Below are 40,740 nucleotides of genomic sequence, written 5' to 3'. Positions count from 1 at the left end.
GCGCGAGCTCGCGCCCCTCGGCGTCGAAGACGACGGCGCCGACCGGCACATCACGCGGGTCGGCGTCGGCGGCGGCCGCGATCGCGGCGCGCACCATGTCCTCGTCGGTCACCGAGGCAGTTTGTCCAGGACCGCCGCGAATTCGGTGGCGAAACCGAGCCGCTGGGCGATCATGCCGAGCTGCTCGTCGGGGTAGAGGTCGGTCTCGGCCAGGATCACGCTGAGCACCGGCTCGGGCAGGCCGAGGTCGGCCAGCACGCCCAGGTCGCCCTCTTCCCACGGCTCGACATCGTCGAGGTCGTCGGGGTCGATGTCGGGGATTTCCACATTGAGTGCGTCGAGGACGTCGGCGGCGATGTCGTAGTCGATCGCCGCGGTCGCGTCCGAGACGAGCAGGCGGGTGCCGCTCGGCGCCGGACGCAACACGATGAAGAACTCGTCATCGACGTCGAGCAGCCCGAATACCGCCCCCGAGCTGCGCAATGCCTTCAGCTCCGTCTCCGCGACCGACAGGTCGAGGAGCGCATCGTGGCTGAGCGGACTGCACCGCCACGTGCCTTCTTCGCGGACCACCGCCACTGCGAACCCTTCGACGTCGAAGTCGTCGTCCGACGTCGCCCTGTTCGTGCCCGAGCGCTGTGCTGCCATGGACCAAACGGTAGTCTGTCCCGCCCGTAATGATGAACTCGTGTGCCAATCTGTTCCGATGACCCTCGACCAGCGTGCCGCTGTCTGCGTCCTCGGAACCGGTTTGATCGGCGGCTCACTGCTGCGCGCCGCGGTCGCGGCGGGGTACCCGGCGTACGGCTACAACCGCTCGGACTCGGGTGCCGACGCGGCGCGTCGCGATGGTTTCGACGTGTCGACCGACCTGTCCGCGGTGCTGCGCCGAGCCGCCGGCGAGGACGCGCTGCTGGTGGTCGCGGTGCCGATGCCCGCGGTCGAACAGCTGCTGGCCGAGATCGCCGCGCTCGCCCCCAACTGCCCGGTGACCGACGTGGTGAGCATCAAGCGCCCGGTCGTCGACGCGGTCCGCAAGCACGGGCTGGCGGCGAATTTCGTCGGCGGGCACCCCATGACCGGCACCTCCGAATCCGGCTGGGCGGCAACCGATCCCGAACTGTTCCGCGACGCGGTGTGGGCGGTCGGCGTGGACGAGGGCACGCGGGTCGAGCCGTGGGAACGGGTCGTGCGGCTGGCGCTGGACTGCGGGTCGGTGGTGGTTCCGGTGGTCGCCGACGAACACGATCAGGCTGTCGCGCGCATCTCGCACCTGCCGCACGTGCTGGCCGAGGCGCTGGCCGCGGCGGGCGCCGAGGGCGGGGCGCTCGCGCTCGGCCTGGCCGCCGGTTCGTTCCGCGACGGCACCCGCGTCGCCGGTACCGCGCCCGATCTCGTGCGCGCCATCTGCGAACCGAACGCCACCGCGCTCGGCCAGGTGCTCGACGAGACCATCGCCGCGCTGGTCACCGCCAGGGACGCGCTGCGCGCCGACGGCAGCCTCGGCGAGGTTGTCGAGGCGGGTTACCGCGGCCGTACCGCGTACGAGCAGCGCACGCGCTGGGAGATCACCGGGATCGTCCCGGGTGCGGCCGACTGGCTCACCGAGCTACACCGAGCCGGACAGCGTGGCGGGGTGCTGCGCGCACTGTGAACCCGGCGAGCGCGCGGTCGCCCGCGCCGGGCGGTGGAAGCCGGTCCCACACCGGCCGATTCGGCGTCACGCCCGTTCGGCGAGTCCGGGGTAGTCCAGGACGAATCCTTCCGGATCGACCGTCAGCGTCGCGCTGGAGACCGGGGACAGCACGTTGATGCCGTCGGCGGCGCTCGAGTAGGTGAGCTCGGCCTCCTGCACCAGCAGATCGGGCAGCCGCACGTAGACCACCGGGACCTGCACGTCGCCGACCGCGTTCTGCAGCCCGAACCGGCGGATCGGCAGCGTGTTGAAGAACGGGCTCAACACCACGTCGACATCCAGCGCGCCGGCGAAGGTGGAGCGCACATGGCTGCCGCCCGCGTCGACGAGCCAGTAGTCCTCCTCGTCCCGGGAGATGGAGGCGTGCCGTTCGCCCGCGGCGGTGGTGGTACGCAGCGACAGCCGTCGCGTAGCGCCCGCCTCGTCGGTGACCAGGTCATAGGACGCGCTGAAGGCCGGGTGCTCGCCGCAGGCGCTGCCGATCATCCGGCCCGCCGCCCGGATCCGGTTGCCGTTGAGCGTCACGCGCACCGATTCCATCCGCGTGTTGTCGTGGGCCCGCCAAGTGAGCACCGCGGGCCACCGGGAGGCCGGTCTGTTCTCGGTGGGGCCTGCGGCCGGGCCCGGGGCTGGGGTCGTCACCTCTCTACGGTAAGCGACACCAGCCCCGCTGCTGTACAACACGGTGGCATCAGACCAGCGAATCCCGCCAGGCGGCGTGCAGTCCGGCGAAGCGGCCCCGCCCGGCGATGAGCTCGGCGGGAGAGCCGTCCTCCACGATCCGGCCCGCGTCGAGCACCAGCACCCGGTCGGCAATGGCGACCGTGGACAGCCGGTGCGCGATGATCACCGCCGTACGCTCGCGCAACAGCGTCTCCAGCGCGTGCTGGACCAGCCGCTCGCCGGGGATGTCGAGGCTCGAGGTCGCCTCGTCCAGCACGATCACCGCGGGGTCGGCCAGGAACACCCGCGCGAACGCGACCAGCTGACGCTGCCCGGCCGAGAGCCTGCCGCCCCTGGTGCGCACATCGGTCGCGTACCCCTCGGGCAGGGATCGCACGAACGCGTCCAGGCCGACCGCCCGCGCGGCCGCCGTGACCTCGGCATCGGTCGCGTCCGGCCTGCCGAGGCGGATGTTGTCGGCGATGGTACCGGAGAACAGGTACGCCTCCTGGGTGACCATGACGACGTGCCTGCGCAGTTCGGCGTCGGCCAGCTTGCGCAGATCGACGCCGTCCAGGGTGATCGCGCCGCCGCTCGGGTCGTAGAACCGGGTGAGCAGCTTGGCCAGCGTCGACTTGCCCGCGCCGGTGGCACCGACCAGCGCCACCACCTGCCCGGCCGGGATGGCCAGGTCGAATTCCGGCAGCACCGGCGACTCGGCCGTGTACCCGAACCAGACCCGGTCCATCCGTACCGCACCGGTCGCCCGGTCCAGCGCGACCGGATCCGCGGGTTCGGCGACCGCGGGCTCCTCCTCGAGCACGCCCGAGATCTTCTCCAGCGCCGCCGCGGCGGACTGGTAGGAGTTGAACACCTGGGCGAGTTCGTCGAGCGGACCGTAGAACTGGTCGAGGTAGAGCAGGTACGCGGCGAGCACGCCGATCGCGAGATTGCCCTCCATCACCTGCCAGGCGCCGACCAGCAGCACGATCACCGTGGTCACCTTGCCGATGAAATTCGACAGGCCGACGTAGTCGCCCATCCCGCGGATCGCGGTGGTGGTCGCCCGCTGGTACTCGTCGTCCTCGCTGCCCAGAACCTCCTGGTTGCGGTCTTCCCGGCGGAACGCCTGCACCGCGCGCATGCCGCTCATCGACTCGACGAACTGCACGACGACGCGGGCGATCGCGCCGCGCGTGCGCCGGTAACCGGCCCGCTGACGCCGCTGCGCCCACCGGGTCACCAGTACCAGCGGCACGAAGCCGAGCAGCACGATCGAGGCCAGCATTGGATCCAGCCAGACCAGCAGCACCGCGATGGTGACCACCGAAAGGACCGCGCTGAACGCCTGATTCAGCGCGCCTTCCAGCAGTTCCTGCAGGGTCTCGATATCGCTGGTGAGCCGGGTGACGACCTTGCCCGAGGTGTACTTCTCGTGGAACGACACGCTCAGCCGCTGGGTGTGCCGGAACGCGCGCACCCGCAGATCGAACAGCACCCGCTGACTCAGCGAACCGGAGGCCCGCAGGAAGAAGTACGTGGTCAACCCCGCCAGCACGGTGACCGACACGAACCCGGCCACCGTGGCGAGCATCGGCGTCCAATTGCCCTGCCTGCCTTGGCTGATGCCGTGATCGAGGCCGTAGGCGATGAACAGCGGCATCGACACCTTGGCCGCGTTGTCGAGCAGGATCAGCACGAAGGTGAGCACCGCCTGCTTGCGGTAGGGGCGCACCAGATCGAGCAGCAGGCGCCGGGATCGCCCGGCCAGCACCAGGTTTCCGGTGCCGGTGACGGCGTCGTCCTCCTTGGCGATGCCGCGCCAGTCCGCCGCCAGGTCGGTCTGCTCGGTCGGGGTCTGGATATCGGTGTCGGTGGTCATGATTCACCTCCCATCAGTTCGCGGTAGCGGCTGTTGGTGCGCAGCAGCTTCTCGTGGCTGCCCTCGGCGACGATCCGGCCGTCGGCCAGCAGGGCGACCCGGTCGGCCAGCGCCGCCGTCGACGGCCGGTGCGCGACCAGCAGCGTGGTAGCGCCGGCGAGCACCGTGCGCAGCCGATCCTGCACGCGCTCTTCGGTTTCCACGTCCAGCGCCGAGAGCGGATCGTCGAGCACCATGATCCGGCCGTGCTCGGCCGACGCCTCGCCGATGAGCACGGCCCTGGCCAGAGCGAGCCGCTGGCGCTGGCCGCCGGACAGGCTCATGCCCTGCTCACCGATCCTGGTGTCCAGGCCCCACGGCAGCGCGTCGACGAACTCGCTCGCCTGGGCGATGTCGAGCGCCTGACGTACATCGGCGTCGGTGGCGCGCGGGTCGCCCAGTGCTACGTTCTCGCGCACGCTGGCCGAGAACAGCACCGGCTCCTCGAAGGCCACCGTCACCACTCGGCGCAGGTCGGCCAGGCGCAGGGTCGCGATGTCGACGCCGTCGATGGTGATGCTGCCGCCGTCGACGTCGTAGAGCCGGGGAATCAGTTCCAGCAGCGCGGTCTTGCCGCTGCCCGTCGCGCCGACGAGCGCGACCGTCTCCCCCGGCCGGACCCGCAGCGAGATGTCTTCCAGCACGGCTTTGTCCGAGCGGTCCTCCCCGGTCGGATAGGCGAAGCGCACATGGTCGATGACCAGCTCACCGCGCAGACCAGTGGGCAGGCTCGCCGGCTGCGCCGGGTCGGTGATGTCGAGCGGGGTGTCGATGATCTCCCAGAACCGGTCGGCGGCGGTGCGCGCCTCGAACAGTTCCGAGAGCAGAAAGCCCAGCCAGATGATCGGCCACTGCAGGAAGGTCGCCAGCGTGACGCTCGCGACCAGCGTGCCGATCGTCATCGTGCCGTGCACCACCGAGTACCCGCCGACGCCGAGCGACACCGCGATCGCGATCGTCGGGAACGTCACCAGCGCGGCCCACAGGGTCGCGTCCAGGCGCACCTTCTCCAGCTCGGTCTTCTGCAGCTCGCGCGAGAGCGCGGTGAAGCGCGCGCCGAAGAACCGGCCGCGGCCGAGGGCCTTGAGCACGCGCACGCCCTGCGCGGATTCCTGGGCGATGGTCGCCAGGTCACCGGACTGGTCCTGCGAGCGCCGCGAGGCCACCTCGAACCGGCGCACGAAGCGCACGCAGAACAGGGTCAGCGGCAGCGAGATCACCGTGAAGATCAGTCCCACTTGCCAGTTCATCGCGAACAGCGCGATCAGGCCGATCGGCAGCACGATGCTGTTGACGATCAGGAACGGTCCGGCGAACGCGACGAACCGCCGCAGCACCGAGAGATCGTCGATGGCGCGCGACAGCAGCTGACCCGATTGCCAGTTGTCGTGGCGTCCGATCGACAGCGCCTGGAGCTGGGCGAAAAGCTTTGCCCGCATCCGGATCTCGAACAGAGTGGACGGCTTGGACACCAGCCAGCGCCGCCCCCACATGCCGAAGGATTCGAGCCCGCCGAGAACGAAGATCAGCGCGACCGGCAGCAGCAGCCCGACGAAGTCCCGCCGCGCGATCGGCCCGTCGATGACCCTGGCGATCACCAGCGGGATGACGATGGCGGTACTGGCGGTGACGATCGCGAGCACATTGGCCCCGATCAGCGGCACCCGGTAGGGCCGCAGGTACGGCAGAAATCGGCGCAGCGACCGCGATCTACCGCTCGGCCGCGGCGACGGCCGCCCCGATCTGTCGGCCTCCGCATCGGTGGCCGCCAGCTCCACAGTGACAGACAAGACTCTCCCCCTTGGTGTCCGGTTGGATGGTTGGTTTCCGGAACGGACGCCTGGTGATGTTCGCACCGGGGTCCGACAAGTCGGCCTCTCCAGAGTGGCACCGCAGCACCGTCGCGAGCCACTGATTTTTCCGCTGGAGCTCGGGGTTCGGCCGCCCGATACAATGCGCCGCAGGCGCGAGTGACGGGTCGTTGGACGGCGAGCCCGCCAGACACAGGAGGGTCGTTGACGCGGATGGTCGGGCTGTTCGCCGGGATCGGCGGGCTCGAACTCGGCCTCGGCAGCAACGGCTGGTCGACCGAGTTGCTCTGTGAGATCGATCCCGGCGCGCAGGGCGTGCTCGCGGCTCGCTTCCCCGACACTCCCCTGCACGGCGACATCACCCGGCTGCGCTCCCTGCCCGCCCGAACCGAACTGGTCGCCGCGGGCTTCCCGTGTCAGGACCTGTCCCAGGCCGGTCGCACCGCGGGCATCACCGGTCGCCGATCCGGGCTGGTCGACGAGGTGTTCCGGCTGGTCCGGCGGCAACGCGGACCGCGCTGGCTGCTGATCGAGAACGTCCCGTTCATGCTGCAACTCGGCCGGGGCGCGGCGATGCGGCACATCACCGGCGCACTGGAGGAACTCGGCTACACGTGGGCCTATCGCGTCGTCGACGGCCGTGCCTTCGGGCTGCCGCAGCGGCGCCAGCGGGTGCTGATGCTGGCTTCGCGCACCGAGGACCCGCGCGAGGTGCTGTTCGGCGACGACGCGGGCCCGCGCGAGTACGGCGACCCCGAGCGCGATCCGTGCGGCTTCTACTGGACCGAAGGCGTGCGCGGCCTCGGCTGGGCGGTGAACGCCGTGCCGACGCTCAAGGGCGGGTCGGGTCTGGGGATCGCGAGTCCGCCCGCGGTGCGGCTGCCCGCAGGCGAGATCGTCACGCCGGGCATCGTCGACGGCGAGCGGTTGCAGGGTTTCGACGCCGACTGGACCGCGCCCGCGCTCGACGTGCCCGGGGTGCGGCAGGGGCATCGCTGGAAGCTGGTGGGCAACGCGGTCAGCGTGCGGATGGCCAACTGGGTCGGTGAGCGGTTGGCCGCGCCGTCGGAGCCGCTGACCGTGGGGGAACCGCTGCGGCCGGGCTCACCGTGGCCGACCGCGGCGTGGGGCCGCGCCGGCGTCGTGCACCGGGTTCCGCTGTCGACGTGGCCGGTGCACGAACCGTACGAGGATCTGAAGAATTTCCTCGCCGAACCCCGGCTGTTGTCGCCACGCGCCACGGCCGGTTTCCTGCGCCGTACCGAGATGGGCAATCTGCGCTTCCCGCCGGGTTTCCTCGACGATGTGCGCGATCACCTCGACCGCATGGGCGGCTGGGCGGCATGACCGGGCGGCACGCGCGACGTGGGGACGTGCCCGCCGCGCCGCCGCCTGCCGCGAAACCGGTCACCGACGCGGCGACCAGCGCCCGCATGTCTCGCCAGCGACGTGCGAATACCGCACCGGAACTGGCCCTCCGTCGTGAACTGCATCGCGCGGGCCTGCGCTATTTCGTCGACCGCGCGCCCATCAAAGGCCAGCGCCGGCGCGCCGATGTGGTGTTCCCGCGCCTGCGAGTCGCCGTCTACGTGGACGGCTGCTTCTGGCATCGATGTCCGGTGCACGCGACCGATCCGAAGAACAACGCCCAGTGGTGGGCCGACAAATTGGCGGGCAATGTGGCGCGTGACCGGGCCACCGACGCCGCGCTGCTGGCAGCGGGCTGGCAGGTCGTGCGGGTGTGGGAACACGAGGATCCGCATCTCGCCGCCCAGCAGATCTTTGCCCTGATACGCGAGCGATCACCTCGCTCGCAGCGGTAGACGACCGGGTCAGCGGCGGCGCGGGTCGCTGTGCACGCGCACCCGGACCAGCGATCGCGGCGCGTTCGCGGCGGCGAAACCGGAGACAGCCATCGCCAGGACCATGGCAAAACCTGCCAGCGCTATCACGTAGCTCATCGAAATCCTCCTGGTTGGTTACGCCACCCACCCTGCCCGGTGAACCTGACAACAACCTGTGCGCGCTGTGATGAAACCACGTGCGCGGCGGGCGACGCGCCCGATCGGGTGATGAACCGGACGCTCCGCCGGGGGCAGCACAATGGTCGATGTGCCCGAATCCACCCGGATACCCCGCGGCTACCCACTGCTGATCGCCCTCGCGATCGCGGTCGCCGGCCTCTGCTATTCGTCCTGGGTGCTGGAGTTCGTCCTGCCGATCGAGGCCGATTCGGTCAACTCCTTCCTCAGCGAACTCGACGCGGAGGGCAAGCCCTACCGGGAGGTGTTCGCCACCGCGGACAAGCTGGTCGGCCTGCTGCTGATCCCGGCCGCGATCGGCGGCCTGCTGGTCTTTCGCCGACGCACGCTCACCACCGTCGGGTGGATGGCCCTGCTGTGCTTCGGCGCGTCGACCATCGCCGACGCCATGCTCCCGCTGCGCGATTGCGACCCGTCGGTCAGCACGTGCGGCGGCAACAGCGAGCTGTTCCCACAGCTGCATCAGCCGCACGCGCTGACCAGTTCCCTGGCGGTCACCTCGATCGCGGTGGCGGCGTTCGCCTTCAGCGCCGCCGCCTACCGCTATCACCGCTGGCGGATCCTGCGCGAGTTCGGTGTGGTCGTGCTCGTCGTGGGGTCGGCGGCGACCGTCTGGATGTTGATCGCCGACAACCTGTCCGGTTCCTACGCTCTCGGCATCGCCCAGCGCATCCAGGTCGGGTCGATGTCGCTGTGGCTGCTGGCGCTGGCCGCCGCCGTGCTCGTGGAGGGGCGCGAGTGGACTAGTTGACCGAGATCCGCACCGTGTAGCCGCCCACCTCGGCGGGCAGCTTGGTGGTGTCGACCGCGAGCACCTCGCCGGTGTCCTGCAGCCCGTTGGGCAACGTCTTGGGCTTCAGCCCGAACGGCGGCTGCTCGCCCTGGCTCGCGGCCAACCCGAAATCGCTGTCGTTGGCGATGTAGATCGTCTTGCCGCCGTCGGTGGTGGCGATGCCCTCGATCTTGTCGTGGCCGAAGAACCGGCCCCGCTCGTCGAGTCCGGCGACCAGCGCCGACAGGTCCAGGTTGCGCTGCTTGGCGACCGGGGTGATGCCCGCCTTGGTCAGCGCGGCCACCGCGTCCGTGGTCGGCACGACGCCGACGAGCGTCTCCAACGGCTTGCCGTCGACCAGCAGGCCGCCCTTGGCCGCGTCGTAGGTCGCGCCGGGCACGCTCGACCGCGGGCCGACATCGGTGGCACCGGCGATATCGATGGTCCAGATCTTCTTGTTCGACTGGGGCGCGAGGTTGCCGTCACGCTCGTCGACGAGGAAGGTGGTCGCGCTCAGCGCGGTGATCTCCGAGACCGCGACCTTGTTCTGCTTCGGGTTCTCCAGCGGGTACAGGAATTCCTTCTGCGCCTTGGTCTTCAGGTCGACGGTGACGATCCGCGCGAACGGCACCTCCTTGGCCGAACCGCTCAGACCCGGGGTGTTGAGCGCGCTCTGCACGACGCCGACGAGGGTGCTGCCGTCGGGCGTGATGGTCAGGCCCTCCATGCCCTGGTTGGGCGTGCGCAAGGCGATCTCCTCGGGCAGCCCGCTCCCGGGCGCGAGCCGCTCGATCTCGGTGCCCTCGGCATCGAAATGCACCAGGAACGGGCCGTACTCGTCGGACACCCAGAAGGTTCCGTCGGCCAGTGCGACCAGGCCCTCGGGGTCGAGGCCGTGATCGGTGGGAGGCAGGACGGTGCCCTGGAGATCCTTGATGGTCTCGCCGGTTGTGGCCGAGGTGTCGACCTGACCGTTGAACGGCGCGCCCGACTTGCTGCGCAGCTCGATGCTCGACTGGAGCACCGCCCGGTTGTCGACCAGCTTGAACCGGCCGATCTTGGGCACGAATGCCGGGGTGGGCGAGAGCTTTTCGTTCTTGGCCGGGCCGTCCACATTGGGACCGCGGTCGGTCAGGCCGTAGAACTCGTCGGCGCTGCCCGGCACCGGCGTCCACGCCGAACCGAATCCGCTGCCCTGCACCGTGGTGCCACCGAACTCGCCGAGCACCGGGATGTCGGTGGTGTACAGCCGCACCGCGTCGCTGGTGGTGACCTTGAACTGGTCGAGTCCGCGGTAGCCGGCGACCGGGGTGTAGACGTAGGACCCGTCGGTGCGGCGGGTCAGGCTGCCGTGCTCGGGCTCCAGGTCGACGCCGAGGACCGCGCTCTTGCCCGACTTGGCGACCAACTCGTCGAGCGAGATGACCAGCGTCTGGTCCCGGTCCACGGAGAAGTCGGCGTCGGCGCCGGGCGTCGAGCAGCCCGTGGCGACGGCGGCGGCGCACAGCGCGGCGGTGAGCGGGAGGAGGCGGAAAACTGGACGTGCGTTCATCTGCCATTCGTACCGCGTCGAGCCGACCGGCAGCCGACCGACAAATGAATTGTGATCCACCCTGCGGTGGATCATTCTGGCTGCCATGACCACAACTCGGGTGAACATCGCTTCCGCCTCCGATTTCGAAGATGTCGTGGGGTACTCGCGGGCCGTGCGTGTCGGTGACCATGTGGTGGTGAGCGGAACGACCGCCGCCGTCCCCGGTGGTGGCGCCGTCGGCGGCGACGACATCGGCGCGCAGACCACCGAGGTCCTCGCCCGTATCGCCACCGCGCTGGAACAGGCGGGCGCGAGTTTGCGGGATGTGGTGCGCACCCGCATCTTCGTCACCGACATCTCCCGCTGGTCCGAAGTCGCCGCCGCGCACTCGGCCGTCTTCGACACCATCCGCCCCGCCGCCTCGATGTACCAGGTGACCGGCTTGATCGCTCCCGAGCTCCTGGTAGAGATCGAGGCCGACGCGATCGTTGCCGGCTGAATCGTCACACGCGCCGCTGCTCCGCCGTCGCCGTCGAGCCCGAAAACTCCCCAGTTGTCCACAGGTTCACGGTTATCCACAGGGGGCGCCGACACCGCGGTGAACGGCGGTGCGCACGGACCAGGGCAACTACGCTCGACCGGGTGACCAGCGAAACGGCTACTCCCACCGACCTGCTCACCCAGGTCGCCGCCTCCACCGCCCGCTTCGACGCGGCGATCGGCGCGCTCACCGATGCCCAGCTGAGCGAACCGTCCCGGCTCCCGGGCTGGACGCGCGGGCACGTCGTCGCGCACATGGCGCGCAATGCCGACAGCCTGCTGAACCTGCTGCTGTGGGCACGCACCGGCATCGAGATCCCCCAGTACGCCAGCGCCGCGCTCCGCGACGCCGACATCGAGGCGGGCGCACCGCGCCATCTGGCCGTCCAGCACGCCGACTTCACCGCCTCGGCGCATCGCTGGCAAGCGGTGGCCACCACGATGCCCGCCGCGGACTGGCAGGCGGTCGTGCGCAACCGGCAGGGCGGCTCGCTCACCGCCGCCCAGATTCCGTGGATGCGCCTGCGCGAGACCGAGATCCATCACGTCGACCTCGGCGTCGACTACACCCCCGCCGACTGGCCCGCGTCCTTCGTGGCCCGCCTGCTCCCGGAAGCCATCGCCGACGTCTCCGCCAACCTGCGCCCGGAGGCAACCCCCACCTTCGACATCCAGGCCACCGACACCGACTTCATCGCCACCGTCGGCCCCGGCCGCCCGCACCACACCGTCCTCGGCCCGTCCTCGGCCCTGCTCGCCTGGCTCCTCGGCCGCTCCCCCGGCCACGACCTCACCGGCCCGCTGCCCCCGCTGCCCGCGTGGAAGTAGCCGACCCGGCCGAGCATGAGAAAAGGCCCCCAGCGAATGCTGAGAGCCTTTTCTTGGTGCGCCCGAAGGGATTCGAACCCCTAACCTCTTGATCCGTAGTCAAGTGCTCTATCCGTTGAGCTACGGGCGCATGGTCTTCAGTTGTACCCGGCGAACCGGGTGTGGCGGAGGCGAGAGGATTTGAACCTCCGGTCCCCGTGAAGGGACAACTCATTAGCAGTGAGTCCCATTCGGCCGCTCTGGCACGCCTCCTGGAGCCTTCTCTTTCGAGGGCACCGGTCCTTGTCGAACCGCCGGGAATGAAGATTACACGAGCAGTTCATGTAGTCCAAAACGCCTGGTCAACTACCGTAAGTTGCTGTCGAACCAGTCGTAGATCCGGGTCTGGGAATCGATCCGAATGGCGTTGGCCGCGTCGTCGTCCGGATCGGGGCGGTCGGCGCGGTGACTGAGGCCGGGATAGGTGATGGTGAGACTGGCCACATTCGCTCGGGCGGCCTCGTCGCGGAGCCGCTCGACGGCGTCGGGCGGGGTGGCCGGATCGTCGGCGCCGAACAGGCCGAGCCACGGCGCCTGCAACGCGGCGGCGATGTCGACCAGGGCGGTGTCCTGATCCGGGAGCGGCTCGGTGATGCCGGGGGCACCCACGCTCACCGCGGCGCCGATCGGACGGTTGGTGGCGACGAGGAAGGCGGCGGTGCCCGCGGTGTCGAAGCCGAGCACGCCGATGGTGTCGGGGAAGACGCCGCGGCGAGTGAGCCAGTCGAAGCCGGCGTCGAAGTCGTCGAAGAGCTCGTCGCCGAAGACCTCGGTGACCTGGTCGTCGGCGATCCGGTCGAAAAGGTGCGGCGCGACGACGATCCAGCCATCGAAGGCCAGCGACCGCATCAGGTCCAGCAGCTGGGGCGAGAACTCCCGGGATTCGTGCAGGACCACGATGCCGCCGCGGGCGACTCGCTCGGGCTCGACCACGGTGATGGGCACAGCCGTCCGCGTGGCGACGGCTGCCGTTTCGGCGCCACCCGCCACGGCGGTGAGCTCCACCGACCTGAGTGGGGCGACATCGTCGTAGGTCCCCGACATAAACCCAGCGTAGGCGGCGAAACAGCGGTTGGGTAGAGCTGATCGGCGGCGGCGCGCACCGATATGACGCGTCACCGTAGGGTGGAGGCGTGACAGCGCACATCCGGCCCGACCTCGCCACCATCCCGGCCTACGTTCCCGGCCGTAACCACCCCGATGCGGTGAAGCTCGCGTCGAACGAGACGACCTTCGGGCCGTTGCCGAGCGCGGCGAAGGCGATCGCGGAATCGGCCGAGCAGGCCAACCGGTACCCGGACAACCAGGTCACCGAGCTGCGAGCCGCCCTGGCGGACTTCCTCGGCGTCACGGTCGCGAATGTGGCGGTCGGCTGCGGCAGCGTCGCGCTGTGCCAGGAACTCGTGCAGATCACCTGTGACGCGCCGACCGACGAGGTGGTCTTCGCCTGGCGCTCGTTCGAGGCGTACCCGATCGTCACCCAGGTGGGCAACGCCACCGCGGTGCCGGTGCCGCTGGCCGAGGGCCACCTGCACGACCTGGACGCGATGGCCGACGCGGTCACCGAACGCACCAAGCTGATCTTCGTCTGCAACCCGAACAACCCCACCGGCACCGCGCACGGACGCGCCGAGCTGGAGCGGTTCCTGGACCGGGTGCCCGCACACGTGCTCGTCGTGCTGGACGAGGCCTACTACGAGTACCTCCGGCTGACCCCCGAGACCCGTCCCGACGGCGTCGAGATCGGCCGCACCCGACCGAATGTCGTGGTGCTGCGCACCTTCTCGAAGGCCTACGGCCTGGCGGGCCTGCGGGTCGGCTACGCCGTCGGTGATCCCGAGGTGATCACCGCCCTGCTGAAGGTGCACATCCCGTTCAGCGTGAACCGGGTGGCGCAGGCGGCCGCGATCGCCTCGCTGGAAGCCCGTGGCGAGTTGCTCGACCGGACCGACGTGCTGGTCGCCCAGCGCCACCAGGTGCGCGACGCGCTGCTGGCGGCCGGCTACCAGGTGCCGTCGAGCGAGGCCAACTTCGTGTGGCTGCCACTGGGCGAGCGCACCACCGCCTTCGCCGAGGCCAGCGCGGCCGCCGGCGTGCTGGTGCGGCCGTTCGCCGGGGACGGCGTGCGGGTCACGATCGGCGACCCGCACGAGAACGAGCAATTCCTCGCGTTCGCCACCGCACCGGAGACCGCCGCCCGATTCCGTTAGGTCAGCACACCGTCAGCATGCCTTGACGCCAGTCGTGGTGGGATTACCGCGATTTCGAGCACACCGCCAGCACACCGGTCGTAGGCTGGCTCGCAGCGAATCTCGGTGTTCGAACAGGACGACTATGCATGCGGCGACGCTCGACCGATTACCTGGTCGGCGCGCGCCACCGGTCGAGCAGCGTGTTCTCGGCGGGCGAATACCCCGCATCCCGGGTACGCCCGCACGGCCCTGCACCCTGCTGCCCGACCGGAGATGTACCGTGAACCAACGTTCTCGCCCTGCTGTCTGCGAAAAAGGCTCCACCCCAGTCACTTCGGCCGGTGACACCGTCGTCGCCGCACCGCCTGCCACCGACCTCGAGCGTCGGCTACGCGAATGCGACGAGTTCTTCCGCAATCCCGAACTGGGTCATCTACCCACCCAGCGCCGGCTCGGCGCGCTCGCCGAACTGCGCGAAACCGGCACCTATCGGCAGACCGCCGAGGAGATCCTGATCGGCGCCAAACTGGCGTGGCGCAATCACGCGCGCTGTGTCGGGCGCAAGCATTGGCGGTCGCTCAAACTGCTGGACGCGCGCCGAGTTACTTCCGCGCGAGAGCTTTCCGAGGCTTGCTGGCAGCATCTGCGCCTGGCCACCAACGGCGGTGCGATCCAGTCGATGATCACAGTCGGCCCGCAGCTCGAGCCCGGCGGTGGGGAGTACCGCATCGTGAGCTCGCAGCTGATCCGTTACGCGGGCTATCCCAACGGCGACGGCACCGTCACCGGCGATCCGGCCAACATCGCCGCCACCGAGCAGGCGATGGCGCTGGGCTGGCGCGGCGCGTGCACCCCCTTCGACGTGCTGCCCGTGCTCATCAGCACGCCCGACGAGGACCTGCGGTACTTCGATGTGCCGCGCGAGCTGGTCCGCGAGGTCGATCTGGTCCACCCCGACTACCCGTGGTTCGCCACCCTCGGGCTGAAATGGCATGCGCTACCGGCGGTGTCGAACATGGACCTCGAGGTAGGCGGCATCACCTACCCGTTCGCCCCGTTCAACGGCTGGTACGTCGGCACCGAGATCGGCGCGCGCAACCTCAGCGACACCGATCGCTACAACATGTTGCCGCTGATCGCCGACATGATGGAGCTCGACACCTCCTCGGTGCGCACGCTGTGGCGCGACAAGGCGCTGATCGAGCTGAATCACGCGGTACTGCACAGCTTCCGGACCTCGGGCGTGCACATGGTCGACCACCACACCGTCGCCAAACAGTTCTGTGATCACGTCCAGCGCGAGGAGGCGGCGGGCCGACGCTGCCCCACCGACTGGAGCTGGATCAACCCGCCGATCTCCTCGGGCCTGACCCCCACCTTCCATCGCTATTACGACGAACCCGACATGGACATCCGTCCCAACTTCGTCAAGCGGGAGCGGCCGGGCGAACGCTAGCGACGCTCGTGCGCCGACCGCCGATGCCGCCTCGACCGGGGGTTGTTTGCCGAAGATCGACTCGGGTATTTGCTTCGAAGTAGCTGATCTGGCTACGCCGGATGCTGCGAAAGAGCGATCACGACAACCCAGCGGAGCCGCCCGCCGACCCGATGCGGCCGGAATCGGGCGACCTCCGCGTCAGGTAGGAGGATCATCATGAGCAGAGCGACATTGGATTCGTTGATCGGCGCCACCGCGTACGACGAGCGGGGCGAGAAGATCGGCAAGGTCAAGCAGATCTACCTCGAGAACACCACCGGGGCGCCGACCTGGGCCGCCGTGTCCACCGGTCTGTTCCACGGCGACTCGCTGGTCCCGCTGGCCGGTGCCGAGCACCGGGCAGACGAGGACACCCTGCGCCTGCACGTCGACAAGGAAGCGGTGAAATCCGCGCCGCACCTCGACGACGACGGCCGGATCAGCGCCGAGTCCGAGCAGGAACTGTTCCGGCACTACCACGTCGACCCGCGGGCGGCGGCCTGGGATACCTACGGCCGCCAGCAGATTCGTGCGGGCGACGAGGAGCCGCTGACCCACGGCAACCCCGGGATCGGCGGTGAGTCGATGATCCGCTCGGAGGAACAGCTCCGGGTGGATACCGAGCGCGAGACCGTCGGCACCGCCCGGCTGCGCAAGTACGTGGTCACCGAGGAACAGAACGTGCGCGTCCCGACGAGTCACGAGGAAGTCCGCGTCGAGCGCGAACCGATCACCGATCGGGGCGAGCGCGGGGTCGAGATCGGTGACGACGAGCGTGAGGTGACCCTGCACGCCGACCGGGTGCGGGTGGAGACCGAGGCCGTCCCGGTGGAACGGGTCCGGCTGGCGGTCGACGAGGTCGAGGACGAGCAGACCGTGTCCGGCACCGTTCGCAAGGAACGCGTGGACACCGAGGGCTTCGACGACGATCCGCCGCGCACCGCGCGCTGACCTGGGTGCCAACCAGCTCGCGGCCGCCCGCTCCGGTGGGCGGCCGCGAGTCGTTCACCGGGCTGTTCCGCACCGACTCGGCCACGACTTCGTCGCCCGCCCCGCTGGTCCGTGTGGAAGACGAGCTCAACAGCAGAGGGTGGCTCCTCAGGCGGTGAAGAAGAGGCAGGCGCCGTAGGCGTCCGTGGCGGAGACGACGAAGCCGTCGGCGGTCGGGCTGGTCGGGGTGCCCGCGTCGTCGACGAGGTCGCGGGCCGCGACGACGTCGTCGACGCGGATGGTCAGGGCGGCCGGGTAGGAGGCGGCGGGCGCCGGTTCGCCGGGCAGGAGTTCGTCCGCGTCGCTCGCCCGGACGAATTCGAGCCGCGCGGGCCCGACGGAGAACATGGTCAGCGGGCCCTCCTGGTCGGGCACGCGGTCCAGGACGCGCCGATAGCGGTCGACGACGGTGGCGAAGGCGGCGTCGTCGACGACATACAGCGCCGAGCCGAGGCCGCGGGCGCCGTTCGGGTGCCGCAGATAGCGCGGTTGGTGGACGTAGTCGCGGGTCAGGTGCTGGGCGACGCCGAGGTAGGTCTCGGGGGTCGCGCGCGGGTCGACGTGGACGGCGCGGGCCCGCAGGGTGCGTGGGCCGTCCAGGGTGTCGACCGGGCGTTCGAGGTCGAGGACCCCGGACGTGCGTAACCCGGCCTCGGTCAGGCGACGGTCGGCCTTCTCGGCGTCCGAGGTCTCCAGGTTGAGCAGGCGCAGCCCCTCGTACTCGTCGGCCATCGCCCTGGTGTGCCACGGGTCGGGCGCGGTTTCGTCGACGATGCCGAGCAGCTCGAGATAGGAGTCGTCGAAGACCGCGCACAGGTTCGCGGTGCAGCCGGCGACCGGCGACTCCCCCGGCCCGGCGGCGAGCAGGTGGCGCGAGCGCGGGGTGAGGGTGAAGCCGAGGGAACGGTAGCGGCGCTCGAGGCCGTCGAGATCGCGGGTGAGGATGCCGACGTGGTGGATGCCGTCGATGTCTGCTGTCATGCGTCGATCGTGGGTCCGGCCGGGGGCGATGTCGCCGATCCGCGCCCGCTGCGCCGGAATCCGACACGACCTACGCTGATCTGGTGGATTCGGTCAGGCTCGACGCGGTCGATCTGGGGCTGCTGCACGCCTTGCAGGTCGACGGCCGGGCTTCGTTCCGCCGGATCGGCGAGGTGCTCGATGTCGCCGACCGGACGGTGGCGCGGCGGTTCGCGCGGCTGCGCGCCCACGGGCTGGCGCGGGTCACCGGCATCGCCGCCACCGGCCTGGTCGGCCACGCCGAGTGGCTGGTCCGGATCCGGGTGCGGCCCGGCGGCGCGGACGCGCTGGCGCGAGCACTCGCCCGCAGGCCGGACACCTCGTGGGTGAGCGTGCTCGCCGGCGGTGCCGAGATCAGCAGCTTCTTCCATGTCGGCGCCGACGCCACGGTGCCGCTGGACGCGCTGGCCAGGCATCCGCAAGTCGAGTCGGTCCAGGTGCAGCGGCTGCTGCGGCATCTGACCGATCGGCGCTGGCAGGGCCGGACGTCGGCGCTGACATCCGAGCAGGTCAGCGCACTGGCACCGGCGCTGGCCGAGCGGCCGGACACGATCACGATGACCGAACTCGATCGGCGCCTGCTGCCCGCCCTCGCCGTCGACGGCCGCGCCGACTACGCGCGGCTGGCGCGCGCGGTCGACTGGTCGGAGTCCGCGGTCCGGCGCCGGGTGGACGAGCTGCGCATGCAGCGCGTGCTGCGCTTCGATGTGGAGATCGATGCGGCGGTGCTCGGTTTCCCGGTGCAGACGGCACTGTGGCTGACGGTCGTGCCCGCCCGGCTCGTGGCCGTCGCGCGGGCCCTGTCGGCACATCCGGAGGCCGCGTTCGTGGGCGGGACCACCGGGACCGCGAACCTGATCGCGATCGTGGTGTGCCGCGACGCCGACACCCTGTTCGACTACCTCACCGAGCGGCTCGGCGCGCTCGACGGGATCGAACGCGTCGAGCCGGTGCCGATCACGGCCATCGCCAAACGGGCCGCTCCGGTCGGCTGATCTCGGGGCGTTCCGCAGGCCGGTCCGCGGGCGTAATGTGCTGGATTACGGGCCGAATCGCCCTGGTCCGGCTCGTTGGGCGACGAGCGAGGGAGACCGAGATGAGCACCGCATCCAGTTCGGGATTCGATGCCGAAGCACTGCGCCGTGGCATCGAAGGCCGCGACGCGACCACATTGCTGGCACTGTACGGCGACGACGCCGAGATCCGGATGGTCGACCACAACGACCAGCCCAGCCATCCCCGTGTGCTGCACGGACGTTCGGCGATCAGCGAGATGTTCGCCGACGTGTGCTCGCGGGAGATGACCCACAAACTGGAAAGCGTCCTGATGGACGGCGACCACGTCGCCTTCGTCGAATCCTGCCGCTACCCCGACGGAACCCGGGTCCTGGTCCACTCGATGGCCGACATCCGCGACGGCCGCATCGTCGACCAGACCTCCATCCAGGCCTGGGACGAGGCCGGCTGAATTCGGCCCGGGTCGTCGACGACCCGATTCGAGGATCGGCCGTTCGACGATCGCGTGCGCGGCGCCGATCGGATGAGCTGCTCGTCCACGTCGTCGCGGATCGCGGCCGTGGACAGCAGCACGGTCCCGCGCGCGCGTTCGGCGATCCTGGCGACGACGAACTCCGCGGTCGCCGCCGAGAGCATCGGCCGACCGTGACGTGACCGATCGCCCCGATCACCAGGACTGTGCTGTTGTCGACCGTGCGCCCGACAAGTAGGGATGGGCCGATCTGGTTCCACGTCCTGTGCGACCGGATCGGCGGCGTCAGCGAGAAGAACAGGCGGTGCCCACCAACCGGATTGGCGGAGACGGAGGGATTTGAACCCCCGGTCGCTCTCGCGACGCTCGCTTTCAAGGCGAGTGCATTCGGCCGCTCTGCCACGTCTCCCTAGAGTGAGATCGTAGCGGACGCGCGGCACGCGTCCGGTGTCCGGCCGAGGTCGCGGAGAGGTGGAACCACCCCATGCAGGCAATCGAGTTGAACGGGTTCGGCGGGCCGGAGGTGCTGGAGTGGACCGTCACGGTCGATCCGGAGCCGGGGCCCGGCGAGGTGTTGATCGAGGTCATCGCGGCCGGGGTGAATCGGGCCGATGTGTTGCAGCGGCGGGGGTTCTATCCGCCGCCCGCCGACGCGAGTTCGGTGCCGGGGCTGGAGTGTTCGGGGACGATCGTCGCGCTCGGGGAGGGCGTGCGGGAGTGGCGGATCGGGGATCGGGTGTGCGCGCTGCTGTCCGGTGGCGGCTATGCCGAACTGGTCGCGGTGCCTGCCACCCAGCTGTTGCCGATTCCGGACGGGCTCGATCCGGTGGCGGCGGCGGGGTTGCCCGAGGTGGCGACGACGGTGTGGTCGAACCTGGTGATGACGGCCGGGCTGCGGTCCGGGCAGCTGGTGCTGATCCACGGTGGCGGCGGCGGGATCGGGACGCACGCGATCCAGGTGGCTCGCAGCCTCGGGGCGCGGGTGGCGGTGACGGCGGGCTCGGCCGAGAAGCTGGCCAAGTGCGCCGAGCTGGGGGCCGAGCTGCTGATCGATTACAAGACGCAGGACTTCGTCGCGGTGGTCGCGGCCGAGCCGTCGCAGGCCGGTGGTTCCGGCGCCGACATCATCCTCGACAACATGGGCGCGCTGTACCTGGAACGCAATGTGGAGGCGCTGGCGGCGCACGGTCAGCTGGTGGTCATCGGGATGCAGGGCGGCGTGGCCGGGAAGCTGAATCTGGCCACGCTGCTGGGCAAGTGGGGCACGGTGCACGCGACGAACGTGCGCAACCGGCCACGCGTCGGCGCGGGCAGCAAGGCCGAGGTCGTCGTGGCGGTGCGCGAGCGGCTGTGGCCGCTGATCGCCGCGGGCGAGGTGGTGCCGGTGATCTCCGCCGAGCTGCCGATCACCGAGGCGGGCCGCGCGCACGAGCTGCTCGATTCGCCGGAGACCTTCGGCAAGATCGTGCTGCGCGTGCGCGACTGAGGACTATTCGAGCGCGCTGAGCGCGCGGCCGAGCTGGTCGATCTCGTAGCGGGTCGTGTAGGGCGCCAAGCCGATGGTGACGGCGCCGCCCTCGTCGTTGACCCCCAGCGCGTCGAGCAACCGGCTGCCGCCGTGCACGCCGCTGACCGTGCCGATCCGGTTGTCGGCCAGCTTGGCCGCCACCTTCTCCGCCTGCATCCCCGCCATGGTGAAACTGACGGTGGGGATGCGGGTGGAGGCACGGCCGATCACGGTGAGGTTGTCCACCTTGTCGAGCACCTGCATGAGGTGATCGAAGAGCTGGTCGTGATAGTCCTGCAGCGAGGTGATCGACATCTCGAGCCGTTCGCGCCGGGTGCCGCGCGCCCGCTCGTCGAGTCCGGCGAGGAAGTCGATCGACTCGGTGAGCCCGGCCAGCAGCGCGTACTGGTGGCCGCCGACCTCGAGCCGTTCAGCACCCTTGGCATAGGGGTTGAGCGACATCGACGGGATGCGATCGAGGAAGGCCGGATCGCGGAACACCAGCGCGCCCACCTGCGGGCCGCCCCACGACGGCGCGCTCAGCGCGACCACGTCGGCGTTGAGTTCGTCGATATCGATCAGGGCGTACGGAGCCGCGCCGAACGCGTCGGCGACCAGCAGGCCACCCACGTCGTGCACCCGGTCGGCGGCCACCCGGACCGCGGGCGCCGAGCCAACGATCGGGGACGCGGCGGTGAGCGCGACCAGCCGCGCGGTCGGGCCGATCAGCTCCTCGAACTGCCACGACGGCATCTCGCAGGTCTCGATCTCGACCTCGGCCCAGCGCACGTGCGCGCCGTAGCGGTTGGCGATGCGCAGCCACGGGGCCACATTGGCCTCGTCGTCGAGCCGGGACAGCACGATGCCGGTGCCGAGACCGAGCCGGGAACTCAGCGATTCCGCCAGCCAGGCCAGCAGCACCGCGCGATCGGGTCCGAGCACGACGCCGGCCGGATCTCCCCCGACCAGATCGGCGACCGCCTCACGCGCGGCGTCGAGGATCGCACCGCTGCGGGTCGCCGCACCGTGGCGGCCGATATGGGAAAACGAGGAGGTGCGGAAACCCGTTGACACGGCACGCGATACCGAATCCGGAACGAGCATCCCCGCCTGCGGGTCCAGGTGGATCCAGCCGTCGCCCAGGGACGGTATCAGGCCCCGAACCCTCGCGACGTCATAAGTCATGCCCGCCACTTTAAGGGCAGCGGGCGGTCCGGTGTAACCGCGTCGGGGTTTTAGCGCGAACCTGCCACACACGCAATGATGGGGATATGACGCACTCGGAGGATGTACCGGAATCCATCGTCGTGATCGGCCCCGACGGCCGTCCGCTCACCGTGCCCGCCGACCAGAACGGTGGCGCCACGTTCACCGGGCAGGTCGTCCCCGACGACGAGCAGAGCGCCACCGACGACGCCGATTCGGGTGAGTCGCTGGCCGACATGGTCGAGCAGCCCGCCAAGGTGATGCGCATCGGCACCATGATCAAACAGCTGCTCGAGGAGGTGCGGGCGGCTCCGCTCGACGACGCCAGCCGGTCGCGCCTCAAGGAGATCCACAAGTCCTCGGTCCGCGAGCTCGAGCAGGGCCTCGCGCCCGAACTGCGCGAGGAACTGGAGCGGCTGACCCTGCCGTTCACCGACGAGTCGGTGCCCTCCGACGCCGAGCTGCGGATCGCCCAGGCCCAGCTGGTCGGCTGGCTCGAGGGCCTGTTCCACGGCATCCAGACCGCGCTGTTCGCCCAGCAGATGGCCGCCCGCGCCCAGCTGGAACAGATGCGTCAGGGCGCCTTGCCGCCGGGCATGCACGCGGGTGATCCGAAGGCCGGTGGCCACGTGGGCGGCGGGCAGTACCTGTAGTCCACTGAAGTCCCGCCCGTTCTCGGCCGCCTCGATTCTGGACTGACGGAGCGAGGGAGCGCAGCGACCGAGCGGAGGAAGGAAGAATCGAGGCCGCAAGGCCGAGAACACCCCGGCCCCGGCCGGGCGACGACACTGTAAGGTCGGGGACCGTGCCCGCAGCTGCCGCTCGTCCCGATTCGGTCTCCGACCAGAGTGACGCGCGTACCGAAGAGAGCCCCGTGCATTCCGACGACGATTCCCCGGTGACCGAGGCCGAACTGGCCGAGATCGCCGAAGCCGAGCACACCACGGATTCGCCCCTGCTGGTCGCGGAGCCGATGGTGTCGGACTCACAGACCTTCCAGCGCGCCTTCAAGGACATGCGAGACGGCTTCCATCAGCGCGAGCTATGGCTGTCGCTGGGCTGGCAGGACATCAAGCAGCGGTACCGGCGATCGGTGCTCGGCCCGTTCTGGATCACCATCGCGACCGGCCTGCAGGCGCTGGCGATGGGTCTGCTGTATTCGACGCTGCTCGATCAGCCGATCAGCCAGTATCTGCCGTACGTGACGATCGGCCTGATCGTCTGGAACGTCATCAGCGCCTCGATCCTCGAGGGCTCGGATGTCTTCATCGCCAACGAGGGCCTGATCAAACAGCTGCCGTCGGCGCTGAGCGTGCACGTGTACCGGCTGGTCTGGCGGCAGTTCCTGTTCTTCATCCACAACGCCGCGATCTACGCGGTGCTGTTGGTCGCGTTCTCGCTCTGGCGTGACCTGAACTGGTCGGTGCTGCTGGCCGTGCCCGCGATCCTGCTGCTGTTCCTCAACGCCATGTGGGTGTCGATCGTGTTCGGCATCTTCTCCACCCGCTACCGCGACATCGCCCCGATCCTGGGCTCGATGACGCTGATGCTGTTCGTGCTGACCCCGGTCATGTGGTCGACCAAGGCGCTGGAGAACTCGGTCGGCGGGATGAGCGACCGGGCCAAGCTGATCGAGATCGTGCCCACCTTCCACTACCTGGAGATCGTGCGCGCACCGCTGCTGGGCGAGCCGTCGGAATGGCACCACTGGGCGATCGTCGGCGCGATCACGGTGGTCGGCTGGATCGTCGCGATCCTGGCGCTCAAGCAGTACCGTGCCCGCGTCCCGTACTGGGTTTAGGAGCAGTCCCCGATGAGCCGTGTGAGTATCGAAACCCAGCAGGCGTGGGTCGAGTTCCCCATCTTCGACGCCAAGTCGCGGTCGCTGAAGAAGGCGTTCCTCGGTAAGGCGGGCGGCGCGATCGGGCGCAACAGTTCCGATGTGGTGGTCGTCGAGGCACTGCGCGACATCAACCTCTCGCTCAAGGAAGGCGACCGGGTCGGGCTGGTCGGCCACAACGGCGCGGGCAAGTCGACGCTGCTGCGGCTGCTGTCGGGGATCTACGAGCCCTCGCGCGGCAGCGCGCGCATCCGCGGCCGGGTGGCGCCGGTGTTCGACCTCGGCGTCGGCATGGATCCGGAGATCTCCGGCTACGAGAACATCATCATCCGCGGCCTGTTCCTCGGGCAGACCCGCAAGCAGATGATGTCCAAGATCGACGAGATCGCCGATTTCACCGAGCTCGGCGAGTACCTGTCGATGCCGCTGCGCACCTACTCCACCGGCATGCGGGTCCGGCTGGCGATGGGTGTGGTGACGTCCATCGACCCCGAGATCCTGCTGCTGGACGAAGGCATCGGCGCGGTCGACGCGGAGTTCATGAAGAAGGCGCGCACGCGGCTGCAGTCGCTGGTCGCGCGCTCGGGCATTCTCGTCTTCGCCAGCCATTCCAACGAGTTCCTGGCCCAGCTGTGCGACACCGCGATGTGGGTCGACCACGGTCAGATCCGCCTGCACGGCGGCATCGAGGAAGTCGTGCGAGCGTACGAGGGTCCCGACGCGGGTAACCACGTGGCACAGGTGCTGCGTGAGCTGGAGACCGAGGGCGCATCCGGCGCGACGGGCGAGAAGGAACTGGAGCAGAACAAGGCATGAGCGGTCAGCGGCCGGAGGACCACGGCGATCGGGCGGTCGTGCCCGGTGGGTTCAGCGTGACCGACCGTCTCGAAGCGGCCGAGGCGCCCGCCGAACCGATCGCGCTGCCCGACGACGCCGAACTGCCCGCCGGTGCCGAACCGGCCGACCTGCACACCGAGACCGGGCCGCGGGCGCGGATCATCGGCGTGGTCGTCACGCACAAGCGCCGGGAGCTGCTCGCCGAATCGCTGAAGGTGCTGGCCTCGCAGTCGCGCCCGATCGATCACCTGATCGTCGTCGACAACGCCAACGAGGACGAGGTGGCCGAGCTGGTCGCCCAGCAGCCGATCGAGGCCACCTACCTGGGGTCGCGGCACAACCTCGGCGGCGCGGGCGGTTTCGCGCTCGGCATGCTGCACGCGCTCACCATGGGCGCGGACTGGGTGTGGCTGGCCGACGACGACGGCCGCCCGGACGGTCCCGAAGTGCTGGCGACCCTGCTCGATTGCGCGCGCAGGCACAACCTCGTCGAGGTGTCGCCGGTGGTGTGCGATATCGACGAACCCGACCGGCTGGCCTTCCCGCTGCGCCGCGGTGTGGTGTGGCGGCGGCTGCGCTCGGAGCTCGGTGACGAGGACTTCCTGCCCGGCATCGCCTCGCTGTTCAACGGCGCGCTGATCTCGGCCAAGGCCGTCGACCTGATCGGGGTGCCGGATCTGCGCCTGTTCGTGCGCGGTGACGAGGTGGAGGTGCATCGCCGCCTGGTCCGCTCCGGGCTGCCGTTCGGCACCTGTCTGCAGACGGCGTACCTGCACCCCAACGGCGCCGAGGAGTTCAAGCCGATCCTCGGCGGCCGGATGCACACCCAGTACCCGGACGACCCGGTCAAGCGCTACTTCACCTACCGCAACCGCGGCTATCTGATGTCGCAGCCGGGCATGCGCAAGCTGCTGCCGCAGGAGTGGATCCGGTTCTCCTGGTTCTTCCTGGTGACCCGGCGCGACCCGGCCGGCCTGCGCGAATGGTTCCGGCTGCGCTCGCTCGGACGCAACGAGCAGTTCGGGAAACCCGACCCGAAATAAATCGGTTGCCGCGGTTCGCGGCGATGTGTCATTGTCTGGGGACCAGCGAGAAGAGACGAGGAGGTGGATGTCCGTGGTGAGGATTGCCGTGCCCCGGCGAGCTGTGCGTGCGCACACCGCCGACGTGGACTCCACCCCGAACTCTTCTCGCTGAGCCCGCCGTCGGGCTCGGCCCCGACGAAGGACTTTCCCCCATGGTCGATTACGACCGTCTCGTCCCTTACGGCTGGACCGAAGCCGTAGCCTCCGAATACCTGCCGCTGCTCGGCGAACTCGTACCCGCGCGCATCGTCCGGATGGACCGCAGCGAATGCGATGTGGTGACGCCGTCCGGGCCCGCGCGTGCCGCCTGCCCGCGCGACATCACCGGTCTGTGCACCGGCGACTGGGTCGGACTCGACGCCGAGTCAACGGTGCGGCAGCTGTTGCCGCGACGTTCGGCGATCACGCGATCGTCGGTGTCGGGGCGTTCGGTCGCCCAGGTGCTGGCGGCCAATGTCGATACCGTGCTGATCTGCACGGCCGCCGATGGTGACGTCGACCTGGGTCGGATCGAGCGCATGCTCGCGCTGGCCTGGGAGAGCAATGCCCAGCCGATCGTCGTGCTCACCAAAGCCGATGCCGCGGTCGATATCCCGCTCGACGAGGTGCGCGCGGTCGCCCCTGGTGCGACGGTGCTCGCGGTGAGCTCGACTGCCGAGGTGGGGCTCGATGTGCTCACCGCGCTGCTCACGGGCACGGTGGCGCTGATCGGACCGTCCGGCGCGGGCAAGTCGACCCTCGCCAACGCCCTGCTCGGCGCGGAGGTGTTCGCCACCAACGCCGTTCGCGCAGTCGACGGCAAGGGGCGCCACACCACGGTGCACCGGGAGTTGCGGCCGTTGCCCGGCGGCGGCACTCTCATCGACACGCCCGGTCTGCGTGGGATCGGCTTGTACGACGCGGCCGAGGGCATCGGCAAGACGTTCAGCGATATCGAATCCCTGGCCGCCGAATGCCGTTTCGCCGATTGCGTGCACGAGACCGAGCCGGGGTGCGCGGTACTGGCCGCGCTCGCCGACGGTTCGCTGCCCGAACGCCGCTTGGCGAGTTACCGCAAACTCGCCAAGGAGAACGAGTGGATGGCGGCCCGCACCGACAAACGCCTGGCCGCAGAACGTGCCCAGGCGTGGCGCACCATCGTCAAGGAGCAGCGCCGCCGGTACCGCGAACGCGGCCGCCGCTGACCTACCTGGACAAATGATCACCACGCTCCGGTGTGCGGGCCTGCCCAGTGCCGACCTGCACCGGAGCGTGGTGATCTTGTCCGTTCCGGCCGGTCGCTGCTCGCCCGGACGGCGGTCCAGGAGCGCGGTAGGGTTCAGGCGCACGGTTCGCTATCCGGGAGGGATGAATGAGTAGCCCCGGCGATTTTCCACCACCACACCGCCCCGACGAGCCGGGACCCGCGGATTCCAGCGAATCGGGAAGCGGCACACCCCGGCCCGATCCGGGTCGCCCGTCGACCGGCGACCAGTGGTCGGCGAACGGGCCGGAGACTCCCCAACCGGGTCACGCGCGGCCGAGCCCTCCCCCACCGGGATTCGGTGGACCGGGCGCTCCGCCACCGGGATTCGGGCAGCCGGGTGGGGCACCTGGTTTCGGTCGGCCTGCCGCCGGTACCGGCGGCCCTGGCTTCGGTCCCCCTCCCGGCATCCCCGGCGCCGGCCGGCCACCCACAGGCCCCGGCGGCCCCGGATTCGGCCAACCGCCCGCAGGTCACGGGCGTCCGCAGGATGCCGACTTCGGGCAACCGCACACGCCACCCGGCTTCGGTCGGCTCGACGCACTGCCGAGCCGAACCCCCGGAGACGCCGCGGAGTCCGAATTTCCACCGCCACACCGCCCTTCGGCCACAGTCTCTTTCGACGGCTTCTCCAGCCCGTCCGACGATCAGCCACCGGCCGGCCAGGAGAGCAGGCCACTGGTCGCCCCGCCCCGCCGCCCGGGCAGCAATCAACCACCGGGTGCACCGGGTCAACTCGGTACCCGGCCGCCCCTGGGCGGACCTGCCCCGTTCGGCCCCGGCGCCCAACCCCAGGGGGCACCGGGCCAGTTCGGTCCAGGCGGTACGCCCCCGCACAGCGGCCCGGGCCAGTTCGGGCCCGGTCAGTTCGGTCCGGGTGCCCAACCACCGCACGCCGCACCGGGCCAACCAGGTCCCGGCGGCCAACCCCCTGGTGCGCCCGGCCACTTCGGCCAACCACCACACGGCGAACCCAGCCGATTCGGCACCGGTGACCAGCCGCTCGCAGGCACACCAGGGCATCTCGGTGGACCGCCGCCGCATGCGCCCGGCCAGTTCGGCCCCGGCCAGTTCAGTCCGGGCGGCCAACCACACGGTGCGCCTGGCCAGTTCGGCCAGCCGCCACACGGCGAATCCGGCCGATTCGGCACCGGCGACCACTCGCTCGCAGGGGCACCAGGGCAACTCGGTGGACCGCCGCCGCATGCGCCTGGCCAGTTCGGGTCGGGTGGGCACGCACCGCGCGGCGGGGCCGGACAGTCGGTGGCCGGTGGAGCTTCGGGGCCGAATCCGCCTGGGTTGACGGTGGATTCGTCGTATGTGTGGGCTTCGTTCATGTTGGCGCTGGTGAAGCCGAAGATCTTCGTCAACGGGCAGCCGGTACCGGATGCGCGGTGGGGACAGACGCATGTGCCGGTGGGGCCGGGGCAGTACCACGTGCGGGTGGTGACGCCGTGGCTGTTCGATATGGGGCCCGCGGAGATCCAGGTTCCCGTCACACCGGGGCCGGGAAGCAAGGTGTACTACCGGTCGCCCGCCGCGGTCTTCTTCAAGGGGGCGATCGGGTCGGAGCCGCAGAAGACGCCGGGGGTGATCTTCCTGTGGTTGCCGTTCGCGGTGCTCGGGGTGTTCTTCCTGCTGACGTTGTTGCTGATCCTGCTCGGCTGACCGACTCCAGGCACGCGAACAGCCCCGGCATCGCGCCGGGGCTGTTCCCGTCTCGGCGGAAACGCGACCCCGCCGTGGCGGCGCGGCGACCTCGAGCCCGGCGACGAGAAACGCCGCGCCGGAACGAATTCCGGCGCGGCGTTCGAACGATCAGCGCGGACTCAGCTGGGGTCGATCCCGTAGAGCCGGGCCCAGTTCTCGCGGCTGGTCAGCTCGGGCACCGCGTCGCGGTAGGCAGCCTGCAGCGCGGGCAGTTCCTTGCGGAGCTTGCGCAGGGTGCGGTAGGTGCGGATGAGCAGGGCGCGGGCGCGGGCCTTGTCGCGGCGGCGCACGCGCACGCCGGACTGGGAGGCGTCGGTGACGACCACGTGGTCGAACAAGCCGACGTGCCACCAGTGCGCGTCCTCGCGGGTGACGCCGATCAGGCCGTGCTGGGTGCGTCCGGTCCACTGGGTGATCGCGCGCTTGATCAGCACCAACGTGACCCGGCTCGGCTCGCCACCGGCCCGGCGGACCTGGATGTCGGCGGAGTTCACCGGCGGGGTCGCGGCGGGGTGCTTGATGGTCTCCGGGTAGTCGCCGCGGGTGCCCCGGGCGGCGGCGAGGGCGTCGATACCGCCGTCGCGCAGCACCTTCGGGCCCTTCATGAAGTCTTCGATGCCCTGCAGCGTGGTGTGCACCAGGCCGTACTGCATGCCGACCAGATGCTCGGCGATATAGCGGAAGAAGTCCCTGGTGATCGCCTTGGCGTCGAGATCGGTGTGCAGGGCGCCGACGATGAGCGAGTTACGGGTGGAGAAGTAGCGCGCCCAGTCGTCGTAGTCCTTCCAGTAGAAGTCGGCGTGCCAGACGGCGGCGTTGGGCAGGGTGACGGTGACGAAACCGTGCTCACGCGCGCGGATGCCGTACTCGACGTCGTCCCACTGGAAGAAGATCGGCACCGGCAGGCCGATCTTGGCGACCACCTCGGCCGGGATCAGGCAGGTCCACCAGGCGTTGTAGCCGGCGTCGACGCGGCGCTCCTGGTTCTTCTTGAGCATGGAGGTGTTGCGCAGTGCCTTGGGCACCTTCTGCCCGTGCTTGAGCTCGTGCAGGTGTACCTCCTCCGCGCCGACGTTGAGGTAGTCGGGGTTGAGCAGGAACAGCATCTGCGCGCCGACCAGGGTCGGCTCGACGGTCAGGTTGGCGAAGGCCTGCAACCGCAGCACGGTCTCGGGCTCGCAGAGGATGTCGTCGTCCATCAATATGACGTCGGCATGCTCGTTGGCCGCCGACACCTCGTAGAGGCCGCGGGTGAAGCCACCCGCGCCGCCGAGGTTGGGCTGGCGGATGTAGCGCAGCTTGTCGCCGAAGTCGGGGCGCACCTGCTGGAACAGCGGGCGGTTCTCGACCAGGTCGGTGCCCTGGTCGACGACGTAGACGGCGTCGATCGCGGCCAGCACGGTCGCGTCGGAGGCCAGCGCGGCCACCGTGTGCGCGCAGTCCTCGGCCCGGTTGAAGGTACAGATCGCGATCGCGACCGGGCGGACCTTCTCCGGCGCCTGCGCGGTCCAGGCGAGGTCGGTGATGTCGAGGCTGCCGCCGATGGCGTCGAACTCGAGCCACAGCGCGCCGCCGTCGACGTACTGGTCGAGCGGGGCGGTCAGGCTGACCCGGCCGCCGCTGGTCGCCACGAGCGAGGCGATGATGCGGCGGTGGCCGGCGATGTCGGAGGCGACCAGGCGCACGTTCGCCTTGTCCCCGACCTCGAGGGTCGCGCTGGCCGTCACCTCGGTGACGGTGGTCCAGCGCTGCCAGTAGCTGGCGGCGAAGCGGCCGAAGTAGGTGTTGGTGTGCGCGGTGGCGCCCTTGGGCAGGTGCAGCGCCAGGCGCTCACGGACCGCGGCACCACCCTTGACGACGGCGTAGAGCTCGTCGCTCACCCGGGCCGACGGGCCGGTGAATATGCCCCTGGCCAGCACCAGCCGCTCCGGTGCCGCGTGTTCACCGCGCAGCGATTCCGGCGCGGCCTCGCGCCGATCGTTCGATTCGGTCACGGCTCCCGTAGCCGACTGTTCCATGAAGTCCTCGAAATTCTCGGTATCGACTGCGCCGACGCAAGCAGTCACGTAAAGAAGGGGCGGCGCGGCAGGCGGGGGTGAGGATATCAATCGCCCGGCCTCGTCGCGCTGTCAGTGAGGGGTCGCCGCACCCCGCGCGTGTTGCTCTTCGGTTGCCGAAGAGCCGGTGAAGACGAATTTGTCGTAGGCCCAATAGCGGAATACGACCGCGACGATCTGGCCGATCAGCGTGCCGGAAATGTTGTCCGACAGTGGCGAGGACAGGTCGAGCACGTAGCGGGAAAAGCCGAGGCAGCCGAGTTGCAGCGCGATCGCGACGACATTGAAGACCGCGTACAAAACGTATTCGCGGCCCGGGTTGTCGGTCTTCTTGTGGGAGAAGGTCCACCACTTGTTGCCGAAGTAGGTGACCACCGTCGCCACCGCGATCGCGATGATCTTGGCGACCAGCGGCGAGTGATACAGCACACCCTCGGTGAAGGTGAATCCGCCACCCCAGAAGACCAGCAGGTTGTAAGTGCCCGCGTCGACCAGGAAGCCGATCGCGCCGACGACGAGGAACGCGGCGCCCTGCCGCAGCGCCGTCACCACCTTCGACATCAACGACGCGGGGACCGGCTCGGACAACTCGGGGTGGGACACGGGCCGACCGTACACCGATGGCCCGTTCGGTCCCGCGTTAAGCTCGCTGAACCGGGTGAGCGGATCGGACGTGCACTGTGTACCCTCCCGGTGTCCCACTGCTGCCTACATCGAGGATTGACCCGGGTGGACTCCACCGAGCTTCGCATTGCCGCCGTGGTCCCCTGCCACAACGAAGAGGCCGCGGTCGCCAAGGTCGTCGCCGACCTGAAGGCCGCCGTGCCGGGGATCGTCGTCTACGTCTACGACAACCTGAGCACCGACCGCACCGCCGAATGCGCCCGCGAGGCCGGCGCGATCGTGCGCTACGAGAACACCAAGGGCAAGGGCAACGTGGTGCGCCGTGCCTTCGCCGACATCGAGGCCGACGTCTATCTGATGATCGACGGCGACGACACCTACGAGGCGTCCGCGGCGCCGCTGATGATCAAGACGCTGCTCGACGGCCCCTACGATCACGTGCTCGGCGTGCGCAAGCAGGACGACAGCGACGGCAGCGCCTACCGCTCCGGCCACGAGACCGGCAACAAGGTGCTCAACGGCGTCGTCGGCAAGGTCTTCGGCGAGAACGTCGAGGACATGCTGAGCGGCTTCCGGGTGTTCTCGCGTCGCTTCGTCAAGAGCTTCCCGGCCGTATCGCGCGAGTTCGAGATCGAGACCGAACTGACCGTGCACTCGCTGCACCTGCGGGTGCCGCAGACCGCGGTGCAGGTCGGTTTCCGTGACCGCCCGGCTGGCAGCGAATCCAAGCTGCGCACCTACCGCGACGGCACCAAGATCCTCGCGCTGATCCTCGGCCTGGCCAGGCACGAGCGCCCGGTGGCGTTCTACGGCCTGTTCGGCACGCTGGCCTGGCTGGTCTCGCTCATCCTGACCGTCCCGATCGTGATCGAGTTCTACGACACCCACGAGGTGGCGCGGTTCCCGACGCTGTTCTTCGCGTTCACCCTGATGCTGCTGGGCAGTCTCGCGTGGACCGCGGGCATGATCCTCGACGGCATCCGCCGGTCCCGGCACGAGGCGGCGCGCCTGGTCTACCTGCGCTATTCGGCCGCGGGGGCGCACGAGGACGTCACTGCCGGAGACCGTCGGTGACGACTTCCACCGAGCCGGACACCACCGTCGAGCTCAGCAAGACCGCACCGCAGGCACCGAGCACCAAGGACCGGCTCCTCGCGCCGATCCGGTCGCTGACCCACAGGCTGGGCGCGGCCACTGTCGCCTTCGCGGTGATCGCCACCGTGTTCGGCGCCCTGTTCGCCGTGCTCACCCCGCCGTTCTGGGGCCATGACGAGCTGACCCAGTTCGGCCGGGCCTACCAGGTGGCGCACGGCGGGGTGTTCCCGCAGCGCATCGCCGACGATCGCGGCGTCGCCTACGGCGGCCAGATCCCGGTCAGCGTCGACGCGCTGATGGGCTACGCCTTCCGCGACTACAACGACAACCCGGACGAGCCCGACGCGATGGTGGCCGACCCCGCCGTCTACGACCGGCTCGGCGACGCCGAGATCAGCTCGGCCACCAAGACGATGTGGTTCACGAACACCGCCGCCTACTCGCCGGTCCCGTACGTGCCCGCCGCCGTCGGTATCCGGCTCGGTGAGGCGCTCGGCCTGAATGTCGGTGGGATGTACCTGCTGACCAGGCTGGCCGGGCTGGCGGCCTACCTGGCCGTAGTCGGTTTCGCGCTGTACGCGCTGCGGGAGCGGCGCAGTCAGTGGCTGGTGTTCACCGTCGCGGTGCTGCCGATCGCGCTGTTCCAGGCGGGCACCGTCACCGCGGATACGCTCACCAATGCGCTCGCGATCATGGTGTCGGCGCTGTTGCTGAAGGCCCTGTTCGTCGGCGACCGGTTGCGGCCGGTGGAAACCGGTGCGCTGCTCGCCGCGACGATCGCGTTGCCGTTGAGCAAGCCGACCTATGTGCTGCTGGCGATGCTGGTTGTCGTCGTGCCCGCCGACCGCCTCGGCTTCACCGGAAAACTGAAGCTGATTCCGTGGGCTTTCGCCGCGACCGGTGGCGCGCTTTTTCTCGCGTGGACCAAAATCGCGGCGCCGACCGGCGACGGAATGAGCCTGATGCGCCCGCCGCACCAGTGGGGTCAGGTGCGCCCCGCCGACCAGCTGAAGGGAATCCTCAGCGACCCCGTGCAATTCGTGCACACTTTCGGCGAGAGCATCGCCCTGCGCGATCACCGCTGGTTCAACCAGTTCTTCGGTGAACTCGGCTTCGCCTACGTCGATGTGCCCGCAGTATCGATGCTGGCGTGCCTGATCGCCTTCGCGGTGAGTTTCGGTATCGCCGACCGGATGAACACCACGACAGCCACTTTCCGGCGCACGCTGATCGTGGCGCTGACCGTGCTGGCGAGCGTCGCGATGATCTACGTGACGTTGTACATGTCGTTCACGCCGGTCGATTTCTACATCATCGACGGTGTCCAAGGCCGGTATTTCGTGCCGCTGGCGATCATGGGGCTGGCCGTGGTGGCCCGCTGGGTTCCCTTGCGGCTCACCGATTCCGACGGCGTGATTCCCACCCGCGCGACGGCGATCACCGTCACCTGCGCCTCGGTTTTCGCGCTGATCGGCGCGGCCGCGACGTATTACACCGTCGTCTGGGGATAACTCCCCGGACGACGGTGCGGGACTCAGAGTGTCTTTTCGCCCGCGGCCGCGTAGGCGCTTTCGGTGGCGGCCTTCTTGGGCCGCCACCAGTCCTCGTTCTCGCGGTACCAGGTGATGGTGTCGGCGAGACCGGCCCGGAAGTCCGCGTACCGCGGTGACCAGCCCAGTTCCTCGCGCAGCAGGCTCGCGTCGATGGCGTAGCGCTGGTCGTGACCCGGCCGGTCCGTCACATGGTCGAAGTCGGCGGGATCGCGGTCGAAGGCCCGCAGGATGAGCTGGACGACGCTGAGATTGTCGAGTTCGCCCTCGGCGCCGATGAGATAGGTCTGGCCGATCCGGCCGCGGTCGAGAATGTCCCAGACCGCGCGATTGTGGTCGTCGACGTGGATCCAGTCGCGCACCTGATGACCGGCGCCGTACAGGCGCGGCCGCACACCGTCGATGAGATTGGTGATCTGGCGGGGGATGAATTTCTCGACATGCTGATACGGGCCGTAATTGTTGGAGCAGTTCGACAGGGTCGCGCGGACGCCGAACGATCGGGTCCAGGCGCGCACCAACAGATCGCTGCCCGCTTTCGTCGCCGAATACGGACTGGACGGGTTGTAGGCCGTGGATTCGGTGAAGGCCGGGTCCTCGGGGGTGAGATCGCCGTACACCTCGTCGGTGGAGACGTGGTGGTAGCGCACGTCGTGGCGGCGCACGGCCTGCAGCAGCGAGTAGGTGCCGACGATATTGGTCTGCACGAACGGCCACGGCTCGGCCAGCGAGTTGTCGTTGTGCGATTCGGCCGCGAAATGCACCACCGCGTCGACACCGCTGACCAGATTGTCGACCAGGTCCAGATCGGCGATGTCGCCGTGCACGAATTCGATCCGGTCGGCGACCGGATCCAGCGACGCCCGGTTGCCCGCGTAGGTGAGCGCGTCAAGGACGGTCACGTGCACATCCGGGCGCGTGGCCACGGTCTGCTGGACGAAATTCGCACCGATGAACCCGGCCCCGCCGGTTACGAGAACTCGCACCCGGCCAACGATACGTGCTCGCCGATGCCGTTCCGGACTCGAGGCGGCCGAAAATGCGATGCTGTACAGCGTCCGATCTGTGACGTCCCAGATATATTCGCTGTGACGTCCATCACTATAGACCCCATCAGGTTACGACTTCGGGTCTGGTTTCCTGAGAAAAAGCCCGGTCACCGCTCAGGTTTCGAGCACCGCACCAGTACCGGGGTATCAACGGTGAACAGAATTTGAATAGACGGTCACGCGAGGTTCACCGCTCGTTAGCTGCGAGGGCTTTTGATCATCGGGTCCCCTCCGAACGCTCCAACATCGAGGTTCAACGAAAATGCTGATGAGGAAATTCGCCGCCACCTCGGCGCTGCTGATCGCTGCCATGGGCGTCACCGCCGGCACCGTCAACGCCGCGCCGGTCGAAGAGGCCGCTCCGATCAATTTCACCGCCCAGGAAGTCGACGGCAAGTCCGTCATCACCACCGACGCCGGATCGCTTGTCGTCGAGGACGGCGTGTTCAAGGTCAAGGCCGTCGATGGCACCACCGTTGCCGGCACCCCGCTGTCGTTCCGTCTCGATGACTTCGAGTTCCCGATCGCGGCCGAGATCGCGGGCAACACCGCGACCCTCGCCCCGCAGATCGACCCGGCCAAGGCCGTCTACAAGCCCGTCGCCCTTCCCTTCGAGGACAAGGCGCCGTGGAAGAACGAGTACGACCGTGAGCAGGCCGCCTGGAGCCGCCTGACCTCCACCATCTCGATGGGCGCCACCCTCGGCACCCTCGTCGGTGGTCTCGGTGGCGGCGCCATCGGCTGCGTCCTCGGCGGCATCGCCGGTGCGACGGTTGCCTCGGCCACCATCGTTGGCCTCTTCGGCCCCTTCCTGCCCGCTGCCGCCCTGGGCTGCATCGGCGGCATCCTGGCCGTCGGCGCCCTCGGCGTTCTCGCCGGTCAGATCTTTGTGACCGGCCCGGTCGCGATCGGTGCTGCGATCCAGTACTTCGCCACCATCACCCAGCCGGCCCCCACGGCCCCGGCCAAGTAGTCAGCTAAGGCTGCTTGCACGAAACGCCCCCGCTCGGTGATCCGAGCGGGGGCGTTTCACGTACAAGGCGACCGCCGGGAGACTCGGCCGGCCGACCGTGGTCCAGACCGCCCGAGCCGTACTCAGGCCGTCCTGGCCCGCTGTGCGGGTTCCAGCGCCACCCGCACGAACTTGGCGACCCGGCCGAGCGCCGACCGGCTCTCCGGCATGCTCGGCAGGATGCTCATGAACGCGTGTACCTGACCGCGCCACAGCTCGAGGGTGACCGGCACGCCCGCCGCGGTCAGCCGGTGGGCCATGAGTTCGCAGTCGTAGCGCAGCAGTTCGTCCTCGGCGGCGATGAGCAGCACCGGGGGGAATCCGGTGAGCTCGGCGTTGACCGGCGACATGGCCGGGTCGAGCGGACCGGTCGCTTCGGCGCCCAGCCGGATGACGGCCTCCAGGCCCGACAGCGGAATGTAGGCATCGCGGGTGACGTTGACGTAGCCCTGCTTGGCCCGGTAGTCGAGATCGAGCAGCGGGCTCAGCCCGACCAGCGCCGCGGGCAGCGGCAGGCCGATCTCCCGGGAGCGCAGCGCGGTGGCGAAGGCGAGGTAGCCACCGGCGGAGTCGCCCGCGAAGACGATCTTGGCCGGGTCGGCGCCGTGGCGCAGCAGCCAGCGGTAGGCGAGCACACAGTCGTCGATCGACTCGGTGATCACGCGGCCGGGCAGCTGCCGGTACTCGACATTGAGCACGGCCAGTCCGGTGCGCCGCGCGATCCCGGCGACGATCGCCCGATGCGATTGCAGGCCGCCGACGGCGAAGCCGCCACCGTGCATGTACAGCACCGCGCCGTGCCGCAGCGCGCGCGACCCGCCGGCGGGCCGGACCATCTCCATCCTGAAGCCGTCCAGCTGGATCTGCTCGCGCTCGATGCCGTGCGGTTCCGGCCGCAGCCGAGACAGCAGGTCGACGGCGACGGCGCCGAGCGGGATGGTCGCCCGGTTGATCGGCACGGTCCGCAGCAGCGGCCCGATGACGCCGACGCACGCGCCCATCAGCACTCGTGACGAGGTACTCGTTCGCCCGGAGTTGACGATGATGCCCTGCTCGGGCACGCGCGCTGCCTTCTTACCCACGACAGCGGCGGCGATTCCGCCCACCACACCCGGCCCGGCGATCTTCGACGATCCCATCGCGCACCTACCTCACAGCTGGCGCGTCGACCCCCCACCAGGCGGGCCCGGTATGGATGTCCACGCTGACATCTAACATAGTGATGTTTCACACATCGACGCTCACATAATCAGATGAGCGCCTTGCGTGTCCCAGTTATCGCCCGACACACCCGGAGACAAACGTTCGTGACCAATTCGTCGACGTGTCGGAACCTCCCCGACTCCGCGGCAGGAGGAGCTGGCAGACTTCCCCCATGCGCGGAATCATCCTGGCGGGCGGCACCGGTTCGCGGCTGCACCCCATCACGCGCGGGGTGAGCAAGCAGCTCGTCCCGGTCTACGACAAGCCCATGGTCTACTACCCGTTGTCCACCCTCATGTTGGCAGGGATCGACGACATTCTGGTGATCACCACGCCGGAGGATGCCGACGCGTTCGCCCGGCTGCTCGGCGACGGCAGTCAGTTCGGCGTCGCCATCAGATACGTGGTCCAGCCCGAACCCGACGGACTCGCGCGCGCGTTCGTGCTGGGCGCCGACCACATCGGCGGCGAGCCCGCGGCCCTGGTGCTCGGCGACAACATCTTCCACGGCCCCGGCCTCGGCGCCAGCCTGGAACGCTTCCACGACATCGACGGCGGCGCGGTCTTCGCCTACTGGGTCAAGGACCCGACCGCCTACGGCGTGGTGGAGTTCGAGCAGGGCCGCGCGGTCTCCATCGAGGAGAAGCCGAAGCGCCCGCGCTCCAACTACGCCATCCCCGGCCTCTACTTCTACGACAACGACGTGGTGCAGATCGCCCGCGAGCTGCGGCCGTCGGCGCGCGGAGAGTACGAGATCACCGACATCAACCGCGCCTACCTGGAACAGGGCAAGCTCAGCGTCGACGTGCTGGCCCGCGGCACCGCCTGGCTCGACACCGGTACCTTCGACTCGCTGCTCGACGCCGCCAACTACGTGCGCACCATCGAGGAACGGCAGGGCCTCAAGATCGGCGTGCCCGAGGAGGTGGCCTGGCGGCGCGGGCTGATCACCGACGACCAGCTCTGTGAACTGGCCGAACCGATGGTGCGCTCCGGCTACGGCCGCTATCTGCTCGATCTGATCGACCGCGGGAAAGACTGGTAACTACAGGCATGCAGATCCGTGAACTGGCCATCCCCGGCGCGTGGGAGGTGACTCCCCGCCTGCTCGGCGACGACCGCGGGATGTTCTGTGAGTCGTTCAAGGCCTCGGAGTTCGAGAAGGCCACCGGGCGCCCGTTCGAGCTGCACCAGGTGAACACCTCGGTCTCGGCCGCCGGCGTGCTGCGCGGCATCCACTACACCGAGGACCCGCCGGGTCAGGCCAAGTACGTCACCTGCGTGCGCGGCGCGTTCCTGGACGTGGTGGTGGACCTGCGCCCCGGCTCGCCGACCTACGGCCGCTGGGACAGCGTGCTGCTCGACGACGTGCACCGGCGCTCGGTGTTCCTGTCCGAGGGCCTCGGCCACGCCATCCTCTCGCTCGAGGACGGCTCGACGGTCACCTACCTGTGCTCGCTCGAGTACACCCCCGAGTTCGACCGGGATATGGACGCCTTCGACGCCCGCCTCGGCATCGACTGGCCGACCGAGGCCCGCGACGGTAGTCGGCTCACCTATATCCGCTCCGCCAAAGACGAAGCGGCTCCGCCTTTTTCCTGATCCACGTGAAACAGCGCCCCCGAGCTTCAACTCGGGGACGCTGTCAGCGAAACAACCGGCACCACGGTTTCGGCCGCCTCGCGTCCGAGGGGCGAGACGTAACGCCGCAGGCGCGGTATCGCCCCTCGGAGGCGAGGTCACGAGGCCGAAACCCCGCGGCGCCAGCTGACGCTGTCAGCGAACAACCCGCACCACGGTTTCGGCCGCCTCGCGTCCGAGGGGCGAGACGTAACGCCGCAGGCGCGGTATCGCCCCTCGGAGGCGAGGTCACGAGGCCGAAACCCCGCGGCGCCAGCTGACGCTGTCAGCGAACAACCCGCACCACGGTTTCGGCCGCCTCGCGTCCGAGGGGCGAGACGTAACGCCGCAGGCGCGGTATCGCCCCTCGGAGGCGAGGTCACGCGGCCGAAACCCCGCGGCGCCAGCTGACGCTGTCAGCGAACAACCCGCACCACTGTTTCGGCCGCCTCGCGTCCGAGGGGCTAGACGTAACGCCGCTGGCGCGGTTTCGCCCCTCGGAGGCGAGGTCACGCGGCCGAAACCCCGCGGCGCCAGCTGACGCTGTCAGCGAACAACCCGCACCACTGTTTCGGCCGCCTCGCGTCCGAGGGGCTAGACGTAACGCCGCTGGCGCGGTTTCGCCCCTCGGAGGCGAGGTCACGAGGCCGAAACCCCGCGGCGCCAGCTGACGCTGTCAGCGAACAACCCGCACCACGGTTTCGGCCGCCTCGCGTCCGAGGGGCGAGACGTAACGCCGCAGGCGCGGTATCGCCCCTCGGAGGCGAGGTCACGAGGCCGAAACCCCGCGGCGCCAGCTGACGCTGTCAGCGAACAACCCGCACCACGGTTTCGGCCGCCTCGCGTCCGAGGGGCGAGACGTAACGCCGCAGGCGCGGTATCGCCCCTCGGAGGCGAGGTCACGAGGCCGAAACCCGCGGCGCCAGCCGCCATCTACACAGTCTCCAGCAGCTTCTCCTCCGCGGCGGGCGCCGCGACGACCCGCTGCCTGCGGCGCGGCAGGAAGACCGTCAGGGCGACCAGCGCGCCGACGATGGTGACGCCCGCGGCGAACTCGAGGCCCGGCCGGTAGGTGTCGAGCATCTGCTGCGGCGTCGCGCCGGCACCGTGGGTGCCGGAGGTGACGATCGCGGTGGTCACCGCGAGCACGATGGCCGCGCCGACCTGCATGGAGGTCTGCAGCACGCCGGCCGCCAGACCCTGTTCGTCGTCGTCGATACCGCTGGTGGCCTGCACGTTGATCGCCGGGAAGCCGACCCAACCGATGCCGATCAGCAGGATGGCGGGCAGCAGCACGGTCAGGTAGTCCGGCGCGGTGTCGACCCGCAGGAACAGCAGGTAGCCCACGGCCATCACGGACATGGTGACGGCGATGACCGGTCCGGTGCCGAAACGATCGATCAGCTTCTCGGAGAAGAACGCCGACCCGACGACCAGGATGCCGACCGGCAGCAGGGCCATCGCCAGCTTCAGCGCCGACCACTCCAGCGTGTCCTGCAGGTACAGGGTGACGATGAACTGCCAGCTGAAGTACGAACCGGCGACCGCGATGATGGCCAGGCTGGCCCGCACCAGCGACACCTTGCGCAGGATGCCCAGCCGCACCAGCGGGTGCCGCACCCGCTGCTCGGTGATCACGAACGCGGCGAACAGGGCGATCACGGCGAGGAACGAAGCGACCGTGCGGACCGAGGTCCAGCCGACCTCCGGCGCGGTGACCACGGTGTAGACCAGCAGCAGCATGCCCGCGGTGGACAGCAGGGCGCCGAGCAGGTCATGTCCGCCTTCCTCGGCCTTACCGTCCTTGGGCACCAGCACGAAGGCGGCGGCCAGCGCGGCCAGGGCGATCGGGACCGGGAGCAGGAAGGTCCAGCGCCAGCCGACGCCGGTCATCAGGCCGCCGAACAGCAGGCCCATCGAGTAGCCGCCCGCACCGAACACGGTGTAGATGGACAGCGCCTTGTTGCGCGCTTTCCCTTCGGCGAAGGTCGTGGTGATGATCGACAGGCCGGTGGGGGCGGTGAACGCGGCGGCCAGGCCCTTGATGAAGCGGGTCACGATCAGCAGGGCCGGATCGCTGACCAGGCC

At 69.4% G+C, this 40,740-nt stretch carries 37 protein-coding genes, 3 tRNA genes and 1 pseudogene (1 of these 41 cut by a window edge); 23 read left to right on the top strand and 18 right to left on the bottom strand.

Features of this window, described 5'->3' with window-relative positions; all coding sequences use genetic code 11:
* Together V8688_RS03205 and V8688_RS03200 are read right to left on the bottom strand one after the other, a co-directional pair.
* Positions 1 to 97 (bottom strand): annotated as a pseudogene (locus tag V8688_RS03205) (nucleoside deaminase); the annotation flags it as partial.
* A gap of 11 nt (positions 98 to 108) precedes the next feature.
* Positions 109 to 648, bottom strand: a complete 540-nt coding sequence (locus tag V8688_RS03200; protein ID WP_218721287.1) for a tRNA adenosine deaminase-associated protein — start codon at positions 646 to 648, stop codon at positions 109 to 111.
* 58 nt (positions 649 to 706) lie between these two features.
* Between V8688_RS03200 and V8688_RS03195 the strand changes: the two genes are divergently transcribed.
* Positions 707 to 1,654 carry a prephenate dehydrogenase gene (locus V8688_RS03195; protein WP_342800116.1) on the top strand — a complete coding sequence of 316 codons (948 nt, stop codon included), beginning with the start codon at positions 707 to 709 and terminating at the stop codon, positions 1,652 to 1,654.
* Positions 1,655 to 1,720: 66 nt separating this feature from the next.
* Here the strand turns inward: V8688_RS03195 and V8688_RS03190 are convergent, their stop codons facing one another.
* The 3 genes from V8688_RS03190 to V8688_RS03180 are packed head-to-tail and all read right to left on the bottom strand — an operon-like array spanning position 1,721 to position 5,944.
* Positions 1,721 to 2,338, bottom strand: a complete 618-nt coding sequence (locus V8688_RS03190; RefSeq protein WP_218721285.1) for a putative glycolipid-binding domain-containing protein — start codon at positions 2,336 to 2,338, stop codon at positions 1,721 to 1,723.
* 49 nt (positions 2,339 to 2,387) lie between these two features.
* On the bottom strand, positions 2,388 to 4,241 hold the full coding sequence (locus V8688_RS03185) for an ABC transporter ATP-binding protein (RefSeq protein WP_342800115.1): 1,854 nt from the start codon (positions 4,239 to 4,241) through the stop codon (positions 2,388 to 2,390).
* The gene (locus V8688_RS03180) at positions 4,238 to 5,944 is read right to left on the bottom strand and encodes an ABC transporter ATP-binding protein (protein ID WP_342800119.1); all 1,707 of its coding nucleotides are present in this window, start codon (positions 5,942 to 5,944) and stop codon (positions 4,238 to 4,240) included. The genes V8688_RS03185 and V8688_RS03180 overlap by 4 nt, the downstream gene beginning before the upstream one ends.
* Before the next feature lie 360 nt (positions 5,945 to 6,304).
* Between V8688_RS03180 and dcm the strand changes: the two genes are divergently transcribed.
* Together dcm and V8688_RS03170 are read left to right on the top strand one after the other, a co-directional pair.
* Positions 6,305 to 7,438, top strand: coding sequence for a DNA (cytosine-5-)-methyltransferase (dcm, locus tag V8688_RS03175; RefSeq protein WP_218721344.1), 1,134 nt, complete (start codon positions 6,305 to 6,307; stop codon positions 7,436 to 7,438).
* Positions 7,435 to 7,914 carry a very short patch repair endonuclease gene (locus V8688_RS03170; protein WP_342800114.1) on the top strand — a complete coding sequence of 160 codons (480 nt, stop codon included), beginning with the start codon at positions 7,435 to 7,437 and terminating at the stop codon, positions 7,912 to 7,914. Before dcm ends, V8688_RS03170 begins: the two co-directional genes overlap by 4 nt.
* Positions 7,915 to 7,923: 9 nt before the next feature.
* Here V8688_RS03170 and V8688_RS03165 read toward each other — a convergent pair whose 3' ends face one another.
* The gene (locus V8688_RS03165) at positions 7,924 to 8,052 is read right to left on the bottom strand and encodes a hypothetical protein (RefSeq protein WP_255588566.1); all 129 of its coding nucleotides are present in this window, start codon (positions 8,050 to 8,052) and stop codon (positions 7,924 to 7,926) included.
* 142 nt (positions 8,053 to 8,194) lie between these two features.
* Between V8688_RS03165 and V8688_RS03160 the strand changes: the two genes are divergently transcribed.
* Positions 8,195 to 8,884, top strand: a complete 690-nt coding sequence (locus V8688_RS03160; RefSeq protein WP_342800113.1) for a DUF998 domain-containing protein — start codon at positions 8,195 to 8,197, stop codon at positions 8,882 to 8,884.
* Here V8688_RS03160 and V8688_RS03155 read toward each other — a convergent pair.
* Positions 8,877 to 10,457, bottom strand: a complete 1,581-nt coding sequence (locus tag V8688_RS03155; protein WP_342800112.1) for an esterase-like activity of phytase family protein — start codon at positions 10,455 to 10,457, stop codon at positions 8,877 to 8,879. The genes V8688_RS03160 and V8688_RS03155 overlap by 8 nt on opposite strands.
* A gap of 85 nt (positions 10,458 to 10,542) precedes the next feature.
* Between V8688_RS03155 and V8688_RS03150 the strand changes: the two genes are divergently transcribed.
* A complete protein-coding gene (locus tag V8688_RS03150) occupies positions 10,543 to 10,938 on the top strand; it encodes a RidA family protein (protein WP_218721280.1) in 396 nt (131 codons plus the stop codon).
* 143 nt (positions 10,939 to 11,081) lie between these two features.
* The gene (locus V8688_RS03145; RefSeq protein ID WP_342800111.1) at positions 11,082 to 11,807 is read left to right on the top strand and encodes a maleylpyruvate isomerase family mycothiol-dependent enzyme; all 726 of its coding nucleotides are present in this window, start codon (positions 11,082 to 11,084) and stop codon (positions 11,805 to 11,807) included.
* Positions 11,808 to 11,861: 54 nt separating this feature from the next.
* On the opposite strand, the gene V8688_RS03140 is transcribed toward V8688_RS03145, so the two are convergent.
* The 3 genes from V8688_RS03140 to V8688_RS03130 all read right to left on the bottom strand — a co-directional run bounded on the left by V8688_RS03140 (position 11,862) and on the right by V8688_RS03130 (position 12,890).
* A tRNA-Arg gene (locus tag V8688_RS03140) sits at positions 11,862 to 11,937 on the bottom strand.
* Between the two features lie 32 nt (positions 11,938 to 11,969).
* Positions 11,970 to 12,059: transfer RNA gene (locus V8688_RS03135), tRNA-Ser, on the bottom strand.
* Positions 12,060 to 12,152: 93 nt separating this feature from the next.
* Positions 12,153 to 12,890, bottom strand: a complete 738-nt coding sequence (locus tag V8688_RS03130) for a dienelactone hydrolase family protein (RefSeq protein WP_218721273.1) — start codon at positions 12,888 to 12,890, stop codon at positions 12,153 to 12,155.
* Positions 12,891 to 12,979: 89 nt separating this feature from the next.
* On the opposite strand from V8688_RS03130, the gene hisC reads away from it, so the two are divergent.
* The 3 genes from hisC to V8688_RS03115 all read left to right on the top strand — a co-directional run bounded on the left by hisC (position 12,980) and on the right by V8688_RS03115 (position 16,466).
* Positions 12,980 to 14,056: a histidinol-phosphate transaminase gene (hisC, locus tag V8688_RS03125; protein ID WP_342800110.1), complete on the top strand. Its 1,077-nt coding sequence runs from the start codon at positions 12,980 to 12,982 to the stop codon at positions 14,054 to 14,056.
* 406 nt (positions 14,057 to 14,462) lie between these two features.
* On the top strand, positions 14,463 to 15,494 hold the full coding sequence (locus V8688_RS03120; RefSeq protein ID WP_342800118.1) for a nitric oxide synthase oxygenase: 1,032 nt from the start codon (positions 14,463 to 14,465) through the stop codon (positions 15,492 to 15,494).
* A 198-nt stretch (positions 15,495 to 15,692) separates the two neighbouring features.
* Positions 15,693 to 16,466, top strand: coding sequence for a PRC and DUF2382 domain-containing protein (locus tag V8688_RS03115; protein ID WP_342800109.1), 774 nt, complete (start codon positions 15,693 to 15,695; stop codon positions 16,464 to 16,466).
* A gap of 147 nt (positions 16,467 to 16,613) precedes the next feature.
* Here the strand turns inward: V8688_RS03115 and V8688_RS03110 are convergent, their stop codons facing one another.
* Positions 16,614 to 17,486, bottom strand: a complete 873-nt coding sequence (locus tag V8688_RS03110) for a VOC family protein (protein WP_342800108.1) — start codon at positions 17,484 to 17,486, stop codon at positions 16,614 to 16,616.
* Positions 17,487 to 17,569: 83 nt separating this feature from the next.
* Here V8688_RS03110 and V8688_RS03105 point away from each other — a divergent pair, with 83 nt between their 5' ends.
* Together V8688_RS03105 and V8688_RS03100 are read left to right on the top strand one after the other, a co-directional pair.
* On the top strand, positions 17,570 to 18,520 hold the full coding sequence (locus V8688_RS03105; RefSeq protein ID WP_342800107.1) for an AsnC family transcriptional regulator: 951 nt from the start codon (positions 17,570 to 17,572) through the stop codon (positions 18,518 to 18,520).
* Positions 18,521 to 18,621: 101 nt separating this feature from the next.
* The gene (locus V8688_RS03100; protein WP_218721266.1) at positions 18,622 to 18,993 is read left to right on the top strand and encodes a nuclear transport factor 2 family protein; all 372 of its coding nucleotides are present in this window, start codon (positions 18,622 to 18,624) and stop codon (positions 18,991 to 18,993) included.
* A gap of 342 nt (positions 18,994 to 19,335) precedes the next feature.
* Here the strand turns inward: V8688_RS03100 and V8688_RS03095 are convergent.
* Positions 19,336 to 19,423: transfer RNA gene (locus V8688_RS03095), tRNA-Ser, on the bottom strand.
* A 75-nt stretch (positions 19,424 to 19,498) separates the two neighbouring features.
* On the opposite strand from V8688_RS03095, the gene V8688_RS03090 reads away from it, so the two are divergent.
* On the top strand, positions 19,499 to 20,500 hold the full coding sequence (locus V8688_RS03090; protein ID WP_342800106.1) for an NAD(P)H-quinone oxidoreductase: 1,002 nt from the start codon (positions 19,499 to 19,501) through the stop codon (positions 20,498 to 20,500).
* Positions 20,501 to 20,503: 3 nt separating this feature from the next.
* Here V8688_RS03090 and V8688_RS03085 read toward each other — a convergent pair whose 3' ends face one another.
* Complete coding sequence (locus tag V8688_RS03085; protein ID WP_218721264.1) at positions 20,504 to 21,706, bottom strand: cysteine desulfurase-like protein; 1,203 nt, start codon at positions 21,704 to 21,706, stop codon at positions 20,504 to 20,506.
* An 86-nt stretch (positions 21,707 to 21,792) separates the two neighbouring features.
* On the opposite strand from V8688_RS03085, the gene V8688_RS03080 reads away from it, so the two are divergent.
* The 6 genes from V8688_RS03080 to V8688_RS03055 all read left to right on the top strand — a co-directional run bounded on the left by V8688_RS03080 (position 21,793) and on the right by V8688_RS03055 (position 28,400).
* Entirely contained in the window at positions 21,793 to 22,380 is a 588-nt protein-coding gene (locus V8688_RS03080) for a bacterial proteasome activator family protein (RefSeq protein ID WP_218721263.1), read from the top strand.
* Positions 22,381 to 22,700: 320 nt separating this feature from the next.
* Entirely contained in the window at positions 22,701 to 23,528 is an 828-nt protein-coding gene (locus V8688_RS03075; RefSeq protein WP_218721343.1) for an ABC transporter permease, read from the top strand.
* Between the two features lie 12 nt (positions 23,529 to 23,540).
* Entirely contained in the window at positions 23,541 to 24,383 is an 843-nt protein-coding gene (locus V8688_RS03070) for an ABC transporter ATP-binding protein (protein ID WP_218721262.1), read from the top strand.
* Entirely contained in the window at positions 24,380 to 25,447 is a 1,068-nt protein-coding gene (locus tag V8688_RS03065) for a glycosyltransferase family 2 protein (RefSeq protein ID WP_342800105.1), read from the top strand. Before V8688_RS03070 ends, V8688_RS03065 begins: the two co-directional genes overlap by 4 nt.
* Before the next feature lie 194 nt (positions 25,448 to 25,641).
* Positions 25,642 to 26,673, top strand: coding sequence for a ribosome small subunit-dependent GTPase A (rsgA, locus tag V8688_RS03060; protein WP_342800104.1), 1,032 nt, complete (start codon positions 25,642 to 25,644; stop codon positions 26,671 to 26,673).
* 1,394 nt (positions 26,674 to 28,067) lie between these two features.
* Positions 28,068 to 28,400 (top strand): hypothetical protein, encoded by a 333-nt coding sequence (locus tag V8688_RS03055; protein WP_218721341.1) that lies wholly within the window; start codon positions 28,068 to 28,070, stop codon positions 28,398 to 28,400.
* 161 nt (positions 28,401 to 28,561) lie between these two features.
* On the opposite strand, the gene V8688_RS03050 is transcribed toward V8688_RS03055, so the two are convergent.
* Together V8688_RS03050 and V8688_RS03045 are read right to left on the bottom strand one after the other, a co-directional pair.
* A complete protein-coding gene (locus tag V8688_RS03050; protein ID WP_218721260.1) occupies positions 28,562 to 30,460 on the bottom strand; it encodes a glycosyltransferase in 1,899 nt (632 codons plus the stop codon).
* A gap of 111 nt (positions 30,461 to 30,571) precedes the next feature.
* Positions 30,572 to 31,102, bottom strand: coding sequence for a GtrA family protein (locus tag V8688_RS03045; protein WP_316573163.1), 531 nt, complete (start codon positions 31,100 to 31,102; stop codon positions 30,572 to 30,574).
* A 126-nt stretch (positions 31,103 to 31,228) separates the two neighbouring features.
* Here V8688_RS03045 and V8688_RS03040 point away from each other — a divergent pair, with 126 nt between their 5' ends.
* On the top strand, positions 31,229 to 32,197 hold the full coding sequence (locus tag V8688_RS03040; RefSeq protein ID WP_316573162.1) for a glycosyltransferase: 969 nt from the start codon (positions 31,229 to 31,231) through the stop codon (positions 32,195 to 32,197).
* Entirely contained in the window at positions 32,194 to 33,729 is a 1,536-nt protein-coding gene (locus V8688_RS03035; protein ID WP_316573161.1) for a DUF2142 domain-containing protein, read from the top strand. Before V8688_RS03040 ends, V8688_RS03035 begins: the two co-directional genes overlap by 4 nt.
* A 23-nt stretch (positions 33,730 to 33,752) precedes the next feature.
* Here the strand turns inward: V8688_RS03035 and rfbB are convergent, their stop codons facing one another.
* Positions 33,753 to 34,754, bottom strand: coding sequence for a dTDP-glucose 4,6-dehydratase (gene rfbB, locus V8688_RS03030; RefSeq protein ID WP_342800103.1), 1,002 nt, complete (start codon positions 34,752 to 34,754; stop codon positions 33,753 to 33,755).
* 325 nt (positions 34,755 to 35,079) lie between these two features.
* On the opposite strand from rfbB, the gene V8688_RS03025 reads away from it, so the two are divergent.
* The gene (locus tag V8688_RS03025) at positions 35,080 to 35,790 is read left to right on the top strand and encodes a hypothetical protein (protein ID WP_342800102.1); all 711 of its coding nucleotides are present in this window, start codon (positions 35,080 to 35,082) and stop codon (positions 35,788 to 35,790) included.
* A 122-nt stretch (positions 35,791 to 35,912) separates the two neighbouring features.
* Here V8688_RS03025 and V8688_RS03020 read toward each other — a convergent pair whose 3' ends face one another.
* A complete protein-coding gene (locus V8688_RS03020; RefSeq protein ID WP_218721254.1) occupies positions 35,913 to 36,968 on the bottom strand; it encodes an alpha/beta hydrolase in 1,056 nt (351 codons plus the stop codon).
* Between the two features lie 236 nt (positions 36,969 to 37,204).
* Between V8688_RS03020 and rfbA the strand changes: the two genes are divergently transcribed.
* Together rfbA and rfbC are read left to right on the top strand one after the other, a co-directional pair.
* On the top strand, positions 37,205 to 38,077 hold the full coding sequence (gene rfbA / locus V8688_RS03015; RefSeq protein WP_342800101.1) for a glucose-1-phosphate thymidylyltransferase RfbA: 873 nt from the start codon (positions 37,205 to 37,207) through the stop codon (positions 38,075 to 38,077).
* An 8-nt stretch (positions 38,078 to 38,085) separates the two neighbouring features.
* Positions 38,086 to 38,634: a dTDP-4-dehydrorhamnose 3,5-epimerase gene (gene rfbC, locus V8688_RS03010; RefSeq protein WP_218721252.1), complete on the top strand. Its 549-nt coding sequence runs from the start codon at positions 38,086 to 38,088 to the stop codon at positions 38,632 to 38,634.
* 951 nt (positions 38,635 to 39,585) lie between these two features.
* Here rfbC and V8688_RS03005 read toward each other — a convergent pair.
* Positions 39,586 to 40,740: the 3' portion of an MFS transporter gene (locus V8688_RS03005; RefSeq protein ID WP_218721251.1), read on the bottom strand. The gene runs 321 nt beyond the window's last position; the window shows 1,155 of its 1,476 coding nt (coding positions 322–1,476); its start codon lies off the right edge, out of view; the stop codon is at positions 39,586 to 39,588.

It is taken from the genome of Nocardia sp. No.11, from assembly GCF_038752175.1.
In the GTDB taxonomy this organism is placed as follows: domain Bacteria; phylum Actinomycetota; class Actinomycetes; order Mycobacteriales; family Mycobacteriaceae; genus Nocardia; species Nocardia canadensis.
Note: the sequence above shows the minus strand (reverse complement) of the source record. Positions and strands in the feature narration are given on the sequence as shown.

Excerpts from the sequence above, each read along its gene's own strand:
- V8688_RS03150 (WP_218721280.1), top strand. The coding sequence starts at position 10,543 with ATGACCACAACTCGGGTGAACATCGCTTCCGCCTCCGATTTCGAAGAT.
- V8688_RS03020 (WP_218721254.1), bottom strand. The coding sequence starts at position 36,968 with ATGGGATCGTCGAAGATCGCCGGGCCGGGTGTGGTGGGCGGAATCGCC.
- V8688_RS03165 (WP_255588566.1), bottom strand. The coding sequence starts at position 8,052 with ATGAGCTACGTGATAGCGCTGGCAGGTTTTGCCATGGTCCTGGCGATG.
- rfbA (WP_342800101.1), top strand. The coding sequence starts at position 37,205 with ATGCGCGGAATCATCCTGGCGGGCGGCACCGGTTCGCGGCTGCACCCC.
- dcm (WP_218721344.1), top strand. The coding sequence starts at position 6,305 with ATGGTCGGGCTGTTCGCCGGGATCGGCGGGCTCGAACTCGGCCTCGGC.
- V8688_RS03080 (WP_218721263.1), top strand. The coding sequence starts at position 21,793 with ATGACGCACTCGGAGGATGTACCGGAATCCATCGTCGTGATCGGCCCC.
- V8688_RS03075 (WP_218721343.1), top strand. The coding sequence starts at position 22,701 with ATGGTGTCGGACTCACAGACCTTCCAGCGCGCCTTCAAGGACATGCGA.
- V8688_RS03155 (WP_342800112.1), bottom strand. The coding sequence starts at position 10,457 with ATGAACGCACGTCCAGTTTTCCGCCTCCTCCCGCTCACCGCCGCGCTG.
- V8688_RS03130 (WP_218721273.1), bottom strand. The coding sequence starts at position 12,890 with ATGTCGGGGACCTACGACGATGTCGCCCCACTCAGGTCGGTGGAGCTC.
- V8688_RS03025 (WP_342800102.1), top strand. The coding sequence starts at position 35,080 with ATGCTGATGAGGAAATTCGCCGCCACCTCGGCGCTGCTGATCGCTGCC.
- V8688_RS03200 (WP_218721287.1), bottom strand. The coding sequence starts at position 648 with ATGGCAGCACAGCGCTCGGGCACGAACAGGGCGACGTCGGACGACGAC.
- V8688_RS03115 (WP_342800109.1), top strand. The coding sequence starts at position 15,693 with ATGAGCAGAGCGACATTGGATTCGTTGATCGGCGCCACCGCGTACGAC.
- rsgA (WP_342800104.1), top strand. The coding sequence starts at position 25,642 with ATGGTCGATTACGACCGTCTCGTCCCTTACGGCTGGACCGAAGCCGTA.
- V8688_RS03110 (WP_342800108.1), bottom strand. The coding sequence starts at position 17,486 with ATGACAGCAGACATCGACGGCATCCACCACGTCGGCATCCTCACCCGC.
- V8688_RS03160 (WP_342800113.1), top strand. The coding sequence starts at position 8,195 with ATGGTCGATGTGCCCGAATCCACCCGGATACCCCGCGGCTACCCACTG.
- V8688_RS03070 (WP_218721262.1), top strand. The coding sequence starts at position 23,541 with ATGAGCCGTGTGAGTATCGAAACCCAGCAGGCGTGGGTCGAGTTCCCC.
- V8688_RS03185 (WP_342800115.1), bottom strand. The coding sequence starts at position 4,241 with ATGACCACCGACACCGATATCCAGACCCCGACCGAGCAGACCGACCTG.
- V8688_RS03100 (WP_218721266.1), top strand. The coding sequence starts at position 18,622 with ATGAGCACCGCATCCAGTTCGGGATTCGATGCCGAAGCACTGCGCCGT.
- V8688_RS03085 (WP_218721264.1), bottom strand. The coding sequence starts at position 21,706 with ATGACTTATGACGTCGCGAGGGTTCGGGGCCTGATACCGTCCCTGGGC.
- V8688_RS03170 (WP_342800114.1), top strand. The coding sequence starts at position 7,435 with ATGACCGGGCGGCACGCGCGACGTGGGGACGTGCCCGCCGCGCCGCCG.
- V8688_RS03050 (WP_218721260.1), bottom strand. The coding sequence starts at position 30,460 with ATGGAACAGTCGGCTACGGGAGCCGTGACCGAATCGAACGATCGGCGC.
- V8688_RS03090 (WP_342800106.1), top strand. The coding sequence starts at position 19,499 with ATGCAGGCAATCGAGTTGAACGGGTTCGGCGGGCCGGAGGTGCTGGAG.
- rfbC (WP_218721252.1), top strand. The coding sequence starts at position 38,086 with ATGCAGATCCGTGAACTGGCCATCCCCGGCGCGTGGGAGGTGACTCCC.
- V8688_RS03055 (WP_218721341.1), top strand. The coding sequence starts at position 28,068 with ATGTTGGCGCTGGTGAAGCCGAAGATCTTCGTCAACGGGCAGCCGGTA.
- V8688_RS03195 (WP_342800116.1), top strand. The coding sequence starts at position 707 with ATGACCCTCGACCAGCGTGCCGCTGTCTGCGTCCTCGGAACCGGTTTG.
- V8688_RS03065 (WP_342800105.1), top strand. The coding sequence starts at position 24,380 with ATGAGCGGTCAGCGGCCGGAGGACCACGGCGATCGGGCGGTCGTGCCC.